Source organism: Enterovirga sp. CN4-39 (assembly GCF_049446235.1).
GTDB lineage: Bacteria > Pseudomonadota > Alphaproteobacteria > Rhizobiales > Beijerinckiaceae > Enterovirga.
On record NZ_JBMSEF010000006.1, the window covers coordinates 115,344 to 172,246 of the forward strand.

Annotated in this window: 46 protein-coding genes, 1 tRNA gene and 2 pseudogenes (2 of these 49 cut by a window edge); 23 read left to right on the forward strand and 26 right to left on the reverse strand. The window is 66.7% G+C overall.

The genetic code is table 11. The annotated features are described in order from the left end of the window. The 4 genes from ACO2SS_RS12170 to ACO2SS_RS12185 all read left to right on the forward strand — a co-directional run. Window positions 1-921, forward strand: partial view of a glycosyltransferase family 2 protein gene (locus ACO2SS_RS12170; RefSeq protein ID WP_423277926.1) — the 3' end only. It extends 1,245 nt beyond the left edge of the window; the window shows 921 of its 2,166 coding nt (coding positions 1,246-2,166); the start codon falls outside the window, past its left edge; its stop codon occupies window positions 919-921. 237 nt (window positions 922-1,158) lie between these two features. Further along, the gene (locus ACO2SS_RS12175; protein ID WP_423278085.1) at window positions 1,159-1,794 is read left to right on the forward strand and encodes a class I SAM-dependent methyltransferase; all 636 of its coding nucleotides are present in this window, start codon (window positions 1,159-1,161) and stop codon (window positions 1,792-1,794) included. Between the two features lie 28 nt (window positions 1,795-1,822). Further along, the gene (locus ACO2SS_RS12180; protein WP_423277927.1) at window positions 1,823-2,869 is read left to right on the forward strand and encodes a hypothetical protein; all 1,047 of its coding nucleotides are present in this window, start codon (window positions 1,823-1,825) and stop codon (window positions 2,867-2,869) included. 55 nt (window positions 2,870-2,924) lie between these two features. Then, window positions 2,925-4,262, forward strand: a complete 1,338-nt coding sequence (locus ACO2SS_RS12185; protein ID WP_423277928.1) for a capsule biosynthesis protein — start codon at window positions 2,925-2,927, stop codon at window positions 4,260-4,262. A 265-nt stretch (window positions 4,263-4,527) separates the two neighbouring features. On the opposite strand, the gene ACO2SS_RS12190 is transcribed toward ACO2SS_RS12185, so the two are convergent. Both ACO2SS_RS12190 and ACO2SS_RS12195 read right to left on the reverse strand, forming a co-directional pair. Continuing rightward, entirely contained in the window at window positions 4,528-6,021 is a 1,494-nt protein-coding gene (locus ACO2SS_RS12190) for a helicase HerA domain-containing protein (RefSeq protein WP_423277929.1), read from the reverse strand. A 375-nt stretch (window positions 6,022-6,396) separates the two neighbouring features. Then, window positions 6,397-7,812, reverse strand: a complete 1,416-nt coding sequence (locus ACO2SS_RS12195; protein ID WP_423277930.1) for an aldehyde dehydrogenase family protein — start codon at window positions 7,810-7,812, stop codon at window positions 6,397-6,399. 100 nt (window positions 7,813-7,912) lie between these two features. On the opposite strand from ACO2SS_RS12195, the gene ACO2SS_RS12200 reads away from it, so the two are divergent. Continuing rightward, window positions 7,913-8,824, forward strand: coding sequence for a LysR family transcriptional regulator (locus ACO2SS_RS12200; RefSeq protein ID WP_423277931.1), 912 nt, complete (start codon window positions 7,913-7,915; stop codon window positions 8,822-8,824). Window positions 8,825-9,176: 352 nt separating this feature from the next. On the opposite strand, the gene ACO2SS_RS12205 is transcribed toward ACO2SS_RS12200, so the two are convergent. Continuing rightward, window positions 9,177-9,557, reverse strand: a complete 381-nt coding sequence (locus ACO2SS_RS12205; RefSeq protein ID WP_423277932.1) for a hypothetical protein — start codon at window positions 9,555-9,557, stop codon at window positions 9,177-9,179. A 55-nt stretch (window positions 9,558-9,612) separates the two neighbouring features. After that, window positions 9,613-11,937 (reverse strand): ATP-binding protein, encoded by a 2,325-nt coding sequence (locus ACO2SS_RS12210; protein ID WP_423277933.1) that lies wholly within the window; start codon window positions 11,935-11,937, stop codon window positions 9,613-9,615. Window positions 11,938-12,448: 511 nt separating this feature from the next. Here ACO2SS_RS12210 and ACO2SS_RS12215 point away from each other — a divergent pair. From ACO2SS_RS12215 to ACO2SS_RS12230, 4 genes are all read left to right on the forward strand, one after another. Beyond that, window positions 12,449-12,916, forward strand: coding sequence for a phasin (locus ACO2SS_RS12215; RefSeq protein ID WP_423278086.1), 468 nt, complete (start codon window positions 12,449-12,451; stop codon window positions 12,914-12,916). 127 nt (window positions 12,917-13,043) lie between these two features. Further along, the gene (locus ACO2SS_RS12220; protein WP_423277934.1) at window positions 13,044-13,646 is read left to right on the forward strand and encodes a hypothetical protein; all 603 of its coding nucleotides are present in this window, start codon (window positions 13,044-13,046) and stop codon (window positions 13,644-13,646) included. Window positions 13,647-13,734: 88 nt separating this feature from the next. After that, window positions 13,735-16,086, forward strand: a complete 2,352-nt coding sequence (locus ACO2SS_RS12225; RefSeq protein WP_423277935.1) for a bifunctional salicylyl-CoA 5-hydroxylase/oxidoreductase — start codon at window positions 13,735-13,737, stop codon at window positions 16,084-16,086. A gap of 61 nt (window positions 16,087-16,147) precedes the next feature. Next, window positions 16,148-16,450 (forward strand): hypothetical protein, encoded by a 303-nt coding sequence (locus tag ACO2SS_RS12230; RefSeq protein WP_423277936.1) that lies wholly within the window; start codon window positions 16,148-16,150, stop codon window positions 16,448-16,450. A 21-nt stretch (window positions 16,451-16,471) separates the two neighbouring features. Here the strand turns inward: ACO2SS_RS12230 and ACO2SS_RS12235 are convergent, their stop codons facing one another. From ACO2SS_RS12235 to ACO2SS_RS12245, 3 genes and pseudogenes are all read right to left on the reverse strand, one after another. After that, window positions 16,472-17,119, reverse strand: a complete 648-nt coding sequence (locus tag ACO2SS_RS12235) for a DUF2155 domain-containing protein (protein WP_423277937.1) — start codon at window positions 17,117-17,119, stop codon at window positions 16,472-16,474. Between the two features lie 11 nt (window positions 17,120-17,130). Next, the gene (locus ACO2SS_RS12240; RefSeq protein WP_423277938.1) at window positions 17,131-17,427 is read right to left on the reverse strand and encodes a cupin domain-containing protein; all 297 of its coding nucleotides are present in this window, start codon (window positions 17,425-17,427) and stop codon (window positions 17,131-17,133) included. Window positions 17,428-17,554: 127 nt separating this feature from the next. Next, window positions 17,555-17,962 (reverse strand): annotated as a pseudogene (locus ACO2SS_RS12245) (NADH:ubiquinone oxidoreductase subunit NDUFA12); the annotation flags it as partial. Between the two features lie 523 nt (window positions 17,963-18,485). Between ACO2SS_RS12245 and ACO2SS_RS12250 the strand changes: the two are divergent. Then, window positions 18,486-22,208 (forward strand): vitamin B12-dependent ribonucleotide reductase, encoded by a 3,723-nt coding sequence (locus ACO2SS_RS12250; RefSeq protein WP_423278087.1) that lies wholly within the window; start codon window positions 18,486-18,488, stop codon window positions 22,206-22,208. A gap of 89 nt (window positions 22,209-22,297) precedes the next feature. Further along, the gene (locus ACO2SS_RS12255) at window positions 22,298-23,383 is read left to right on the forward strand and encodes a GTP pyrophosphokinase (RefSeq protein WP_423277939.1); all 1,086 of its coding nucleotides are present in this window, start codon (window positions 22,298-22,300) and stop codon (window positions 23,381-23,383) included. Window positions 23,384-24,772: 1,389 nt separating this feature from the next. On the opposite strand, the gene ACO2SS_RS12260 is transcribed toward ACO2SS_RS12255, so the two are convergent. Together ACO2SS_RS12260 and ACO2SS_RS12265 are read right to left on the reverse strand one after the other, a co-directional pair. Beyond that, the gene (locus ACO2SS_RS12260) at window positions 24,773-25,114 is read right to left on the reverse strand and encodes an endonuclease domain-containing protein (protein WP_423277940.1); all 342 of its coding nucleotides are present in this window, start codon (window positions 25,112-25,114) and stop codon (window positions 24,773-24,775) included. A 619-nt stretch (window positions 25,115-25,733) separates the two neighbouring features. Further along, window positions 25,734-26,714, reverse strand: a complete 981-nt coding sequence (locus ACO2SS_RS12265) for a Bug family tripartite tricarboxylate transporter substrate binding protein (protein WP_423278088.1) — start codon at window positions 26,712-26,714, stop codon at window positions 25,734-25,736. 317 nt (window positions 26,715-27,031) lie between these two features. Here ACO2SS_RS12265 and ACO2SS_RS12270 point away from each other — a divergent pair, with 317 nt between their 5' ends. Further along, on the forward strand, window positions 27,032-27,937 hold the full coding sequence (locus ACO2SS_RS12270; protein WP_423278089.1) for an SDR family oxidoreductase: 906 nt from the start codon (window positions 27,032-27,034) through the stop codon (window positions 27,935-27,937). 24 nt (window positions 27,938-27,961) lie between these two features. Here the strand turns inward: ACO2SS_RS12270 and ACO2SS_RS12275 are convergent. Then, window positions 27,962-28,207: pseudogene (locus ACO2SS_RS12275) on the reverse strand (glutaredoxin domain-containing protein); the annotation flags it as partial. A 105-nt stretch (window positions 28,208-28,312) separates the two neighbouring features. Here ACO2SS_RS12275 and ACO2SS_RS12280 point away from each other — a divergent pair. Beyond that, window positions 28,313-28,741: a PAS domain-containing protein gene (locus tag ACO2SS_RS12280; protein WP_423277941.1), complete on the forward strand. Its 429-nt coding sequence runs from the start codon at window positions 28,313-28,315 to the stop codon at window positions 28,739-28,741. Further along, window positions 28,738-29,277 (forward strand): DUF488 family protein, encoded by a 540-nt coding sequence (locus ACO2SS_RS12285; protein ID WP_423277942.1) that lies wholly within the window; start codon window positions 28,738-28,740, stop codon window positions 29,275-29,277. The genes ACO2SS_RS12280 and ACO2SS_RS12285 overlap by 4 nt, the downstream gene beginning before the upstream one ends. Before the next feature lie 9 nt (window positions 29,278-29,286). Here the strand turns inward: ACO2SS_RS12285 and ACO2SS_RS12290 are convergent, their stop codons facing one another. From ACO2SS_RS12290 to ACO2SS_RS12320, 7 genes are all read right to left on the reverse strand, one after another. Then, complete coding sequence (locus tag ACO2SS_RS12290; RefSeq protein WP_423277943.1) at window positions 29,287-29,850, reverse strand: hypothetical protein; 564 nt, start codon at window positions 29,848-29,850, stop codon at window positions 29,287-29,289. A gap of 18 nt (window positions 29,851-29,868) precedes the next feature. Further along, the gene (locus ACO2SS_RS12295) at window positions 29,869-31,464 is read right to left on the reverse strand and encodes a tetratricopeptide repeat protein (protein ID WP_423277944.1); all 1,596 of its coding nucleotides are present in this window, start codon (window positions 31,462-31,464) and stop codon (window positions 29,869-29,871) included. 149 nt (window positions 31,465-31,613) lie between these two features. Beyond that, on the reverse strand, window positions 31,614-32,471 hold the full coding sequence (locus ACO2SS_RS12300) for a lytic transglycosylase domain-containing protein (protein ID WP_423277945.1): 858 nt from the start codon (window positions 32,469-32,471) through the stop codon (window positions 31,614-31,616). A 9-nt stretch (window positions 32,472-32,480) separates the two neighbouring features. Continuing rightward, entirely contained in the window at window positions 32,481-32,726 is a 246-nt protein-coding gene (locus ACO2SS_RS12305; protein WP_423277946.1) for a hypothetical protein, read from the reverse strand. Window positions 32,727-32,821: 95 nt separating this feature from the next. Continuing rightward, entirely contained in the window at window positions 32,822-33,841 is a 1,020-nt protein-coding gene (locus ACO2SS_RS12310; RefSeq protein ID WP_423277947.1) for an NADP-dependent oxidoreductase, read from the reverse strand. A gap of 93 nt (window positions 33,842-33,934) precedes the next feature. Next, window positions 33,935-35,173: a glycerophosphodiester phosphodiesterase family protein gene (locus ACO2SS_RS12315; RefSeq protein WP_423277948.1), complete on the reverse strand. Its 1,239-nt coding sequence runs from the start codon at window positions 35,171-35,173 to the stop codon at window positions 33,935-33,937. Window positions 35,174-35,231: 58 nt separating this feature from the next. After that, a complete protein-coding gene (locus ACO2SS_RS12320) occupies window positions 35,232-36,455 on the reverse strand; it encodes a PLP-dependent aminotransferase family protein (protein WP_423277949.1) in 1,224 nt (407 codons plus the stop codon). A gap of 155 nt (window positions 36,456-36,610) precedes the next feature. Between ACO2SS_RS12320 and ACO2SS_RS12325 the strand changes: the two genes are divergently transcribed. Genes ACO2SS_RS12325 through ACO2SS_RS12335 form a run of 3 tightly spaced genes read left to right on the forward strand, consistent with a single transcriptional unit; the run spans window position 36,611 to window position 39,622 of the window. Further along, window positions 36,611-37,990 carry an MBOAT family O-acyltransferase gene (locus tag ACO2SS_RS12325; protein WP_423277950.1) on the forward strand — a complete coding sequence of 460 codons (1,380 nt, stop codon included), beginning with the start codon at window positions 36,611-36,613 and terminating at the stop codon, window positions 37,988-37,990. After that, the gene (locus ACO2SS_RS12330) at window positions 37,977-38,978 is read left to right on the forward strand and encodes a hypothetical protein (RefSeq protein WP_423277951.1); all 1,002 of its coding nucleotides are present in this window, start codon (window positions 37,977-37,979) and stop codon (window positions 38,976-38,978) included. Before ACO2SS_RS12325 ends, ACO2SS_RS12330 begins: the two co-directional genes overlap by 14 nt. Continuing rightward, window positions 38,978-39,622, forward strand: coding sequence for a GDSL-type esterase/lipase family protein (locus ACO2SS_RS12335; RefSeq protein WP_423277952.1), 645 nt, complete (start codon window positions 38,978-38,980; stop codon window positions 39,620-39,622). The genes ACO2SS_RS12330 and ACO2SS_RS12335 overlap by 1 nt, the downstream gene beginning before the upstream one ends. Before the next feature lie 305 nt (window positions 39,623-39,927). Here the strand turns inward: ACO2SS_RS12335 and ACO2SS_RS12340 are convergent, their stop codons facing one another. Continuing rightward, window positions 39,928-40,968 carry a DUF4167 domain-containing protein gene (locus ACO2SS_RS12340; protein WP_423277953.1) on the reverse strand — a complete coding sequence of 347 codons (1,041 nt, stop codon included), beginning with the start codon at window positions 40,966-40,968 and terminating at the stop codon, window positions 39,928-39,930. A gap of 332 nt (window positions 40,969-41,300) precedes the next feature. Then, entirely contained in the window at window positions 41,301-42,212 is a 912-nt protein-coding gene (prmC, locus tag ACO2SS_RS12345; RefSeq protein WP_423277954.1) for a peptide chain release factor N(5)-glutamine methyltransferase, read from the reverse strand. Window positions 42,213-42,257: 45 nt separating this feature from the next. Between prmC and fdhD the strand changes: the two genes are divergently transcribed. Further along, on the forward strand, window positions 42,258-43,082 hold the full coding sequence (gene fdhD / locus ACO2SS_RS12350) for a formate dehydrogenase accessory sulfurtransferase FdhD (RefSeq protein ID WP_423277955.1): 825 nt from the start codon (window positions 42,258-42,260) through the stop codon (window positions 43,080-43,082). Here the strand turns inward: fdhD and ACO2SS_RS12355 are convergent. Next, window positions 43,070-44,158 carry an adenylate/guanylate cyclase domain-containing protein gene (locus tag ACO2SS_RS12355; protein ID WP_423277956.1) on the reverse strand — a complete coding sequence of 363 codons (1,089 nt, stop codon included), beginning with the start codon at window positions 44,156-44,158 and terminating at the stop codon, window positions 43,070-43,072. The genes fdhD and ACO2SS_RS12355 overlap by 13 nt on opposite strands. 99 nt (window positions 44,159-44,257) lie before the next feature. Between ACO2SS_RS12355 and ACO2SS_RS12360 the strand changes: the two genes are divergently transcribed. Next, a complete protein-coding gene (locus ACO2SS_RS12360) occupies window positions 44,258-45,550 on the forward strand; it encodes an adenylosuccinate synthase (protein ID WP_423277957.1) in 1,293 nt (430 codons plus the stop codon). 7 nt (window positions 45,551-45,557) lie between these two features. Further along, on the forward strand, window positions 45,558-46,784 hold the full coding sequence (locus tag ACO2SS_RS12365) for a histidine kinase (RefSeq protein ID WP_423277959.1): 1,227 nt from the start codon (window positions 45,558-45,560) through the stop codon (window positions 46,782-46,784). Between the two features lie 27 nt (window positions 46,785-46,811). Here the strand turns inward: ACO2SS_RS12365 and rpoH are convergent, their stop codons facing one another. Further along, on the reverse strand, window positions 46,812-47,708 hold the full coding sequence (rpoH, locus tag ACO2SS_RS12370) for an RNA polymerase sigma factor RpoH (RefSeq protein WP_423277960.1): 897 nt from the start codon (window positions 47,706-47,708) through the stop codon (window positions 46,812-46,814). A gap of 144 nt (window positions 47,709-47,852) precedes the next feature. Then, window positions 47,853-48,887: an RluA family pseudouridine synthase gene (locus ACO2SS_RS12375; RefSeq protein ID WP_423277961.1), complete on the reverse strand. Its 1,035-nt coding sequence runs from the start codon at window positions 48,885-48,887 to the stop codon at window positions 47,853-47,855. A gap of 110 nt (window positions 48,888-48,997) precedes the next feature. On the opposite strand from ACO2SS_RS12375, the gene ACO2SS_RS12380 reads away from it, so the two are divergent. Further along, a tRNA-Glu gene (locus ACO2SS_RS12380) sits at window positions 48,998-49,073 on the forward strand. A gap of 632 nt (window positions 49,074-49,705) precedes the next feature. Here the strand turns inward: ACO2SS_RS12380 and ACO2SS_RS12385 are convergent. Further along, window positions 49,706-50,515: a Crp/Fnr family transcriptional regulator gene (locus ACO2SS_RS12385; protein ID WP_423277962.1), complete on the reverse strand. Its 810-nt coding sequence runs from the start codon at window positions 50,513-50,515 to the stop codon at window positions 49,706-49,708. A gap of 273 nt (window positions 50,516-50,788) precedes the next feature. Here ACO2SS_RS12385 and ACO2SS_RS12390 point away from each other — a divergent pair, with 273 nt between their 5' ends. Then, window positions 50,789-52,306: an ATPase domain-containing protein gene (locus tag ACO2SS_RS12390; protein WP_423277963.1), complete on the forward strand. Its 1,518-nt coding sequence runs from the start codon at window positions 50,789-50,791 to the stop codon at window positions 52,304-52,306. A gap of 26 nt (window positions 52,307-52,332) precedes the next feature. Then, window positions 52,333-53,334: a sensor histidine kinase gene (locus tag ACO2SS_RS12395; protein ID WP_423278090.1), complete on the forward strand. Its 1,002-nt coding sequence runs from the start codon at window positions 52,333-52,335 to the stop codon at window positions 53,332-53,334. A gap of 310 nt (window positions 53,335-53,644) precedes the next feature. Here the strand turns inward: ACO2SS_RS12395 and ACO2SS_RS12400 are convergent, their stop codons facing one another. The 3 genes from ACO2SS_RS12400 to ACO2SS_RS12410 form a co-directional block, all read right to left on the reverse strand. Further along, complete coding sequence (locus ACO2SS_RS12400) at window positions 53,645-54,448, reverse strand: ABC transporter ATP-binding protein (RefSeq protein ID WP_423277964.1); 804 nt, start codon at window positions 54,446-54,448, stop codon at window positions 53,645-53,647. Window position 54,449: 1 nt separating this feature from the next. Continuing rightward, window positions 54,450-55,601 (reverse strand): ABC transporter permease, encoded by a 1,152-nt coding sequence (locus tag ACO2SS_RS12405; protein WP_423277965.1) that lies wholly within the window; start codon window positions 55,599-55,601, stop codon window positions 54,450-54,452. 528 nt (window positions 55,602-56,129) lie between these two features. After that, window positions 56,130-56,903, reverse strand: the 3' portion of a protein-coding gene (locus ACO2SS_RS12410) for a carboxylesterase family protein (RefSeq protein ID WP_423277966.1). The gene runs 270 nt beyond the window's last position; only the last 774 of its 1,044 coding nucleotides appear in the window; its start codon lies off the right edge, out of view; its stop codon occupies window positions 56,130-56,132.

The following is a 56,903-nucleotide window of genomic DNA, read 5'->3' on the forward strand; positions in this document are numbered from 1 at the left end:
CCGGCACAGGTCGGTCCCGCGCTGCTGCCCGACCTGCATCGCATCCGCTTCGACAGCGACACAGAACAGTGGCCGAAGGTGTCGGTTGTCATTCCCAATCGCGACAGCCCACAGCTTATAAGCACCGTCTTGGAAGGCCTTGCCAAAACAGACTACCCGAACATCGAGATCATCGTCGTCGATAACGATAGTCAGGCTCCTGCCACGCTCGAAGTCTACAAGCAGTACCGCGGCGGAGCCATTCCATTCCGGGTAGAGCCTGCGCCTGGGTCTTTCAACTTCTCCCGCTCGATCAACAAGGGTGTGGCGAGGGCAGCCGGCGAATTGGTCCTGCTCCTGAACAACGATATCGAGGTAGAAGATCCGGCCTGGTTGAAGGAGATGGTATCGTGCTTCCGCTACGAGGGAGTCGGCATCGTCGGGGCGCGGCTGCTCTACCCGGACCGGACGATTCAGCATGCGGGCGTCATCGTTGGGCTTGGCGAGCTAGCGGGGCACTGGTTCGGCGGCAAACCCGAGGATTTTTGGGGCCCCCTGGGCCGCTTGGCGGTGAGGCAGTCTGTCTCGGCAGTGACAGGCGCCGCCATGCTCGTCTCGCGCCAGTGCTTTGAGGCGACCGGCACATTCGACGAGGAGAGGTTTGCGATAGCTTACAACGACGTGGACTTCTGCCTGAGGGCTGGAGCCAATGGATTTCGGATCGCCTGGACGCCTTTTGCCACATTGATTCATCACGAATCGGCAAGCCGCGGCAGCGACGAGGCGCCGGACAAGATCGAGCGCTTCGAACGGGAGAAGCGGCACCTGCGCGAGCGGCACGGCACGCTGCGATTCAGCGACCCCGCCTCGAACCCGTGGTACGACACCAGGAGTTCCGTTGCGGCGCTCCGTGCTCTCGACGCGCTTCCCGATCCTCGCTAAGCGCCCGCACGCATCAGGCAGGGGCGAACTGTCGTGACTAGGCCATTTCACGTCCCGGAGTTCACGATGGCAGAGGGGAATCGGTCGGTCTCCAAGCTCTTCGACCAGTATGTTGAGAGTCTTCCCACCGCACAGAATGCCGTTGACGCGGTTCCTGGCTGGACGGGAGCGCTCCCTCCCGAAGCGGGGGCCGATGCAGGGCAACTGCCGCTCTTCGCTGACGCCCGGATCGCGTGGATGCTTCAGCATTACGGATCGTTGGAAAACCGCACCGTTCTGGAACTCGGCCCGCTGGAAGGTGGCCATACCTACATGATGGAGCGGGCGGGCGCTGCGAAGATCGATGCCATCGAGGCCAACCGCCTCGCCTTCCTCCGGTGCTTGATCCTCAAAGAGCTAGTCCAGCTTCGGCGGGCGCGCTTCCACTTGGGAAACTTCGTCGCCTGGTTGGATCAACCGAACCTCCAATACGACCTGATCGTCGCGTCAGGCGTCCTGTACCATCTCCGGGATCCGCTCCATCTCCTCGAACGGGCTGCGGCCGCCACTGATGCGCTGTTCCTCTGGACTCACTACGTGAGCGACGAAGCGATGCCGCTGGGCGATCCGCGCCGTGGCATGTTTCGCAAGACGGTCGAGCGCCGCCCGTTCCGCGGGATCGACGTCCGCCTGTACCCGCGCAGCTATCAGGGCGCTGAAGCGAAGGTTTCCTTCTGCGGAGGGATCTACGACGAGCACCGGTGGATCCAGCGCGAGGACCTGCTCGCCGCCTTGACCGCGCTCGGCTTCGACTCGCTCCAGATCGCCCACGAGCAGACCGATCATCCGAACGGCCCTTGCTTCAGCCTGCTTGCGCGCAAATCAAGCCGCTAGCTTCCACCAGGCAGGAAGTTCCACATCGATGCTGTTCAACATCGAGCGCGATCTCGGTACTGAGATCAGCGGTTACCTCGTCCCGGACGGCTTCACGGGGCAGCTCGCAGTCCGGGTCAAAGGAGCGGGCGAGCTTCTGCTGACCAAGAAGACCGATTCGCTCCGGGAATCGCTGGTTGCGGCAGGGCGGCACGAGACAGGGCTCTGCGGCTTCTCTGTGACCGAGATGGAAATCCCGGGACTTGCGCGGATACAGGACCTTGAGGTCCGGGAGAGCGAAACCGATATCCTGATCTATCGCCGCTGCAACCCGGAAGCAGTCGTCCACGAGAAGGTGTTTCGCCTCGAAACACATCTCCTGCCCGCAAGCCGAATCGACCGCGCGTTCCAGGCTCGATTCCAATTTCACTTCCCGAGTATCGATCGTTTCGGGCTGGAAACGACGCATCAGATGTTCAACATCAACAACAGCGACTCCGTGTATGCTAGCGGACGCGTTTCGTATCGGAGCGTCGAACAGTACATCGACCAAGCATATCTCGTATTGGCTTTGATTCAGGATCCGTTCGATGAACTCGCCGAGCGCATACTTTTTTTACGCTTGATAGGCGAAAACAACATCGAAGTACTTGGATCACGCGATGTTATTCGACTAGAGAACCTAAAATCCTTTGTCTCCTCCTTGCCGCTCGACTCAGACAAAGAACTAGCCCGCGCCTTCCGCGAAATCGATCCCGACAGCTTCAACATGCTGTCCGACCCGCTCGTACGTCAACTGACTACACGGCTCCCGGATGAGACGCTTAAGCCGTCCTCCATAAGCCAAGCGCTCAGCGTCCTGTCGTCGTTCAAGGCCGTCGGTGTTCGCCATCGGGCGGATTTGTTCACCGAGGCCCTGGTGGACATATTTTCGCTGCACGCTGACGAAATCCCAATCTTCGAGCCGATCCCGGCCGCCCGGGAGTTGGGCGCGCGATTGCGGACGATGCCCTCCGTCGAGCGCCTCCTGGAACACGACGTTGCGCTGTTCCACTTCCTCTCGGACGCCTTTGAAAAGTCGCTCATCAATGAGTAGATGGGCTCGCTGGCGGCTTCGAGCCGAGGGTAGAGGCTATTCCGAGCCGAGGGTAATGTCAGAACAGTTCCCCCCCGGTCGCGATCCGGCGACCAGCACAGCCGTGAAACGGACGGGGCAGACGATCGAAAGGGTCTCTCCGACGCTGCTCACGCAGCCGCTGACCCAGTTCTACCACCGGGCTCTCGGCCGCGTGGCAGCCGGCGGCTTGATCCGCCGGTCCGATCCGATCGACATTGCGGCCCCCGATGTCGCAACATCACGCTTTCCTCTCGGAAAGCTGAGCTTCATCGCCTGCGTCCTGATCCCTGCCCTGGCAGTCTCGCTCTACTTCGCATTCATCGCCTCCGATCAGTTCGTGGCGGAGAGCCGGTTCGTGGTCCGCCTCGGTCCTCAGGATGCTTCTTCGAAGGACGGCCTGTCCTCTGTCCTGTCGAGCCTGAAAGGGTCCGGCGGAGCAGGTGGAAATTCCGGTGGGACCACCGCGACGGAAGATGCCCATCTCGTCACCAGCTATATCCAGAGCCGGGCCATCGTGGACGACGTGCTCAAGACGGTCGATCTCCGGGCAATCTTTACGCGGCCGGAGGCGGATTTCTATGCAAGGCTGAAAGCGAACGCCACGATCGAGGAACTCGTCGAATACTGGCGCTACATGGTCACGACCTATGTCGAGTCCATGTCCGGAATCGTGACTGTCGAGGTGCGCGCTTTCCGCCCCGACGACGCGGTGCTTCTCGTAAAGACTATCGGTCAGCTCAGCGAGAAGCTCGTGAACGAGATCTCGACCCGAGCTCGCCAGGATGCTCTACGGCGTGCCACCGAGGAGGTCGAGCGGGCTCAGGGGCTCATGTACGAGGCCCTCCGCGAGATGGAACGGTATCGGAACGCGGAGGGCCTGATCGACCCGGTTCAGACAGCGACGGAAACCGGGAAGCTCCTGACGAAGGTCCTGGCCGATCAGCTCACGACCGAGAACGAACTCTTCGTCGCCAAACGCTCCCTCGCCCCCGACGCCCCGAATGTCCGGCGGCTCACCACGCGGCTTGAAGCCTTGAAGCAGCAGACTGCCGATCTTCGCGCGCAACTCGCAGGCAATCGGGAGGAGGCCCGAAACATTGCGGCCTCGCTCGCGAAGTTCGAGGAAGTCGCTATCAAGCAGAAAATGGCGGAAACCCTATATGGGCTTGCGGAGACCGGCCTCGACCGCGCGCGCAGGAACGCCGAGGCGCAGTCGGTCTACCTGTCGGTGTTCGTCCCACCCGGACTGCCTCAGGAGTATACATATCCCAAGAGGATTGAGTATTCGCTCTCGATCTCGGCGGCGCTCTTCGTGTTGTGGAGCATCGCGGGCTTGATATGGCTGTCAGTCGAAGATCACCGACTCGGCTAAGCCGCGAAACGATATTTCCACTCGCGTCGCGCAGCCACGGCCCCCGCTCTCGAGAGGCGCTGCCTTAGTTCAGCGGCTCGGCTCGACGCGCTCGCGCCGAAGCTGCACAGGAAGGTTCCGAGCGAGAACGAAACAGCGACTGACGCGGCAGCAAATCGAACGGCCTGTACGTCAGAGGCTCGAAGCCGGACAGCGGCGAGTTCCCGATCTCAGGGCCGGAAAACGAAACAAGACAGCCGCGCGGCCACGGCCCCGCCAGCCCCGTTCACCGCCGCGCGCGCAACCCTGCGCCGAGTTCCGGCTCGCCCGGTCGTGTCTCGGCTCCGAGTGCCGGGATGGCGATGATGGGGGCGCCGCGGAGGTCGCGGCGGAGCACGATTGCGCCGCGCTCCTCCAGGTAGCTCAGCATGCGCCGGGCGCGGCCCGCCGAGCTCGTGCCATAGGCGGCCGCGAGCTCGCGGTCGGTCGGGCACGGCGCTTCCTCCAGCGCCGCGCGGGCGACCAGCAGGAAGAGGCCGGCGAGGTCCTCGGGCAGGCCTGCGGCGAGCGCCTCCGCCTCTTCCCATCCCGGCATCGAGGACGAGTCCGGCCCGACCCCGGCGCGGGCGACCGCGAGCCGGCGCTTGAACTCCGATAGCGTCGGAAGGGAGCCGCCGACGCGGCGGATGCGGCAGCGGACCGTGAAGTCCTGGTAGAGCGTCGCGGTCGTGCAGATCGCCGCGTCGGAATCGGCCAGGATCTCCGACAGGATCTCGGCCATCGCGGCATCCCGCTCGTCCGGAGGCATCGCGGGCTCGTCGGACATCTCGGGCCGCGGCGCCGGACGGTAATTCGCGAGCTGGACCAGAACGTCGACAGGAGGCGTCGGGCGCGGTCTCGCGCTCGGCCGAGGCACGAACTCGATCGGCTCGTCCTCGCCGCGCGTGAAGATCAGCTCGCGGGCATCCGATTTCGGCTCGGGCAGCGGCACGAGCGTCGGCGAGCCCGAGCGGCTCGATGTCTGGACGGAGCCGATGCGGATCGGCAGCGGGCGCTTGGAGACGGCGGGTCCGAGCGCCACGAAATGGCCGCGCTCGAGGTCGCGGAACATCTCGGCCTGGCGCCGGTCCATGCCGAGGAGGTCGGCGGCCCGCGCCATGTCGATGTCCAGGAAGGTGCGGCCCATCAGGAAGTTCGACGCTTCCGCCGCCACGTTCTTGGCGAGCTTGGCGAGGCGCTGGGTGGCGATGATGCCGGCGAGGCCGCGCTTGCGGCCGCGGCACATCAGGTTGGTCATGGCGCCGAGCGACAGGCGGCGGGCCTCGTCCGAGACCTCGCCGGCGGCGGCGGGCGCGAAAAGCTGCGCCTCGTCCACCACGACGAGCGCCGGATACCAGAACTCGCGATCGGCATCGAAAAGGCCGCCCAGAAAGGAGGCTGCGGCCCGCATCTGGTCCTCGGCATCGAGGTTCTCGAGCGACAGCACGACGGAAACCCGGTGCTGGCGCACGCGCGCCGCAATCCGCTGCAGCTCGGCCTCGCTCGCCTCGGCATCGACCACGACATGCCCGAAGGCGTCCCCCAGGGTGACGAAGTCGCCTTCCGGATCGATCACGACCTGCTGCACGAGCCCGGCGCTCTGCTCGAGCAGGCGGCGCAGGAGGTGCGACTTGCCCGATCCCGAATTGCCCTGGACGAGGAGCCGCGTCGCCAGCAGCTCCGTCAGGTCCATGAGGGCGGGCGCGCCCGCCGCGTCTCCGAGTTCGATGCCAGCACTCATGCCCCGGACCTAGCATCCCGCGCGGGGCGCCGGAGCGGGACTCGCGAAGCTCTCCACAGCAGGATGGTCGCGGCGCTCAGTTCCGCGGCTGCGGCTCGCCAGACCTACTTCCCCCGAGGGTGCCGGTCGAGGCAGCCCGGGACATCGGGTCAGGTCGCGCTCGTTGCAGCGTCAGCGAATCCGTTGGAAAGCGAGTGGCCCGAATCTGCCGCTCGCGACCCACCCTGAAGGTATCGGAAGGGTGGAGAGCGGACACCAAGTGGCTGCCATCTCCGGAAATTCGCCAGGCTGATCAGTCAGCCCGCTCAAGCGCTCCGCTTCTGGGGGCGGTATCGGGTGAGATACCGCTCGGGTGTATCAGTCGATCCTCCATAGTCAGACCATGACGGCGCGCGGTTCGAGATGCGCTTCCAGGCCATAGACGCCGAATTCCCGCCCAATGCCCGACTGCTTGAAGCCACCGAAGGGCGCAAGCGGCTCGTGCGGCGCCCCGTTGATCGCAACCCTGCCGGCTTCCAGCCCCTTGGCTATCCTTTTCGCCCGATCGACATCGGTTCCGTGGACATAGGCGTGCAGCCCGTAGCTCGTGTCATTCGCAATACGGATCGCCTCTTCATCGGTGCGGTAGGGAATGACGACGAGAACCGGCCCGAAGATCTCCTCGCGCGCGACGCGCATTTCGTTGGTCACTCCGGTGAAGATAGTCGGACGCGCGAACCAACCGCGGCTCAAACCCTCCGGCCGCCCCTCCCCTCCGGCTAGAATACGCGCACCTTCGTCCATGCCGAGCCGGATATACGATTGAACACGATCATATTGCTTCTGGCTGACCATGGGGCCGATCCATGCCGCTGGATCATTCGACGCGCCCACCTTCATCTCTTCGATGCTGGATTTCAGCCGATCCAGGATTTCAGGAAGCCGGCTTTCGGGAGCCAGGATCCGCGTCCCCGCCACACAGGACTGGCCGCTGTTCATCACGCCGGCGATCACGGCAGCAGGGATCGCCTTCTCGAGATCCGCATCATCGAGAATGATGTTCGGACTCTTGCCCCCGAGCTCCAGCGTGACGCGCTTCACGGTTTCCGAGCTTTCTCTGAGGATGCGCTTGCCGACGGCCGTGGACCCGGTGAAGCTCACCTTGGCGATGTCGGGATGGGAGACGAGCTCAGCGCCAACAACGTCGCCTCGCCCGTTGACGATGTTGAAGACGCCCTTCGGCAGTCCCGCCGCATGCAGGCATTCGGTAAGGAGATGCGTCTGTATAGCGCTCATTTCGCTTGGCTTGATGAAAATCGTGACGCCGGCAGCAATGGCCGTCGCGAGCTTGGAACAGATGAAGCCGTAGTTGCTGTTCCAGGGGGTGATGGCGGCTACCACTCCCAAAGGCTCCATTGTCACTTCAGCCCGGCCGATATGGCGTGTGAATTCGTATTCCTCCAGCACTTGAGCCATGTCGAGGAAGCTCGTGGCCGCGTGTGGAATGGCAAAATCAATGAAGTACTTGGGCGCACCGAATTCCTCGGCCATCGCCGCCCTTAGTTCATCGGCGCGCTCGGAAACGGCTGCACTGAGGCGCTTGAGCATAGCGATGCGCTCTTGCTTGCTGGTCCGGGAGAATGCCGGAAAAGCACGTGCGGCGGCCGCGATCGCAGCCTGACCGTCAACACGGTCACCGAGCCGCACCGTTCCGATCCTCTCCTCAGTCGAGGGATCGAAGAGATCGGATGTCTCTTCCCCATGCGGCGTTACGAAATCGCCGTCGATGTAGATCTGATCAATCGCGCGCATGTCGGCTGTTCCTTTCATTTGTCCAGCGGCATGTGGCGAGGGGACATTGATCCGATAAGCTCGCTAACGACTCGCAGCTTGATAAGGAAACGCGGACAATATGCGTGGGAGCCTGGCTGAACTGGAGGCGGTCGTAGCCGTTGCCGACCGGGGTGGATTTCGCGCTGCGGCGCGAGACCTTGGCCTCTCGTCTTCGGCGCTCAGTCAGCAGATTGCGAATTTGGAATCGCGGCTCGGGGTGCGCCTCTTCAACCGCACGACTCGCAGCGTCTCGCTTTCGACGGCGGGTGAGCAGTTCGTCGCGGAGATTGCACCTGCGCTTACGGCGATCCGCGCTGCGTTCGAGCTAGCGGACGAGCATCGTATCGAGCCAACTGGCACGCTGCGACTTAACACCAGCATCGGCGCGGCCCGGATGATCCTTGCGCCTTACGCGCTGGAGCTTCTTCGCCGATACCCGAGCATGAACGTCGAAATCGTGACAGAGGGCGCTCTGGTGGACATCAATGCTCAGGGCTTCGACGCCGGCATACGCATCCACGAAGCAGTTCCGCCAGACATGATAGCGATCCCGATCGGCCGAGAGATCCGTCCGACCATCGTGGGTTCGCCCGCATACTTCGAGGGACGCCGGAGGCCGAAAGTACCCGCAGACCTGTTCGACCATCTCTGCATTCGCGGGCGTATGGCGAGCGGAAAGATATATCGTTGGGAGTTTGAGAAGCGCGGTCAGGCCTTCTCGCTGGACGTGCCTGGAACGCTGATGCTCGACGAGAGCGACCTCATGCTGCGCGCGGCGCGTGAAGGGGTGGGACTTGCCTATCTCAACGAATGGCAGGTGGCTGAGGATCTGGCGGTCGGGCGGCTGATCCAGGTTCTTGCGGACTGGACGCAGCCCTATCCTGGCCTCTGCGTCTATTACCCCGGCCGGCGTCATCTACCGGCAAAGCTCAGGGTTTTCATTGATCTGATCAGAGAACTGAACACTGCGTCCCCGAGTGGCAACGCCTGATGCAAGGGCACGTTGACCCAATCCCATCGACGGCTACTGCAGAATAACCAAGCCGCAACATGGACAGGCGCTTGTTGCCCCTTAGTACGCCAGCCCCGATAGCCGTCGGTAGCAAGCGCGTCACGGGGACGGCGCCGATAAGTCTTCGCGTCAGGCCGGCCAGGGGGGAATCGAGAATAATGGATCAGATGCGCTTCGGCGTTCTCGACAGGCAACTGCGCGGTTCGGGCCAGAGCTCTCCTCGAAGCGAAACCGCTCGCAGCTAAGCTCGCTGCCCATAGCGGACGCTTTCAGTGTCTGCTTTGGGCGGAAGCAGCCCCTCGCGACGGTATCACTTGTCAGATTTGGGCCACTAGGATTCCCAGGCGGCCGGCTCCAGCCGAATCGGGATGGGCTCGGGCAGGTCGGTCCAGCCGCGCTCGCGCAGGACGCCGTTGCTCTCCCTGGCCTGCCGCCCCTTCGTCCGGTCGAGCGACCAGGTGATGTGGTAGATGCCGCCGCCCGGCCGATTCGTCGTGCCGTCGAGGCGGGCGACGAAGCACTCCACCCCTTCGCCGTCATCCGCGCGGGCGATCAGCTCGGCGCGCCGCGGCGGGGCGGGAAGCGGCTCCGCTTCGGATCGGGCGAGCGTCACGTGATCCGCGAGAGGGTCGGGATAGGCCGGCGGGAAGCGGGCAAGCAGTTCAGCGCGCTGCCCGCGGTCGAGCTTCCATCCGACGATGCGCTTGCCCATTACGCCCTCCCCCACCGGAGACGCCCTGCCCTGCGAGAGGTTCCGCCCTCCGGCGTCAGTCCTCGGCCAGGACCCGGGCCGCCGGGAAGGAGACCTCGACCAGGGTGCCCTCCCCGCGCCGGCTGGAGAGCGAGAAGACGCCCCGGTTTGCCTCGACAAGGGCCTTCGAGAGCGGCAGGCCGAGGCCGGTTCCGTCGTCCCGGCGCACCACGGAGACCTGCCGGAAGGGCTCCATCGCGTCCTGTATCTCCTCCGGCGTCATCCCGACGCCGGTGTCGCGGATGCGAAGGACGAGCTCGCCCCGGTCGGTGAGGCTGGTCGAGACGATCACCTGCCCGCCGGCGGCCGTGAACCGGACGGCGTTCGACACCAGATTGAGGACGACCTGCCGGATGGAGCGCTCGTCGGCAACGAGCCGCGGCAGTCCGGACGCGAAACTCGTCCGCATGAGGATGCGCTCGCGGGTGGCTGCGGGCTGCATGATGCTGACGCTCTGCCCGACGATCTCGTTCACGTCGAGGCTGGTGAAGACGAGCTCGCTTCGCCCGGCGGTGACCTTTGCGAGGTCCAGCAGGTCGTTCACGAGGCTGACGACGTGCCCGCCGGAATCGTGGATGTCGCGCAGATAGTGCTTGTAGCGCTCGTTGCCGATCGGCCCGAACCGTTCCTCGAGCATCAGTTCGGCAAAGCCTATGATGGCGTTGAGCGGGGTACGGATCTCGTGGCTGACGCGCGCGAGGAACTCGGCCTGGCGGCTTGCGGCTTCCTCGGCGGAGCGTCGGGCGCTGGTCAGCTCCGCCTCCGTCCGGCGGAAGCCCGACACGTCCCGAAGCATCAAGGCCGTGACGACGCCGTTCTCGGATTCGACTCGCCCTGCCCGCGCCAATAGCGGGATCGGGCTGCCGGAGCGGGCGCGCCCGAAGAGTTCGACCTCAGGCGCCTCCTGCGCCTCGCGCGCATCATCGACAAGACCTATGGCCGCGCGGTGGCTGTCCACGGCGATGAGCGTCGTGAAGCCCTCCCCCGCCACCTCGTTCTCGCTGTAGCCGAACAGCCGCTCCGCGGGACCGTTCGCGGATATGATGCGGCCGACCGGGTCGATCATGACCACCGCCAGCCCCGCGATGTCGAACATCGCGCGATACTCGCGGATCCGCGCGTCGCGGCGAGCCACCTCGAGCTCGAGCGAACGTGCGAACTCGCCCTCGCCTCCCGCCTTCGGAAGCGCCCGTACGACCAGCAGCGAGACCGGCCCGTCCGTCCATTCCAGGCTCGATAGCCGGACATCGACGGGGATCTGCCGCCCCGTCTTCCCCAGCAGCGTCATCGCACCCTGGCGCGCATCGAGCCGGCCGGTGAAGATCCGGGACACCCCTTTGATCTCACCCAGTTCGCCGTAATCCAGGAGATCCAGCAGGGTCCGGTTGGCGAAGAGGGCCGTGTCACCCCGAAGCACCAGCACGCCGACCGGCAAGCGCTCGAGGATCCTGAATGCGTCGGGCTCGCGCGGGCGGCCCGGCGACAGCGGGACGATCTCGGCCGAGGCGCGAGACCCGGGCGGCGGCTCGTCCTGATCCGGGTGGAGGCGAGCGCCGAGCGCCCGGGCGATCTCGTGCAACGCACCGCGCTCGGCCACCGACAGGAACGGTTTCGGCTCGACCGACGGGACGGAGGTCTCGGCGCGTCCCGCAGCGGCCCAGCGGGATGCCGTCTCGGAAGTGACCGGCCGGAGCGGCACGCTGCGCGCTCCCCCGAGTTGAGCCCCGACCTGGGCGTGAAGCGGCCCGAATGCGAGATCGGCCGCTTCGAGTTCCCCGGCCCCAGCGTCGACGTCAGCCGCGGGGGAAATCGTCGTCTCCTCCGGCAGGACTTCCACCGTCTCAACGACCGCGGCCGGGGCGATGCGCAGAGCCGGGCTGTCGGGGGCAGGTTGGATCTCGTCCGCCCGGCATAGGCCGAAGCCTCGGAAGCCCTCGAATTCATGGCCACGGCCGAAGACCGGCATGCCGCCGAGATCGACCGGCACGACATAGGAGGTGTCGGCGACGCGCCACAGGACCGTCTCGTCGCTCCAGGTCGAACGAGCCGCGAAGCACTCCGCGAGGCGCCCTTCCGGGTCGATCACGAGGCGGGCCAGGGCCTCGTCCCAGGTCATGCCGGCCAGTGACGCATTCTCCGGACCCACAACCTCACCCAGCGGGGCCGAGATGGACAGGAAACGGCCCGTCTGGTCCATGCTCCAGATGAAGCGACGCCGGCCGTGACGCCGGACACGCTCCACGAAGGGGGCCGGGGAAGGCTCGTCCTCGGCAGCCGGCGCGCCCGCGCCGTCCTCGCCAGCCATCGAGGGCGGATCGCCGGAGAAGATCGTCAGCAACACGGGTTTGCCAGCGACGTCGAGCAACCGACAAGAGACTTCAGAGGGTTCACCATCGTCCTGCGAAAACCGAATCCGTTCGACCTTGACGCCCCGTCGCGGCCCGATGCCGCCTGCGAGAGCCGCCAGCCGGTCCCGATCGGGAAACTTTGTCCGAATTCTACCATTCGAATCGGCGAGCCCATCGATGAACGGGCGTGCTGCCTCCGAAGCCCAGAGCACGTGCTCCGCCCCGGCGTCCCAAGCCACTACAGCTGCGTCGGGGCGAAGACAGCCGGAGAGAGCGGGGTCGCCCGAGAGGGCCGCGACGGTTGCCTCGATCTCCTTCCGCACGAATCCGCTCAACCAACAATGCCGTCCGAGCGACAAAGCAAATCGAGGAGCCGAAATCGAGCCTTGGCCGGTTGCGGACCCGTTTACTTACGGTCAACGTTAACGGACGAGCAGCGCATTGTCTTTTTGCGTTGCACAACATACGGTGCGGCGCACAAGCACGATGGAGGATCCCATGGCAATGAACCAGGGCATGCAGTACGAAATCCCCACCGAAATGCGGGATTTCGCCGAGAAAAGCGTCGAGCAGGCCCGGAAGGCCTTCGATGGCTTCCTCAGCGCAGCCCAGAAGGCGATGGACTCGCTTGAGGGCTCAACCTCGTCGATGCAGGCGAATGCCGTCGACGCGACCCGCCGCACCCTGAGCTTTGCCGAGCAGAACATCTCGGCTGCCTTCGAGCATGCCCAGAAGCTGGTCCGCGCGAAGGACCTCCAGGAGGCTTTCCAGCTTCAGTCGGACTTCGCCCGCTCGCAGTTCGCGGCCATGCAGGGCCAGATGAAGGAGCTCGGCGAGATCGCCTCCTCGGCCGCCCGCAATGCCTCGAGCCAGGCCGCATCCGCAGCCGCCCAGGCCACCGCAACCGCCCGGAGCGCGGCCGAGCAGGCGACGGCGGCCATGAACCCGAACCGGAACCCGAACGAGGGCTGATCCCGCCTTCGAGGCAGGGGCAGGAAACGATTCGGTCCTGCTGATCGGCGCGGGGAGCTCTGCCTCTCCGCGCCAGGCACATCTTCTTCCTCCGCCAGCCGGTGGAGCGACGCCGAAGGAGGATGGCATGAAAGACCGTCGGCCCTCGCCGCGGCGACCCGCGAAGGGACTCAAGACCGCGGCCGAGGAGCTCAAGAAAGTGCTTGAGATGCAGCCACCCGCGGATCAGGCCGAGAATGAGCGCGCGACCCCACCGGTCGCATTCCCGGCCGCGATGGCACCGCCCGTCGACGAGGCGGTCTCGCGCTCGGCTCTCAAAGCCGGCTCGACCGACGAGCCCGCGCCTGTGTCTGCGCCTCCACCTCTACCTGCGGCCGGGTTGCAGGCGCCCATCGACGTCCCGCGCCCCTCCCCCGCCATTTCGCTGACCACCGTCCCGCCCCCAGCCGCTACCCTCCCCGGGCCAGTTGCCCGGATGAGACAGCCCGGCACCGGCTCGAAACTCCCGGTCGTCGAAGAACGGGCTCCGGCAGGAACTGGGCTCGTGCGCGCGGAAGGCGTGGAGCGCTCGGAGGGCTCCACGAACCCGGACCCGCTGACGCTGCTGCTCCAATTGCAGGTCGGGCTGTTCGAGCAATACTGCCGTGCAATGAGTGCGGTCGTCGGCTTCTGGATGGAGTTCCTGACCGGCAGCGTGGCTTCCGCCTCGCGCCAGCCGGGGCGGTCCTAGCCCGGAAGGAGCAGGCGGGCGAGCGCCCCCTTGCGAGGAAATGTTTTAGGCTTCAAATATTCTCCGGCTCGTTCAACGGAGGCGGAGCATGAGGATCGCGGTCGTGGGCGGCGGGCCCGCCGGGCTTTATTTCGCCATCCTCATGAAGAAGGCGCGCCCGGCCGCGCAGATCACGGTCTTCGAGCGCAACCGTCCGGACGACACTTTCGGCTTCGGGGTGGTCTTTTCGGATGCGACGCTCGACACGTTCGAGCGCTACGACACGCCGAGCTACGAGCGCATCACGCGCGAGTTCGCCTACTGGGATGACATCGCGGTCCACTTCAAGGGAACCGTGCACCGCATCGGCGGGAACGGCTTCTGCGGCTGCTCCCGGCGCACCCTCCTCCTCATCCTGCAGGATCGGGCAAAGGCGCTCGGGGTCGAGATCCAGTACTCGACCGACATCCGGGACGACAGCGAGTTGCAGGATTACGACCTGATCGTCGCGGCCGACGGCATCAACAGCCTGTTCCGCCAGAAATACATCGACCATTTCCAGCCCGAGACGGACCTGCGGCCGAACAAGTTTACCTGGATGGGCTCAACGCGCCCGCTCGACGCCTTCACGTTCCTCTTCGAGGAGACGGAGTGGGGTCCTTTCATCGCCCACGCCTATCAGTACGAGCCTGGGCACTCGACCTGGATCTTCGAGACGGATCCCGACACCTGGCAGCGGGCGGGCCTGGACCAGATGGGCGAGGCGGAATCGGCCGCGTTCTTCCAGCGGATGTTCGCCGGCTTCCTCCAGGGACACCCTATTCTCACCAACCGGTCGATCTGGCGGTCCTTCCCGATGATCCGCAACAAGCGGTGGGTGAAGGACAACATCGTCCTGATGGGTGACGCGAAGGCCACCGCCCATTTCTCGATCGGCTCCGGCACGAAGCTCGCCATGGAGGACTCGATCGCCCTCTACGAGGCGCTGATCCGGAACCCCGACCTGCAGACGGCCCTTGCAGCCTACGAGACGGGTCGACGCGAGGAGGTCGAGAAGACCCAGCACGCAGCCGACGTCTCGCTCGTCTGGTTCGAGCATGTCGACCGGTTCTGGGATTTCGATCCCGTCCAGTTCGCCTTCGGCGTGATGACCCGCTCGAAGGCCATCACCTACGACAACCTGCGGCTGCGGGCGCCGGAATTCGTCGACAAGGTCGACCGGACCTTCGCGGAAGGCGTCCGGCGGTCCGGCTTCGATGTGAATCTCGACAAGCCGGTCGTGCCGATGTTCCAGCCCTTCAAGCTGCGCGAGATGCGGATCGAGAACCGCACCGTCCTGTCGCCCATGTGCATGTACTCCGCCCAGGAAGGCGTGCCCGGCGACTGGCACCTCGTCCATTACGGCTCCCGTGCGATCGGCGGCGCAGGCCTCCTCTTCACGGAAATGACCTGCGTCGGGCGGGATGCCCGCATCACGCCCGGCTGCACGGGAATGTGGAACGACGAACACGAGGCCGCCTGGAAGCGCATCGTCGATTTCGTCCACGCGAACTCGGCCGCGAAGATCTGCCTCCAGCTGGGCCATGCCGGCCGGAAGGGGGCAACCAAGCTCATGTGGGAGGGCATGGACCGCCCGCTCGAGGAAGGTGGCTGGGAGGTCCTTTCGGCCTCTCCCCTGCCCTACTATCCGGACAGCCAGATGCCGCGCGAGATGAGCCGCGCCGACATGGACAGGGTGAAGGCCGAGTTCGTCCAGGCCACCCTGCGCGGTGAGCGTGCCGGCTTCGACATGGTCGAGATGCACGCCGCCCACGGCTACCTGCTCGCGAGCTTCCTTTCCCCGCTCACGAACCGGCGCACGGACCAGTATGGCGGCTCGCTCGAGAACCGCATCCGCTTCCCGCTCGAGGTATTCGAGGCGATGCGCGAGGTCTGGCCCGCGCACAAGCCGATGTCCGTCCGCCTCTCAGCGACGGACTGGGCAGAGGGCGGCCTCACGCCCGAGGATTCGGTCGAGATCGCGCGCGCCTTCGCCCGCGCCGGTGTCGACCTCGTGGATGTCTCGACGGGACAGACCGTCCGCGAGGCGCGTCCAATCTATGGCCGGATGTTCCAGACGCCCTTCTCCGACCAGATCCGGAACGAGGCGAAGGTCGCGACCATGTGCGTCGGCAACATCACCACCGCCGACCAGGTGAACACGATCCTGGCCGCGGGCCGCGCCGACCTCGTCGCACTCGGCCGGCCTCACCTCGTCGATCCCGCCTTCACGATGAAGGCTGCCGCCTGGTACGGCGCCGCCGCGATCCATTGCCCGCCGCAATACGCACCCGGCAAGGACCAGATCTTCAGGAACAGCGTTCGGGACCGCGCGGACCTGGACGACCTGAAAATCCGCGGCAAGCCGAAGACACGCGCCGAGCTTGCCATGGGCCGTGACACCCCTCTTGCAGCAGAGTGACTGTCACGCCACACTTGTTGTGGCTCGGCAACACCTGGAGGTCTGCATGACGGATGTCGCGTTGCTTGAACGACGTGTCACGACCCTCGAGCAGGAGGTCGAGGGCGAGAAGCTCGTCACGCGGCATATCCTGGAGCAGACGCGCAGGAACGCCGACGATCTCGCGGTGATCAAGGCCCGCTTGGTTGCACACGACCGTCGCTTCGACAGCCATGACGCCCGGTTCGACCGGCATGACGCCCGCTTCGACCGGCTCGAAGGGGAGATCCGCGGCCTGAAGACCGACTTCGCGAACCTTCGACGGGATCTCCCGGCAATGGTCGCCGAGACGCTGCGCGAGGTTCTGCGCGAGCGGGACCGCTGACAGCGGGTAACTGCCGCCTGGCTACCGCCCGGGATTGAACCCGCCGTAGCCCTGCATCGGCGGCGGAGGCGCGGAGGGCTGGTTCGTCGGGAAGAAGCGCCGGCTCGGCGCCTGGGCGGGCCGGACCTCACGCCCCTGCGGCTCAGCCACGTCGATCTGCCCGGATGCGTTGGTGCGGCGCGATTCGCGCACGCTTTCGCTCCGCCCACGCCGGCCCTGCTCACGCTCCGGCCGCGAGGCAACGACGGGAGCGTCGTCGCCTTCCTTCGGCTCGGCGATGACCGTCGTGCCGCCTTTGCAATCCGTCAGCCAGACGTCGTAGACGGCGTGCTCGATCGCGTGCAGGCCCGGGCTCGCAGCGAACATCCAGCCCGTGAAGATGCGCCGATAGGTGTTCTCGAGCGTGACCTCGTCCACCTCGAGAAAGGCGTCCGTCAGCGGGCTCTCGGTGGCGGGGCGCGAATAGCAGACGCGCGGCGTGATCTGCAGGGCCCCGAATTGCACGGTCTCGTCGACCGAAACCTCGAACGAGATGATCCGTCCCGTGATCTTGTCGAGACCGTTGAACACGGCGGTCGGGTTCTTGATCTTGTCTGCCGAGGCTGGCGCGGCCGCAAGGGCCGCGACAAGCGCCGCCAAGCCCGCCGTCGCGTGTCTGATGTGCCGCATCGAGTAGGTCGCTAGCTCTGCCGCTTGATCTCGATTTCGAGGAACGCGAAGGGCTTGCCCGACCCGTTCACCACGTTGTGTTCCACCCCCTCGGGACGAAAGTAAGGCTTGGCGAAGCCGAGAGGCGCTTCCCGGACTACGTCGCCCGGCTCCTCTAGGATCAATTTCCCGTCGTCCAGCGGCACGACGACATAGTCGTGCCCGTGCCGGTGCCAGCCCGTCTCGGCGCCCTCGGCGAAGCTCCACTTGGTGACGACGACCTGGTCGTTGTCGACCATGACCTCCGGGACGGCTTTCTCGCGTGCCATGATCCTACCCTGCCTGCGGCTGGCGCAAATCGACGCCGTGGGTGCCGGGATGCGCGTCCGGGCGTGCCACATCGCGACCGTCCGGCGACATGCCGTCGGCGTCATGCCCGAAGGGTGCCCAGCCATCCGGAGACCAGGCGACGTAATCGCCCGTGGCCGGCGGGCGCTCGCCGGCAGCGTTGGTCGAGCCCTGCGGCCGGTAGGCGTCGGGCGAGCCGGTCATGTTGGGAACGTAGGGTTTCTCCCACTCGCGGGCCACCCAGTTCTGCTCGGTCGGCGGAATGTCGTGGGTATGCGCGAGCCAGCCGCGCCAGCCGGGCGGGACCCGGGAGGCCTCCGCCTCGCCATTATAGACCACCCAGCGTCGCTCCGGCCCGATCGACGGGTCGATCATGTGATCGGCCGCGCGATAGTACTGGTTGCCGAACTGGTCGGTGCCGACGAGCTGACCCTTCTGGCGCGTGTAGAGCCACGTGCCCCAGGTCTGGCCGTTCCACCAGGTGAAGGTGCGGGTCAGGAATTCTTTGAGCGTCATGAGCCGGGTCGCGGTTTCGCGACATATGACGATGGAGGCGCGCCCTGTCCAGGATGGCGCAACGCCGCTCGGATGCGGGCGCTCCTCCCGAGTCGTCCAGCCGGGCTGCGTTAACCATCCCGGCCTTCCCGGCCGCCGCAAGACCTAGTGGCCCGCCGGGGGCCGCGCGGAGGCTTGTCCACAAGCTCCCAGGGCTCGAAACCCACCGAATCTCAGCCTGTTAGGGTTTTGTTAACAGCCGGAACAATCACTATATGTCGTAGGTTGCATGAGTAGGCGGACCCCAGATTTGGGGACGAGTGTCATGTTTGCATCTTGTCGCTCCCGCACGACTCGGGCTAGCTCATCACCGTCTCAGGACGGCAATGCGCCGGCCGGCAGGCAACCTTCAGTCTTCTCGTCACGGACGACCCGGTCCCGGCCCTCGGCTGGGGATCGCGGGGTCGTGCGCGCCGGTGGAAGGCTCTGAGCGGGGCAGCTTCACGTTTCCGGTCGAGGGCCGGACGTGTTCACGGGGATATCGATGCGGATCGAGCGGCGACACACCACGGCCAACACCTCGCCCTACGAGGCGATCCCGTTCCGGAAAACCGTGAGCGAGATCCGCAATCCGGACGGCTCGATCGTCTTCCGGCTCGAAGGCATCCAGGTCCCCGAATCGTGGTCGCAGGTCGCCGCCGACGTCCTGGCGCAGAAGTATTTTCGCAAGGCCGGCGTCCCCGCGCGCCTCAAGAAGGTCGAGGAGAACGCCGTCCCGTCCTGGCTGTGGCGCTCGATCCCGGACGAGGACGCCCTCGCCGAGTTGCCCGAATCGGAGCGCTACGTCTCCGAGATCTCCGCCACCCAGGTCTTCGACCGCCTCGCCGGCTGCTGGACCTATTGGGGCTGGAAGGGACGCTACTTCACGAGCGAGGAGGACGCGCGCGCCTTCTACGACGAGCTGCGCTTCATGCTGGCGGCGCAGATGTGCGCGCCGAACTCGCCGCAATGGTTCAACACCGGCCTGCACTGGGCCTACGGCATCGACGGCCCCGGCCAGGGGCACTTCTACGTCGACCCCTTCACGGGCGTCCTGACCCAATCCGATTCGGCCTACGAGCACCCGCAGCCGCATGCCTGCTTCATCCAGGGCGTCGAGGACGACCTGGTGAACGAGGGCGGCATCATGGACCTGTGGGTCCGGGAGGCACGCCTCTTCAAGTACGGCTCGGGCACCGGCTCCAACTTCTCGCGCCTGCGCGGCGAGGGTGAGAAGCTGTCGGGCGGCGGCAAGTCCTCCGGCCTGATGTCCTTCCTGAAGATCGGCGACCGGGCGGCGGGCGCGATCAAGTCGGGCGGCACGACGCGCCGCGCGGCCAAGATGGTCGTCGTCGACATCGATCACCCCGATATCGAGACCTATATCGACTGGAAGGTCCGCGAGGAGCAGAAGGTCGCCGCGCTCGTCACAGGATCCAAGGTCGCCTCGAAGCACCTCAAGGCCGTGCTCAAGGCCTGCGTGAACTGCGAGGGCGAGGGCGACAGCTGCTACGACCCGGAGAAGAACCCGGCGCTGAAGCGCGAGATCAAGCTCGCCCGCCGCGCCCAGGTGCCGGACAACTACATCCGCCGCGTGATCCAGATGGCCAAGATGGGCCACACCACGCTCGATTTCCCGGTTCTCGACACCGATTGGGACAGCGAGGCCTATCTCACCGTCTCCGGCCAGAACTCCAACAACTCTGTGTCCCTGACGGATGACTTCCTGCGGGCCGTCGAGGCGGATGCCGACTGGAAGCTGATCCGCCGCACGGACGGCAAGATCGCCAGGACTCTCAAGGCGAAGGACCTTTGGGAGAAGATCGGCTTTGCCGCCTGGGCTTCGGCCGATCCCGGCCTGCACTTCAACACGACCATGAACGACTGGCACACCTGCCCGGCGGGCGGGCGGATCCGGGCGTCCAATCCGTGCTCGGAGTACATGTTCCTCGACGACACGGCCTGCAATCTCGCCTCGGCTAACCTGCTGACCTTCTACGATCGCGAGACGCGCCGGTTCGACGTCGACAGCTACGAGCACCTCGTCCGGCTGTGGACGATCGTGCTCGAGATCTCCGTCACCATGGCGCAGTTCCCGTCCAAGGAGATCGCGCAGCTCTCCTACGAGTACCGCACGCTCGGCCTCGGCTACGCCAATATCGGCGGCCTGCTCATGACCATGGGCCTGCCCTACGACTCGCCGGAAGGCCGCTCGCTCTGCGGCGCGCTCACGGCCATCATGACGGGCGTCAGCTACGCCACCTCCGCCGAGATGGCGAAGGAGCTCGGGCCCTTCCCGCGCTATGCCGAGAACGCGGACGCGATGCTGCGGGTCATCCGCAACCACCGCCGCGCCGCCCATGGCGAGGAGCTCGGCTACGAGTTCCTGCAGCAGAACCCGGTCCCGCTCGACCGCACGCATTGCCCGCAGCCCGATCTCGTCCAGCGCGCCGCCGCCGCCTGGGACCGCGCCCTCGTGCTCGGCCGCGAGAACGGTTTTCGGAATGCCCAGGCGACCGTCATCGCCCCCACGGGGACGATCGGCCTCGTCATGGATTGCGACACGACCGGCATCGAGCCGGACTTCGCGCTCGTCAAATTCAAGAAGCTGGCGGGCGGCGGCTACTTCAAGATCATCAACCGGGCCGTGCCGGACGCGCTCCGCCGCCTCGGCTACCGCGAGCACGAGATCGCCGAGATCGAGGCCTATGCGGTCGGCCACGGCTCCATGAAGCAGGCGCCGGCCATCAACCCGACGACCCTGCGGTCGAAGGGCTTCACGGACGAGAAGATCGAGGCCGTCGAGGCCGGGCTGAAATCGGCCTTCGACATCAAGTTCGTGTTCAACAAGTGGTCGCTCGGCGCGGACTTCCTCACCGGCACCCTCAAGGTCCCGGCCGAGAAGCTGGAGGACCCGTCCTTCGAGCTGCTCCGCTTCCTCGGCTTCTCCAAGTCGGACATCGACGCCGCCAACATCCATGTCTGCGGCGCCATGACCCTCGAGGGCGCGCCGCACCTGAAGACCGAGCACTACCCGGTCTTCGATTGCGCCAATCCCTGCGGGCGGCTCGGCAAGCGCTATCTCTCGGTCGAGAGCCACATCCGCATGATGGCGGCGGCGCAGCCCTTCATCTCGGGCGCGATCTCCAAGACCATCAACATGCCGAACGACGCGACGGTCGAGGATTGCAAGAACGCCTACCGCCTCTCCTGGCGCCTGGCGCTGAAGGCCAACGCGCTCTACCGCGACGGCTCCAAGCTCTCGCAGCCCCTCAACTCAGCCCTCGTGGCCGATGACGAGGACGACGTCGACGAGGCCGTCGAGGCCCTCCTGGCGCAGCCCTCGGCCGCCCGCACCGCCGCGGTCGCCGAGCGCATCGTCGAGAAGGTGATCGAGCGGGTCGAGCGCGTCGAGGTCCCGGTCCGCACCCGCGAAAAGATGCCGGACCGCCGCACCGGCTACATCCAGAAGGCCGTGGTCGGCGGCCACAAGGTCTACATCCACACCGGCGAGTACCAGGACGGACGCCTCGGCGAGATCTTCATCGACATGCACAAGGAGGGCGCGGCCTTCCGGGCGATGATGAACAACTTCGCCATCGCGATCTCGCTCGGCCTGCAATACGGCGTGCCGCTGGAGGAATACGTCGAGGCCTTCACCTTCACGCGCTTCGAGCCGGCCGGCTTCGTCCAGGGCAACGAGCGCATCAAGAACGCGACCTCGATCCTCGACTACGTCTTCCGCGAGCTCGCGATCTCCTATCTCGGCCGCACGGACCTTGGTCACGTGAACCCGGAGGAGATCGGCCACGACGTGCTCGGCTCCGGCGAGGCCGAAGGCCGGGCAGCGCCCGCGGGCTCCACCGATGTCGCGCCAGCCGCGGTCGCGGTCACGGCCCCGATCTCGGCCGGCTTCGTCCGCGGCCGGACCGACCGCTTCCAGGTCCTGGCCGGCGGCCGCGGCGCCGGCGGCGCGGTCCTGGGCGCGACGGCCCTGAAGGCGGAGCCGGAGCTGCCGCTCGGCGACGAGCCGCAGGTCGGCTTTCTGGCCAACCCCGAACCCACCCCCGCCGCCAAGGCCGCCGCAACGGTCGCCGAACGCCGGACGGAGGCGCGCATGAAGGGCTACGAGGGAGAGGCCTGCCCCGAATGCGCGAACTTCACGCTGGTGCGGAACGGGACGTGCTTGAAGTGCGACACGTGCGGCAGCACGACGGGGTGTAGCTGAGCGCGACAGGCGCGGAAGTTGAAATTTTCAGAGACCAAGAGAAAATGGTCGAATAACCATCCGGAATAATTTCGGAGTACAATCAAACTATGAGCCGCCGAAAAGATACAACTGTAGGGGCTCTAGCTGATAGACATGAAGGATGGCTCAACGAAATCCTTCCAGCTCATGATCGACTTAGGACGGTCGTATCATCTCTTGTTGAGAGCTCCCTGAGAGAGAGAGGAATTGAATTCCTCTCTGTCTCAGGGAGAGCAAAGGACCTATCATCGGCTCTTGAGAAGATCGGCCGAAAAAGCTACAAACAGCCTCAAAAGCAATTAACAGATCTCTCCGGCGTTAGAGTTATTACTTACTTTGAGAGTCAAGCTCGCCTAGTCGCAGATGTTATACGCGAGCTATTCGATATCGACGAAAAAAACAGCCTCGATCGATCCAGCATACTCGGATCCGATCGGATCGGCTATAGATCAGCACATTTCGTCTGCTCCCTCGGCCGACGCCGAAGATCTTTGCCGGAATATAGAGATATCTCATCCCTTAAGTTTGAAGTACAGATCAGAACCGTCTTGCAGCATGCCTGGGCAGAACTCGCTCACGATCGTTCATACAAATTTGGCCCCGGCTTGCCTACTGAGATCCAAAGGCGGCTCAATCTACACTCTGGATTGCTTGAGATAGCGGACAGCGCTTTCGATCACATCGCCGATGAAATCCAGAGATACACGGCGTCTGTTGAGCGCCTTCCGGAAACTAAACTCGCATCGTCTGAGATCACCAAGGCGACACTCGAGCGCTTTGTACGCCAACTATCATCCCGAGAGGATCTATCGATAGACCACCTTAAGCTACCCGACGACGTTTTTGATGAACTCACCAGATTCGGCCTCGCCAGCATCGGCGATCTTGAACGCTTAGCTACACCGGATTTTTTGTCTGATTTCAAGTCATCATACCAGTCTAATACGAATCTCGGACTGATACGCGACTTGATGATGTATCACGACATCGATCGATACTTCAGGGGAAAAGTTAATTGGGGGGCGATAGACGAAAGCGGCTTCAAATTTTTAGCAAAACGACACGGTGAGGATAAAACACTATCTATACTGCAATCTCGTTTGATATTCATTCAAGATAATGAAGCGAATTTTCCTGAAGACGAAGATGATTAACCATCACGGCTTCTACGTGACGATGGCTGGACGCAGGGCTGACTCCCTGATTTGAACACGCACCGGAACCTTTCGCCCGCGCCCCCTCAACCAGCGCGCGCCTACCCTCCCCGTGTGGGAGAGGGTCGGATGCGCAGCATCCGGGGTGAGGGTGGGACATAGGGAGGTGGAGCAGCGGTGAGCCGCGGTTCAGCGCCCCATCCTGAGAGGTCCTGCCCTCACCCCGGCCCTCTCCCGAACGGGAGAGGGTGCGCGGTGGTACTCGTTGCGCCCCATCCTGCAACCTCTCCGCCCGCAAGCGCTCGACCAGCGCGCGCCCACCCTCTCCCGTTTGGGAGAGGGTCGGACGGCGGAGCCGGCCGGGGTGAGGGTTGGACGCCGGGAGGTGGAACTCGGCGCCAGCGAGCCGCGATTCAGCGCCTCATCCTGAAACGCCCTGCCCTCACCCCATCCCTCTCCCGCACGGGAGAGGGTGCGCGGTGGCGCCCGGTGTGCCACATCCAGCAACCTCTCCGCCCGCGAGACCTCGACCAGCGCGCGCCACCCTCTCCCGTGTGGGAGAGGGTCGGATGCGCAGCATCCGGGGTGAGGGTGGGACGCCGGGAGGTGGAACTCGGCCGCGGCGAGCCGCGGTTCGGCGCCCCATCCTGAGAGGTCCTGCCCTCACCCCGTCCCTCTCCCGAACGGGAGAGGGTGCGCGGTGGCGCTCGCTGCGCCCCATCCGGCAACCTCTCCAGCCGGGAAGCGTGTGACCAGCGCGCGCCACCCTCTCCCGTGTGGGAGAGGGTCGGACGGCGAAGCCGGCCGGGGTGAGGGTTGGACGCTGGGAGGTGGAGTTCGGCGGCAGCGAGCCGCGGTTCAGCGCCCCATCCTGAGAGGTCCTGCCCTCACCCCAGCCCTCTCCCGCACGGGAGAGGGTGCGCGGCGGTACTCGCAGGGCCTCATCCGGCGACCTTCCCGCTCGCGAGCCCTCGACCAGCGCGCACCACCCTCTCCCGTGTGGGAGAGGGTCGGATGCGCAGCATCCGGGGTGATGGTGGGACGTTGGGAGGTGAAGCTTGGCGGCGGTGAGCCGCGATTCAGCGCCTCATCCTGAACCGCCCTGCCCTCACCCCGTCCCTCTCCCGCACGGGAGAGGGTGCGCAGCGGTACTCGCTGCGCCTCATCCGGCAACCTCTCCGCCCGCGAGACCTCGACCAGCGCGCGCCACCCTCTCCCGTGTGGGAGAGGGTCGGACGGCGAAGCCGGCCGGGGTGAGGGTTGGTCGCAGGAAGGCGAAGCTCGGCGCCAGCGAGCCGCAATTCAGCGCCCCATCCTGAGAGGTCCTGCCCTCACCCCGGCCCTCTCCCGAACGGGAGAGGGTGCGCGGCGGCGCCGTCAGCGCCAAGATCACGGCATCCGCAACGCCGCTGCGATGCGGCGGAGCACGTCGTCCAGGCGATCGCGGATCTCTTCGTTGCTGAACCGCAGGACGACGAACCCCATCGCCTCGATCGCCCCCGTTCGGTCCTCGTCGTACTCGCGCTGAGCGGCGTGCTGCCGGCCGTCGATCTCGACGATCAGCCTGCCCGCAATGCAGGCGAAGTCCACGGTGTATTGGCCGAGCGGCACCTGCCGCCGGAACTTGGCCCCGGCGAGCCTGCGCCCCCGCAATTGGTGCCAGAGCATCTCCTCGGCGGAGGTTTGCCGGTGGCGCAGAGCGCGCGCAAAGCTGCGGACCTCGGTGGTCATTGGGGACAGCATGACTAAGGCGATAGGCGCCGCATAGTGCTGCGCTGGCCAGCGCAGCCGTCGCGCCTCATCCTGAACCGCCCTGCCCTCACCCCATCCCTCTCCCACACGGGAGCGCGGCGGCGCGGTCGGACTCGTCATTGCGAGCGTAGCGAAGCAGTCCAGCCGCCTGCCACCTCCCCGCTCGCTCCGGCGCAGGCCGGGGCCCACCCCCCTGGGCACCGGCTTTCGCCGGTGTGAGCGGAATCCCGAGTTGACAGATCTAGCATTTATTCCTATATAGCCGTCACTCCTCTCCGGCGGGGGAACGGCGGTCGACACCGGGCACCGTTGTCGGAGGCGAGGGCGGGTCCCGAGGTCGCGGTTCCGGAAACCGTGGCGCCCGGGCGGCTGACCGGGCGTGTGCCCAGGGGCCGAAAAGACCGTCGCGGGATGCCGGGAGGGACCAGGCAAATCCGCAAACCACCATCATTGAAGGCCGGAGAACCGGCATCCCGCTCCCTCACAGGATTTCGGGCAGCTCTTTGAACCACCGCTGGACCAGACCCCGGGTTGGGGACGGACGGCGCGTGCGCGTTTCGCTGGAACCTGAAGACGCGCCGCCCTGAAGTCCGACGCCCTACTTCGCCTCGGTGGCCTTGATGCCGGAGCTCTCGATGAGCTTCGTGATGCGGTCGAGGTCCTCGGCGAAGAGGGCGGCGTGCGCTTCCGGGGTCATCTGGGCCTCGGGGAAGGTGTCCGTCCCGAGCGCCTTGAGCTTCGCCCGCACGCCCGGATCGCTCACCGCCGCCCGGAGCGCCGCATTGAGCGCCGCGACCGTTTCCTTCGGCGTGCCCTTCGCCACGTAGAGGCCATGCCAGAACGTGTAGACGAGGTCGGAGAGGCCGGCTTCGGCCGCCGTCGGGATCTCCGGGGCCTGTTCGAGCCTGGTCTTCGACGTCACGGCGATCCCGTGCAGCGATCCGGCCTGGACATGCGGCAGCGCGCTGGTCGCCTGGTCGCAGATGAGGTCGATCTGCCCGGCGATGAGGTCCGTGAGGGCCGGGCCGGAGCCCCGATAGGCGGCGAAGACCGGCTTGAAGCCGAGCACGTTGCCGATCAGGACGGCGCAGAGCTGGGTGTTGGTGCCGACGCCGCCATGCGCGAAGGTCATCTTCGCGCCCTGCTCCTTCATCCAGGCCACGTAATCCTTCGGGCCCGAGCCGGGAATCGTCTTCCGGCCGGCCAGGAGAAGGGGCGCGATGTTGACGAGGCCGACCGGCTCGAAGGCGGTCTTGGTGTCGTAGCGGAGATTGTTGAACAGGCTCGGGGCGGAGAGCAGCCCCGTGTGGTTGATGAGGATCGTCGACCCGTCCGGCGCCGAGCGGGCGACGCGGTCGTTGGCGATCGTCCCGCCGGCGCCGCTCACGTTCTCGATGATGACCGACCGGCCCAGCGTGCCCGACATCTTCTCGCCGATCAGCCGCGCCACCGCATCCGTGCCGCCGCCCGCCGCGTAGGGCACGACGAGCGTGACGATGCCCGACGGGGACTGGGCCTGCGCCGCGGGCGCAAAAGACAAAGCTGCAAAAGCCGCCCAGGCGCAGGCGAGCCGGATCATCCTCACGTCGTAACCTCCCTCTTGTGTTTCCGGTCGCCGTCGTGAGCCGATGCTCCGCGGCGATCCTTGGAAAACCTTTGTAGGGCGCGGCCCGGGCCAAGGGAACCTGCGGCCTCGTGCCCGGGCACCGGCGGGTCCGGGCGGGCGTTGGTCGGCATGGGACCGCGGTCCCGAACCCCCGAGAACAGAGCGGAGAGCCAATGCCGTCCGACGATTTCGACCCCTCCCGCCGCCGCCTGGTCGGCGGCCTCACGACCGGCGTGGCGGCAGCGCTCGCGGCGCCCGCGCTCGCCCAGTCGCAGCAAGGCGCCGCCGCGATGTCGGGCGGCGGGAATGCGGCCCAGCCGCTGGTCGACCCCACGACGAAATATCCGAAGCCGCCCTTCCCGAAGCAGGAGCAGCCCTGGCCGGGCCTCGCCGCCAGGATGGAGCCGCGGCCGGACCATGGCGAGACGAGCTACAAGGGCTCGGGCCGCCTCGCCGGCCGCAAGGCGCTGGTGACGGGCGGCGATTCCGGAATCGGCCGCGCGGCCGTGATCGCCTTTGCGCGGGAGGGCGCGGATGTGGCGATCAACTACCTGCCCGCCGAGGAGGAGGATGCGCGCGAGGTGATCGAGATCATCCGCAAGGCCGGCCGCAAGGGCGTCGCGCTGCCCGGCGACATCCGCGAGGAGGCCTTCTGCCAGCAGCTCGTGGCGGATGCCGTGCGCGAGCTCGGCGGGCTCGACATCCTGGTCAACAACGCCGCCTTCCAGCGCCCGCGGAAGTCGATCACCGACATCTCGAGCGAGGAATTCGACCAGACCTTCAAGACCAACGTCTATGCGCCGTTCTGGATCACCAAGGCCGCGATGGCCCACCTGAAGCCGGGCTCGGCGATCATCAACACGAGCTCGGTGAACGCCTACGATCCCGGCGAGAACCTCCTCGCCTATGCGTCCACCAAGGCCGTGAATGCGAACTTCACCAAGTCGCTGGCGAAGCAGCTCGCCCCGAAGGGGATCCGGGTCAACGCGGTCGCGCCCGGACCGGTCTGGACGCCGCTGCAGCCCTCCGGCGGGCAGTTCCCGGACGACCTGCCGAAGTTCGGCGGCGACAGCCCGACCGAGCGGCCGGGCCAGCCGGCGGAGCTCGCCGGGCTCTACGTGCTGCTTGCTTCGAACGAGGCGACCTTCTCGACCGGGCAGGTCTTCGGCGCGGTGGGGGGCCGCGGCGGCCCGTGAGGCCGCCCGCTACCGCCCTGCCGCGAGGTAGCGCTCGAGGTCGTCGCTGCCGCCGATCCGCTCGCCGCCGATGAAGACCTGCGGGGTGGTCGGCACGCCGTGCTCGGCCTTGAAGGCGTCCACCTCGTCGCGCGAGCGCAGGATCCGGTCGTCGACCTCGAACCCGCTCTCCTCCAGCAGCCGCTTCGCCTTCACGCCGAAGGGGCAGGTGTGGTCGGGAAGTACCATCCGGTACAGGATCGCGCTGCGCTCGGCCATTCTTCGGTCCATCTCCGGGGCGATCCAGGGCGGGGAGGCCCCGGGCCGCGATGCGACGGGGCAATGGCCGCGCCGCGCAGCGGTTCCGCGGGCCGTGCCCAGAGGGAGGAGACCGGCATGGACTTCGCGCAGCGCTCGGCCGAGGCGATCCTGTCCGGCACCGCCGATGCCGTGGTGGCGACGGACCGGGACGGCATCATCCGCCTGTGGAACCCCGGCGCGGAGCGGATCTTCGGCCACGCCGCCGCGGAGGTGATCGGGGCCTCGCTCGACGTGATCATCCCCGAGCGCCTGCGGGCACGGCACTGGGCGGGATTCCGGCACACGGTCGCGACGGGCGAGAGCCGCTACGGGGCGGGCGATCTCCTCTCCGTCCCGAGCATGCGTCGCGACGGCACGCCGATCTCGGTCGAGTTCACCATCGTGCCCATCAAGGACCTGTCCGGCCGGATGGAGGGCATGGTGGCGGTCATGCGCGACGTGACCGCCCGGTTCGAGGAGACGCGGCGGCTGCGCAGGGCGGCCGCGGAGGCCGCCGCGAAGTGACGGCCGCCGAGCGCCTCCCGTTCTTCACGATCGGGCATTCCACCTGGAGCATCCCGGACTTCGTGGACCTGCTGCGGCTCGGCGAGGTGGGCCTCGTGGTGGATGTCCGGACGGTTCCGCGCTCGAGGACCAACCCGCAATTCAACCGCGACACGCTGCCGGGGAGCCTCGCCGGATACCAGATCGGCTACGAGCACATCGCCGAACTCGGCGGGCTGCGGTCGAAGCGGCGCGGCGGCGGGGAATCGCCGAACACGTTCTGGACCAATCCGAGTTTCCGGAACTACGCCGACTACGCCGCGACGGAGCCGTTCCGGCAGGGCCTCGATCGCCTCGTTTCGCTCGGCCGCGAGCGCCGGACCGCCATCATGTGCGCCGAGGCCGTCTGGTGGCGCTGCCACCGGCGCGTCATCGCCGACTACCTCATCGCGGGCGGCGAGACCGTGTTCCACATCATGGCGCCGCACGCGCTGGAGCCGGCGAAGATGAACCCCGCCGCGAGGCCGGCGCCGGACGGCTCGCTCGTCTACGCCTGATCCCGCCCGTCAGAGGCCGAGCGCCGCTTCGGTCCAGCGCATGACGGGAGCGCTTTGGAGAAAGGCGAGCAGGGCGGGCTCCAGCGCCTCCGGCCCGCCGCCCGCCAGCCGGGCCGTCGCCACCACCATGTCGCAGCGGTCGCTGTAACCGATGATGATCGCGGCCTCTCTGCGGCCTGCCGGAGCCGCGATCCCGTAGAACCGGCTGCGCCCCTTCATGTGGGCCACGGCGATCGGGCGGCCCTCGCCTGCCGGCGCAAAGCCGTCTCCGAGCAGGTAGAGGTCGCCCATGCGGTCGAGATCGGAATCGCCCTCGATCCCGATCGCGCAGTTGCACAGCCCGAACTTGGCCCGCAGGTAGATCGTGGTCTCGGCCCCGCAGGCGCCGCCCTGGCAGCGGAACGCCCTGCCCTTTCCCCAGGGATCGGGCCCGAACGGCCAGCCCACTTCCGTCCAGGCCGGGGGCATCGAGGCGGACGGTGCGTGGGAGCCCGTCTCGCGCGAGCTGCCGGACAGGGCGAGCGCCGCCCCGATCCCCAGGGCGGCGCAAGAAAAGGCGAGGAGCCGGTCCACGACACGTCTCCGGCGCGGTCAGGTCCGGCGGGCCAGGAAGGCCTGCGCCTCCTTCAGCTCCGGCCGGCTCGCCTCGCTCCCCTCCGTCAGGGTCGTCGCCTTGCGGTAATGGTCACGCGCGGCGTCCAGGTCGCCCGTACGCTCCGCGGCCTTCGCGGCCCCGAGGGTCGCGCCGAGGCGGTTCGGCTCCTTCTTGAGGGTGGTCTCGAAGGCCGTGCGGGCATCGCCGGCCATGCCGCGCTCGAGCAGCATTGCGCCCAGGAGTTCGCGGGCCGGCACGACCGGACCCGGTGTGACGATCGACTTCTCCGTCCGGTCCTCCATGTCGGCGGCAATGGACAGCGCCACGAGGGCCTCGTCGGGCCGGTTCTCGGCAAGCGCCAGCCAAGCCTCCGCGACCCGGCGCTGGATGTCGACCTGCTCGGCCCAATAGGCGTCTTTCGCCTCCGTGAGCTTGTCCCTGAGCTCGCCGAGCCGGGAGATATCCGCCCGTGCCGCCTCGATGCGACCGGTGCGGGCGGCGCCGAGCGCGCGGGCGAAATGGACCTGCGAATCCGCGTAGGGGAAGCGGCTAGGCCGCACCGGCAGGTTCGCCGCCCCCTCCCAATCGCCGCGCTCGACGGCGTAGCGCGCCTGGCTCGCTGCCACCGCGAACCAGCCGGTCCGGACGTCCGGGCTATAGCCGGCCACGGCCAGCATCTCGTCCAGCACCTTGCGGGCCTGCGCGTCGTCCGCGACCTGCAGGTAGGCGTAGACCATGTAGTCCATCGCGTGGAGCTGCTCGTGCGGCTCGCGCGTGCCCTTGGCGGCCTGCGCCGAAGCCCGGTTCGCGGCGATCGAGTCGCGCCAATAGCCGACACGCGTGAAGACGTGGGACGGCATGTGCTGCGCGTGCGGCGCGGCCGGCGCGATCTGGGCATAGCGCTTGGCCGCGTCGAGGCCCCGCTGGGCGATCGGCGGATAGTCGTAGAGGTGGATGAGGTAGTGCGCGACGCCGGGATGCCGCGGCTGCCGTTCGAAGATGGGCTCCAGGATCGCCGCGCCCTTCAGCTGCCGCGCATAGGTCTTGTCCGTCGGGACATGCGCGACGTTGAGGGCGATCGCATAGGCGATCTGCGCCTCGTCGTCGTCCGGGTAGCGCCCGGCCAGCTCCTCGACTTTCGCGAGGTAGGCCTCGACGCGCTCCTTGAAAGGCCGTTCCTTCGGGCCCGCATAGAAGGCGAGAAGCGTCTCGATGTAGTCGCGCTCGCGCTGTGTCTTGGCGCCCATCGCCCTCGCCTGTTCGAGGCTCGCGAGGCCGGCCGCGAGATTATCGGCCGGGGCCGGGAAGTGCGGGTTGAGCAGGAGGCTCTGCGCAACGCCCCAGCGGGCGATGGCGCAGCTCGGGTCGGCCTCGAGCGCGGACTCGAACAATTCACGCGAGGCCCGGTACCAGAAGGAATGCTGGTAGCGCATGGCGCGATCGAAGCGGCGCTGGGCGACCTCGTTGCACGAGGTCTCGAAATGAACTTTCCCGAACTGGGCCTCCCCGGAATCCTCCGCTCTGGCGTCCGGCCCAGCAACAAACGTCGCGGCCGCCGCGATTGCGAGAACGCGAAGAGATACCCCGCCCATGCTCGCCTCCCTGAGACAGCGCCTAAATCACCCCTGATGAACAGCCCTGCTCACAATACCACCATGTCTATTTCAGCGCGACCAAATCTCCGGACTATGAAGTCGTCCACTATTATAGGCTGAGATATCTACCCGGATCGGGCGACAGCCTAGGTGCGAAGAACCGCGCAGGCACCACCGGCAGAACGGATGCGGGTGCAGAGCGTATTCGCTTCCGTCCGCGTCTGCGCCGGGACCCGCACGCGATAGAACAGGGCGCGGCCCCGGCTGCGCAGCCGCGAGCCGAGGATCATCGGCTGGACATCGCCCAGTACCGAGGCGAGACCCGCACGGTTTCGCGCATAGGAGGCGAGCGCGACCGACTTGGAGAAGTTGCCGGCAAGCTGCACGCCCCAGGGGGCCCGCGCGCCCTCCGCGATGACCGACAACCCGCCCCCGCCGCCACGGCGCAGTTCCGCCGTCACCTGCAGGCAGGGCTGGTCCGGCCGCCCCGCGGCATCGGGCGGAGTCGCGTTCGTCTTGCGTTCCTCGGCCCAGTCCTCCGCCGAGCGGCCGGTGATCCGGATGACGTAGCTGCGCGTCTCGTCCGGCAGCCCGCCGCGCCCGGCGAGCCAGTTCGTCACCCGCGTCGGCCCGCCGTTATAGGCGGCAGCGGCGAGCCCCAGATTGCCGAAGGCGCGCCGCAGATCGGCGATGAAGGAGGCTGCGGCCGGGATCGCCTGCTCGGGGTCGAATGGATCGGCGAGGCCCCGCTCGCGCGCGGTCCCAGGCATGAACTGGGCGACGCCCTGCGCGCCGGCCGGACTGATCACCGCGGGGCGGAAGCTGCTCTCCTGCCAGATGAGGCGGGTCAGGAACCCGACGGGCACGGCGTGCTTGCCCGCAGCACTCTCGATGAGGCGGCACAGGCTCTGTTCGAGCGTCTCGCCATCCGAGGCGGTTTGCGCCTCGGCGGCGCCGGCGGCCAGCAAGGCAAGCGCGGCCACAGCCGCCCGGATGCGATGCATGCCGGGCCGCTACGGCTCAGCACGCTCGATCGCGGCCAGGAGCTCCGCGTCCCCGAGGCGCACCCAGCCCGGCGAAAGCGCCACGCGGCGGGACCTGGCCCCGCCCGAGGGCGTGCAGACCACCTCGACCTTGCCGGTTTCGTCCACCGTCGCGGCCTCGCGCTTCTCCGGATCGTTGCCGAGCCCGGCGAAGGCCTGGATGCAGGTCCAGGTCCTGCCTTCCCCGTCCGTGACCTCGCGCCCTTCAGCTCCCATCCCGGCCGGCCTCTCCGCCTCGCAGGCCCGATCGCCGGGCCCCATCCGCAACGCGGAGGCCGGCCCGCGGTTCACGGGCCGGCCGGTCCTTGGGCCTACGACACCTTCACGAGGAGCTTGCCGATGTTGCGCCCCTTCAGGAGCCCCATGAAGGCCTCCGGGGCGTTCTCCAGGCCTTCGACCACGTCCTCGAGGTAGTGCACGCGCCCTTCCTTCACCCAGGCGCTCATGTCCCGGGCGAAGTCCGTCTCGTCGGCGGCGAAGTCCCAGACGATGAAGCCCCGGAGCGTCAGGCGCTTGCGCAGCACGGCGCCCATGAGCTGCGGGGTGCGGTCGGGCCCGGGCGGCAGTTCGGTGTCGTTGTAGTGGGAGACGATCCCGCAGACCGGCACCCGGGCGAAATCGTTGAGCAGCGGGAACACCGCATCCCACACCTTCCCGCCGACATTCTCGAAATAGACGTCGATCCCGTTCGGGCAGGCCTTCGCGAGTTGCTCGGCCATGTCCGGTGCACGATGGTCGATGGCCGCATCGAAGCCGAACTTCTCCGTGAGCAGCCGGCACTTCTCCGGCCCGCCGGCGATCCCGACGGCGCGGGCGTCGTGGATCTTGGCGATCTGCCCGACGGCCGACCCGACAGGGCCGGTCGCGGCGGCGACCACCAGGGTCTCGCCCGCCTTGGGGCGGCCAATGTTCCGCAAGCCCGTATAGGCCGTCATGCCCGGCATCCCGAGCACGCCGAGGGCCGTCTGCACCGGCGCCTTGGCCGGATCGAGCCGGCGCAGGCCTTTGCCGTTCGAGAGCGCATAATCCTGCCAGCCGGAATGGCTGAGCACGATGTCGCCCTCGCGGAACGCATTGTTGCGGGACGCGACGATCTCGCCGACCGTGCCGCCCTCCATGACGGCGCCGACCTCGACGGGCTTGGCATAGGATTTCGCCGCGCTCATGCGGCCCCGCATGTAAGGATCGAGCGACAGCCACTTCGTCCGGATGAGCACCTCGCCCTCAGCCGGCTGCGAGACCGGACCTGTCTCGAGGCGGAAATTCTCCGGCTTCGGCTCGCCCTCCGGGCGGCTCGCGAGAATGACGCGGCGGTTCTGATTTTCGGTCATGAGAGGCTCCCTACTGGCACCGATCTAGACCGTCTCGCGCCGAAGTGCGATGGTGACCGGCTACGGACCTCGAACGCAGAGGTCGCGCGCCGCTCAGGGCGCGCCGACGCAATTCGCGTAGAAGGTCGTGGTCGCCGGCCAGTCCGAGAAGACGCCGAGGACGCCGACGTCACGATAAAGGACATCAAGCAGGGCCAGCGTGTCGCCGTCGCGGTCCACCACGGGCGTGATGGTCTGGTAGTAATAGCCGCCGCCGTTCTTCAGCGGCCCGGAACGCTCGAGCGACCAGGTGATCAGCCCAAGCCCGGCCTTCTTCGCTTCCAGCGCATAGGCGGAGGGCACGATGCGGCCGCCATCCCCGACCGTGACCAGCATGGACAGCGGAGGCGCGAGGATCTTCACGCCGCGCTGCTTGAGCTCGGCCATGCCGGGCTTCCAGGTCTCCGGCTTCATGTTGTCGAAGGATTTGTCGGTATCGTCCTGCTCGTCGAGGAAGACCGCCTGCCTGCCGAATTCGGGCTCCTTCTCCAGCCAGTAAAGCACGTCTCGGAGCTGGAAGCTCTGCGGGTAGACGTCGGAGGCGGGGATGCCGGCCTCCTTGTACTCGTCTATGAGTTGCTGGGCGTAGTTGTCCTGGGTGTAGCTGCCCTCGAAGGGCATCGGTACCTCTGGCGCCTTGAGCTCGGGCGTGAACTTGCGGCCGAGCAACTTCACCAGCGCGATGTATTCCTTGTGCGTCATCAGCGTGCCGGTGGTGGCGTAGAGGTCCGTCCGCCAGCGCGGGGTGGCGTTCATGAAGGCCTCGACCGTGGTCGCGTTCGGGTCGGAGGCGTCCATCTTGCCTTTGAGGGTCTTGAACTCGGCCAGCGTCAGGTCGCTCGTGCAGCACTTGGCCGAGGCCATTCGGCCGGTCGCGGGATCGGCCGGCTGGAAGCTCTGCGTGCATTTCGCTGCAAGCTCGGGCTTCGCGAGGATGTTCGTCGTCGTATGCAGGTCGCATTGCGCGTGCCGGCAGACGAGCTGGCGGTCCTTGGTGAAGGCGACGTCGCACTCGATGATGCCGGCGCCCATCCGGGCGGCCGCCATGATGCCCTCGCGCGTGTGCTCCGGAAATTGCAGCGGGGCGCCGCGATGCGAGATGGAGAAGTTTCGCGCCGTGTAGGTGCGGTCCGGGCCGCATTGCCTGAGCCGGTCCTGGGCGGGACCGGGCTTCATCGTGTCGACGAGGTAGAAGGGCCGCGGGCCGACCTGCGCGGGCGGCCCCTCCGCCGCCTGCCCTATCCCCGTCGCGACCATCATGGCCGCTGCCCCGAAGCTCGCCCAGTATCGCATCGCTCTCTCCCGGATTGCGCGGGGTTAGTCGGGACGCGTGACAGCCGCGTGAAGGGGCCTAGCGCCGGACGTTCCCGCCATGCGCCGGCACGCCCGTATGCTCGAAGGAGATGCGGGCGAGCTTCGCCACCCCGGCCTGGATGTCCTCGACCGAGGGCAGCGCGAAGCAGAGCCGCATGTAGCTCTTCGCGCTCTCGGGATCGCAGGCCCATTCGGGGCCGGGATTGAAAGCGACGCCCTCGTCCAGCGCGGCCTTGGCAAAGCTGCGGACATCGATGCTGTCCGGCAGCTTCAGCCAGACGAAGATCCCGCCCTGCGGCACGAAGATCTCGGCAGCCGTGCCGAATTCGCGCTCGAGCGCCTCGACGATCGCGTCGAGCTTCAGCTTCAGGGCTGGCGTGAGCTCGGTGAGGTGATCGTCGAACCTGTCGCGGACGAACTCCGCAACGACCATCTGCTCGAGCGCGCCGGAGCCGGCATCGCTCTTCGCCGCGAGAAGCTGTCCGAGCACCCGCCAATCCGCCACCACGTAGCCGATGCGCAGGGCTGGCGCGAGCGACTTGGAGAACGAGCCGATATGGATCACCCGCGAGGGGTCGAGCGCATAGAGCGCGGGCGGCCGCTCCCCGGACCAGACGAGATCGGCGTAGCACTCGTCCTCCCAGATCGGCACGCCGAACTCGCGCGAGAGCGCCAGAAGCTCGTGGCGGCGCTCGAGGCTCATGATCGAGCCGGTCGGGTTCTGCACGGTCGGGATCGTGTAGATGTATTTCGGCCGGACGCCCCGGCCGCGCAGGTCCTCGAGGATCGCCCGCAGGCGGTCGGTGCGGATGCCGCCCTCGTCGAGCGGCGCACCGATCACGTTGGCGCCGAGCTTCTGCACCTTCGTGATGGCCCCGCCATAGGTGAACTCCTCCAGGATCACGGTGTCGCCCGGAGCCAGGAACAGGCCGTTGATCAGGTCCATGGCCTGAAGCGAGCCGGAGGTGAGCATCACGTCGTCGGGCCGGCACCGGATGCCGCTCCGTGCCGCGAGCTTCTCGGCCACGAATTCCCGCAGCGGTTCGTAGCCCTGCGGTGCCCCGCCCAGATAGTACATGCCCAGGCGGTGTCCCTGGCTGCGCAGCACGCGCGCCGCGGCCTCGGCGAGATCGCCTGCCGGGACCTGCGCCGGGTCGTTGTGCCCGAAGACGAAATTGTAGCGCGGCAGCCCTGCGAAGGGCGCGACCGGATCCGGCAGGCCGCTGCGGAACAGGTCGGCAAAGGCGAAGGTCTGCTGCATTCTTCCTCCCGGGTCGCGTCTGTCGCGCGATCACCCACGCCCCTGTAGCGCCTTGCGTGCGTTCGTCAAAAACGCGGCAGCGCGAAAATGCGAGACAAGCGACTTGTCTCGCCGGCCCGCGGGCGAGAACCTAGGATGGATCGGCCCGCCGCCTCATGCTCTTCAACTCGCTCGTCTTCCTTCTGATCTTCCTGCCTGCGGCGTGGCTCGGCCATGCGGCCGTCCTGCGCGCCGCGCCGCGCCTGAGGACCGCCTATCTGGTCCTCGTCTCCTTCGTCTTCTACGGCTTCTTCGATCTCCGCTTCGTCCCGCTGCTCGGCGCCTCCATCCTCCTGAACTGGCTGCTCGCAGGCGCCTTCGTGCGTTCCGGGCGGAAGCCGCTGGTCGCGGCGGGGATCGCCGCAAACCTGCTTCTGCTCGGGATCTTCAAGTATCTCGACTTCTTCGCGGACCTCCTGACGCTCCTTCCGGGCGTCACGCTGCCCCGCTACGGGCTCGCCTTTCCGCTCGGCATCTCGTTCTTCACGTTCCAGCACATCACGTATCTGAGCGACCTGCAGTCGGGCCGCACGGCTCATGTCGGGCTGCTCGACTACGCGCTCTACATCGCGTTCTTTCCCCGCATCATCGCGGGGCCGCTGGTGCGACCGGCGGAGCTCTTCCCGCAACTTGCGGAACGGCCGGCCCCGCCCTCCCCCGAGAGCGTCGCGCGGGGACTCGCGCTTCTCGTCTTCGGCTTGTCGAAGAAGGTCTTCATCGGCGACCCGCTCGGCACCTATGTCGACCCGATCTACGCGCGCGTCGCGGCCGGCACCGACCCGACGATGCTGGAGGCCTGGCAGGCGATGCTCGGCTACACGTTCCAGCTCTATTTCGACTTCTCGGGCTATACCGACATGGCGCTCGGCCTCGCGCTCCTGTTCGGGATCGTCCTGCCGCAGAACTTCGACGCCCCCTACAGGTCCGTGTCGATCCAGGATTTCTGGCGGCGCTGGCACATCACGCTGTCGTTCTTCCTGCGCGACTACCTCTACATCCCGTTCGGCGGAAACCGGCACGGCCTGCCGCGGCAGGTTCTCGCCCTCTTCGCCACCATGGCGCTGGGCGGCCTCTGGCACGGGGCGGGCTGGACCTTCGTGGCCTGGGGCGCGCTGCACGGCGCCGCGCTCGGCCTCCACCTCCTCTGGCGCAAAGCCGGGCGGTCGATGCCGAAAGCGGCGGGCTGGGCCCTCACCTTCGCCTTCGTGGCGCTCGCCTGGGTGCTGTTCCGGGCGCCGAGCTTCGAGGCGGCGACGGCCGTCTATGTCGGGCTCACGGGCCTCACAGCGGCCGGGATCGGCAGCGCGCCATTGGAGTTCTGGCAGTTGCTCGCCCTCGCGGTCGCGCTCGCGACACTCGGCCCGACGGCATGGAAACTGTCCCGCGGACTGCCCCCGCTGCGCTGGGCCGGCGCGCTCGTGGCGCTCCTTCTCGCGGCGGTTCTCCTGAAGGTCGGCGACGATACCAATGCCGATTTCATCTATGCCCAGTTCTGACGCTTCCTCCCGCGCCGGCTGGCGCTCCCTTCTTTTCGTGGCGGCGGCCACGCTCCTGCTCGCGCTGGCGCTCATCGTCGGCCGCGTCGTCTGGTTCGACGCCTATTGGCTATTCCGGGAGGCCCCGCCCTGGCTCGAAGTGACCGGCGGCTCGAACCGGCTCCTCGATCGGCAGACCCGTCGCGCCAAGATCCTCCAGGCGCTCACCCGCGACTACAGGGTTGCGCTCGTCGGCAGCTCGACCGTCTACCACGGGCTCGATCCGCGCGATGTCGCGCCCTCCCTGCAGGGCCAGGTGTTCAACGCCGGTATCTCCGCCCTGCGGGGCGAGGAACTGCCGATCGTGGCGAGCGTCGTCGCCTCGCGGGACGACGTGGAACGCGTGCTGCTCGGGCTCGATTACTACATGTTTTCCCGGCGCGACGCGGCCTCCGTCCAGCTGAGCCGAGCGCTGACCAATGCGACCGGCCGCGCCAATACCGTCCTCGGCAGCCTGATCAGCCGCTACGCGATCTGCGACAGCTTCATGGACGAGGTCACGGGCGCGGAGGATCCAGGCGCCTGGACCCGGGATGGCTTCCGCATCACGCCTCCGTTACCCCCGGACCTCACCGAGAAGAACGACGCCATCCGTCGGCGCACAACCGCCCCCTACCGGCCGGAGACGCTGGTCCACCTGGAGCGAGCGCTGTCGGCCTTACGGGGGCGCGAGGTGACGGTCTACCTGGCACCCGTGAGCGGAGCACAGCGACAGATCATGTCGGAGCTCGGCCTTCTGGACGATCTCGCGCGATGGCGGGCGGATGTCGGGCGGGTGGTGGCAGAGCAAGGCGTGCGCTTCCTGGATCTCGTCGACCTCGGGGCGGGGCATCCGTTCGATCCACGCCTGGGCTCGACGGATGTGTGGCTCGATAACCTCCATTACACGCCCCTGCTCGGGCGGCAGATCCTCGAGCGCGCGGGCCTGCGCGGGCCGGGGGAGGCCTGATGGATCCGGCGCAGGCCCTGGCTCGCGTCCTCACCCCGGCGCCCCCGGCCAAGCCATCGGCCCTCAGGCGCCTTGCCCAGATCGAAGCGCGCATGCCAGAGGCGGCCGATCTCGTCCTTTTCGGGGATTCGCTCGCGGCGGCCTGGCCAGAGGCTTTGCTGCACAGCGCCCTTCCACGCTGGCGCGTCTTCAATTTCGGACTGCCCGGGGATCGCGTCCAGAATTCGCTCTGGCGGCTCGCCTCGATCCCCACGGCCCATCTGAGGCCCCGCGCGCTCGTCATGCTCCTCGGGACGAACAACCTCGGCGATGGGGATCCGCCGGAGGCCATCGCCGAGGGTCTCGCGGCCGTGCTGGAAGCCGCGATCCGGCAATGGGGTGATCCTGCCGCTTTCGTCGTCACGATCCCGCGCCGCGGAGAGGCACCGGGCTTCAGGCAGAATGAGCGCTCCCGCCTGAACGCCGAGCTCGCGCGCCTTCGAGCGACGCTGCTCGACGCCGACGCGGCTCTCGTACCCTCGCCCGGCGAGGAGCCCTGCCTTCTCGCCGACATGCTGCACCTCAGCGAAGCCGGCTACAGGCGCCTCGGTGCGGCACTCGCGGCGGCGATCGTCCCCGCGGCGCGTCAGAACTCAGACGGATGAAGCGCTCGACCGTGTTCGGCCATGTGCGCGGCAGCACGGAATCCGGCTTACGGATCCGACAAAACATCCCCATCGGAGAACGGGGGACGGGGTCATGGACAGGATCGGTCAGAAGCTCGATGCGGTGATCTGCGAAGTCGCCGCGATGCTGTGGCTGGTCCGGGCGGCGGTCGCCCGCTGAGCTGATCCTGGCATCGAAGACTGCACCGGAAGATCTTCGGCACGGGTACGATCAGGAGTCCTCAGACGAGGGCTCATAAGGAAAGAGGGAAGATCCTGCCCGGATCTTCCCTCTTTGTTTTTCTCTACTCAGCCGGCTTCTCGGCCTCGGAGCTGCCGAAATCGAGGCTCTCGGCCGGTTCGGTCCGGCGCGTCCGACGGGTCCTGCGCGGCCGGGGCTCGGGCGCCTCGGCAACGACGGGTGCGACCTCGGGTTCGGCCGCATAGGCCGGGACCGGCGCTTCCACGGCCTCGCTGCGCTCTTCGTGACGCTCGTCCTGGTCGAGGGCGATCGTCGACCGCACGGGGGTCGTCAGGAAAGCCGGCAGGCCAGCTGCGGGGGCATCCCGCTCATCCTGCTGGGGCGCGGCGAAGCGCTCCTGGCGGCCCTGACCGCGCTCGCGATCGCGGTTGAACTCGCGCCGGCCGCCTTCGCGGCTCTCGCCGCGGCCGGTCCGTTCGCGCCGCTCGCCACCCTCAGGCCGATCCTGCCGATCGAACCGCTCGCCGTTCTGCTGCGGATAGTTGCTGCCGTTCCGGTCGAAACGCTCGCCCTGCGGCCGATTGCCGTTCCGGTCGTAGCCATTACCGTTGCGATCGAACCGCTCGCCATTCCGGTCGAAGCGCTGGTTGCGGTCCTGCCGGTCGCCGCCCTGCCGCTCACCGCGATCGTAGCCCCGGTCCTGCCGTTCGCCGCGGTCGAAGCGACCCTGCTGGGGCTGCCGGTCACCGCCGCCCTGGCGCGTGTCGTACGGATTGCCGCCGCCTTCGCCGAACTCATCACCGCCGGCCTGCATGCCGCGGTCGCCCTGCCCGTAGGGGAACCCGCCCGAGCCCATGCCCTCCTCGTCGCCCTCTTCGCCGTCCTCGTCGAAGGGCCGACCCTGGGTGCCGAATTGCTGCCGGTAGGTCTCCTGGGCCGCAGCAATCAGGCGATAGTAATGCTCGGCATGCTGCAGGTAGTTCTCAGCCGCCACCGGGTCACCACTAGCCGTCGCGTCGCGCGCGAGCTGCGCATACTTGTCCGCGATGTGCTGGGCAGTACCCCTGATCTTAACGTCTGGCCCGTTCGACTCGTAGGAGCGGGTCAGCGGGTTCGGGCCCTTGCCACGGGTGCGCCCCCGCATCCGCCTGTTCTGTCCTGGTCTCATCGATGTTTTCAGACCTTCGCTGGTGTCCCTGACAAGCAGGCTCCTGCGCGGGCCGCACTGGACCTGCGCAATCCCCGTCACCTCAGCTCGGACCGGATCTCGTTTTGCCGGACCGTCCGTCAGTGTAGGATTCGATCGACCGCGCCGCACCATGGCTGAACGCGCGGTCCTTGTTGTCCCCGAGCGATCGTGGGCTGCATGCCGCTACGTCGCATCAAGCCTGGACCATTCTCGTTAACCGACAGCAAATTAGCTGCTTCTGTTCCGGTCAACAAGCAATTTTTGATCTGCTACCGTGATGTGGCGCTCTATCCACGGGAAACAAGAGCCGGCCCAGCGAAAAGCGTCATCGCACGCTGATGCCCACCGAGGTCCCGGCGGATCGCCTCGACCGCGAAGCCGCGCTCCTCGGCGAGAACCGCGACGCTCTCCGCCTGATCATGTCCAAGTTCCAGGACGATAAGTCCGTCTCTCTCAAGAAGACGTCCTGCATCATCAAGTATAGCCCGGTAGGCTTCGAGGCCGCTCTTTCCGCCGTCGAGGGCGCGGGCGGGGTCAAAATGCGACACTTCCGGCTCGAGCGTCAGGATGTCGGCAGCCCGAATATAGGGCGGGTTCGACACGATCAGGGCGAAGCGGCCCTCGATCGCACTCGCCCAGTCGGAGGCCACGAAGGCTGCCCGATCGGCAACGCCGTTCATTTCCGCATTGCGGCGGGCCGTGAGAAGCGCGCCGGGCGAGCGGTCGAGGCCGATCCCGAAGTCGTCCTTCAACTCCGATAGGAGCGCGACCAGGATGCAGCCGGACCCTGTCCCGAGGTCCAGGATCCGTCCGGGGCGGCCGCGCCTCCTCGCCGAGTCAAGCGCCGCCTCGACGATTGTCTCGGTATCCGGCCGCGGGGCCAGCGTCTCGGGCGAGAGCGAGAAGGGAAGGCCCCAGAACTCCGCCCGGCCCAAGATGCGGGCGACGGGCTCGCGCGCGAGGCGACGGGCCGCCATGTCAGCGAGACGCGCGCTCCCCTCCTCGCCCAAGGGAAGCTGCGGATCGGCCAGGAGCGATGTGGCGCCTACGCCGAGCGCTGCGGCCGTGAGAAGCCGGGCATCCAGGGCGGCCGAATCGATCCCCGCCTCGGTCAGAGCCCGGCGCAGTTCCGCCTGCGCGGCGGCACGAGTCGTACCGGCCTCGATGGCGAGGTGCGGGATGTGGGGCTCGCGGTCCATGCCGGCCGGATATCTTCTCGCGCGCGGTCCGGCTAGAACAGGACGATGTCGGACGGCACCCTGCGCACGATACATACGACTACCGTTACGATCCCGCTCTCGGGCGCCGCCGCCACGACGGGCGAGCGGGAGATCGCGGTCGAGACCGGCGTCGAGGTGAGCTTCGGCGGTGTGCCCTTTGCCGTTATGATGCTGACTCCGGCGGACCTCGAGGATTTCGGCTACGGCTTCAGCCTCACGGAGGGCATCGTCGAGCGCGTGGAGGAGATCCGCCGGGTCGTCGTGACTGAGGCAGAGCGCGGGTTCGGCATCTCGATCGACGTCGCGCCCGATCGCATGCACAACCTCCTGGCTCGCCGCCGCTCGATGTCAGGCCGTACCGGCTGCGGAGTCTGCGGCATCGAGGACCTCCAGGCCCTCGAGCGCGCGCAGCCAGTGAACCGGGACGGCGCGTTCTCGCCCATCGACATCCGGGCTATCGCCAAGGCGCTCGGCGACCTTCCCGAAAAGCAGCTCCTCAGCCGAGCCACCGGCGCCACGCACGCCGCAGCCTTCGCCGACCGGGAAGGCGCCATCATGCTGATCCGCGAGGATGTCGGACGGCACAACGCCCTCGACAAGCTCGTCGGGGCGATCCTGCGGACTGGCCTCGACCCGGCGAACGGCTTCGTGGTGGTGACCAGCCGCTGCTCGTTCGAGATGGTCGAGAAGGCCGCCTCCCTCGGGGCGCGGCTCATCGTGGCGATCTCGGCGCCGACCTCGCTCGCCATCGAGCGCGCCCGGGCCCTCGGGGTGTCGCTGGTCGCGATCGCCAGGCGCGACACGGTGACGGTGTTCCACGGGCCGGAGGCGGTCGCCTATGAGGGCTGATCGCGGGAACCGGTTCGGGTAATCGCGAAGACCTCCAGGGCCTCCTGGCGTCCGTGGACGGAATGGGACCCGAGCGACCGCGCCTCGAAGCCCGCCGGCAGCGACCCGATGCGCGCCATCAGCTCCCGCGAGGCGAGAACCTGCTCTCCGAGCGCCTTGCACAGGCTTTCGAGACGCGCCGTCGCGTTCATCACATCGCCGAAGTAGGTGATCTTGTGCCGCTCGAGCCCGATCTCGGCGGTGACGACCGGCCCGCTATGCAGCGCGGCCCGGAAGGTCGGTAATTCCTGGAAGTCGCCCCGCCACTCCGCTTCCGCCGCCGCTATGTCGTCCAGGATGGCGAACACGCACCGGACCGGCGCCGCGTCCGCCAGGGCTCGGTCGGTGGCGGGCCAGCTCACGATCGCCATGTCGCCCACGTAATCGTCGATCTTCCCGCCGAAGCTCCGCACCGGCCGGGCAAGCCGCCCGAAGAAGCGCCCCAGATATTCCTGGGCGCGCAGGTCGCCGTGCCGCTCCGCGAACCGCGTGGAGCCCACCAGATCAATGAACAGGAACGCCCGCTCCTCGCGAACGGGCTTGTGATAGCGCCCGAGCAGAAGGTTGCCGAAGGTTCCGGGGCCGATGACGTCGCGAATGCGAAGGGTCGAGAGAATCACGACCGAGATGAGGAGCGAATAGGCGAGTTCCGGCCCGGACGGGATCGCAAGCTCGGTCCAGGGGCGCGCGATGGCGCCGGTCAGGGCCAGGACGGTTCCGGCGCAGACGGTGCCGCCGTAGATGAGAACCACTACGACGAGGATCGATCCAGCCAGATAGACCGGCGTGGAGCATGCCCGGATGCGATCTCGCAGGGAGGGCAGGAGGAGGCCCCTGGCATAGGCGAGGACGGGCGTCCCGATCAGCACCCCGAAGACCGCGCCGAGGAGCGGCCGCTCCGCCCCTGTCAGAAGCGTGTAGAGGATGCCCGCCGCTGCGCTGACGGCAACGCTGGCGGCCCATAGCCGGATCGTGTGGCGGCGCATCGAGAGCCTGTTCGTCGTCAGCGTGCCTGTAGGCGGCGTTGCCCGAGGCACCAAGTCACCTTGACCCGCCCGGCCCGATCGAGGAGAAGGGCGCTCGCGTTCAAATCGTGTTATCCCGGCCTTGAGCCGGTTTTTTTATGTGCGGAGCCCATGGCCAACGTAGTCGTGGTCGGCGCCCAATGGGGCGACGAAGGTAAAGGCAAGATCGTCGACTGGCTCTCGGAGCAGGCCGACGTGGTGGTGCGCTTCCAGGGCGGCCACAATGCGGGCCACACGCTCGTCATCGACGGGAAGGTCTACAAGCTCTCGCTGCTGCCTTCGGGCGTCGTGCGGCCGGGCAAGCTCGCCGTCATCGGGAACGGCGTCGTGCTCGATCCGCACGCGCTGGTGACCGAGATCGCCTCGCTCGCCGCGCAGGGCGTGGTAGTCACGCGCGAGAATCTGCGCATCGCGGACAACGCGACGCTGATCCTGTCGCTGCATCGCGACCTCGACGCGCTGCGGGAGGCTGCCGCCGGCGCCTCGTCCATCGGCACCACGAAGCGCGGAATCGGTCCGGCCTACGAGGACAAGGTCGGCCGCCGTGCGATCAGGCTCATGGATCTTGCCGATCTCGACACGCTGCCGGTCAAGATCGACCGCTGCCTCGTGCATCACAATGCGATCCGCCGCGGCCTCGGCCTGGAGGAGATCCATGCGCAGGCGATCTTCGACGAGCTCGCCTCCGTGGCCCCGAAGGTGCTGCCCTTCATCGACACCGTCTGGCGCCTCCTCGACGAGGAGCGGCGGGCCGGCAAGCGCATCCTGTTCGAGGGCGCGCAGGGCGCCTTGCTCGATGTCGACCACGGCACGTATCCCTACGTCACGTCCTCCAACACGGTCGCCGGCCAGGCCGCGACGGGTTCCGGCATGGGGCCGCGCGCCGTCGGCACCGTGCTCGGGATCGCCAAGGCCTACACGACGCGCGTCGGCTCCGGCCCGTTCCCGACCGAGCTCCTCGACGAGACGGGCGAGCTGATCGGCGCGCGCGGCAAGGAGTTCGGCGTCGTCACGGGGCGCAAGCGGCGCTGCGGGTGGTTCGATGCGGTCCTCGTCCGCCAGACGGTGCGGACCTCCGGCATCGACGGCATCGCGCTCACCAAGCTCGACGTGCTGGACGGCTTCGAGACCCTGAAGGTCTGCACGGGGTACCGGCTGGACGGCGAGGTGATCGACTACCTGCCGGCGAGCCAGGGCGCCCAGGCGCGGGTGGAGCCGATCTACGAGGAGGTCGAGGGCTGGCGCGGCTCGACCGCCGGCGCGCGCTCCTGGGCGGAGCTTCCGGCCGAGGCGGTGAAATACGTCAGGCGGATCGAGGAGTTGATCGGCGCGCCCGTGACCGTGCTATCCACCTCGCCCGAACGGCGCGACACCATCCTGGTGCAGAACCCATTCGAGGCCTAGGGCCTGTATGGCGGATTACTACTCCCTCCTGGCGAGGCTGATCGACGGGCTGCCCGACGCGGCCCCGACGGCCCGCCAGAACGTCTATGATCGTGCGCGGCGGACCCTGGCGGACCAACTCCGGGCCGTGACGCCCCCTCTCACCGAGGCCGAGATCGCCCGGGAGGGATCGTCTCTCGAGAGCGCGATCCGGCAGCTCGAGGCCCGCTACGCCGACGGCGCCCGCTCGCCGGTGCCGCCGGAGGAGCGCGACCAGCCTAAACAGGCGGAGGTCGCGCCGCCCGCGCCGTCCGGTTCCGGCGAGGCGGCGGAGGAAAACCGCCCCGTCGCCATCCGTCGCGGCGGCCGCCGTACGCGGCCGCTCGCCATGCTCGCCGTCCTTGTCTGCCTCGCGATCCCGGTCGCGACGCTGGCCTGGCTCTGGCGCGACCAGCCGCGGCCGGAACCCGCTCAGGAAACGGCTCCGCCGGTGGCGGCAGCGCCGGCTCAGAACGACAACAACAAGTTCTCCGAGCGCGTCGGCGGGCTTCCCGCAGAGCCCCAGCCCAACCGGCCCGCCCGGCCGCCCGCCGCCCCGCAGCCGACCCAGAGTGCCGCCGCCCCGCAGCCGCGGCCGGCATCGCCGCCCGCGCCGCCCAGCAATGCGGGCGATACCGCGCCGAGCGATGTCGCGGTGGCTCAGCGCGCGCTGATCTTCGAGGAAAACCCGTCCGATCCGCAGCAGCCGATCATCACGACGGGGCGGGCCTTGTGGCGCCTGGACAACGTGAACGCGGGCCAGGGCCTGCCGCTCGAAACTGTCATCCGCGGCACGGTCGAGTTGCCGAGCGCGGGCCTGACGCTGACCATCGCGGTGCGGCGGAATCTCGATCCTGCGCTCCCGGCCTCGCACACGATCGAGCTGACCTTCGCCAACGCCTCGGTGAACGGCGCCCCGCCGCGCGTCGTGCGCGACGTCGCCCTACCGATGATGCGGCCTGAGGAGACGATCCGCGGCATTCCGGTGGCGGGCCTGCCGGTTCCCGTGAAGGAGAACGTGTTCCTGATCGGCCTGTCAGACCTCAGGGGCGACGTCGACCGGAACACGGAACTCCTGCTCCGGCGCAACTGGATGGAGCTGCCGATCCGCTTCGCGTCGGGCCAGAAGGCCGCGCTCCTCTTCGACAAGGGCGTGTCCGGCGAGCGCGTATTCCTGGACGCGTTCCGGCAATGGGGGCAGTTGCCTCAGCAATAGGCGCCGGGGCTCGGCACCGGCCCGCCCTCAACCGGCTGCGAGAGCCGGTTGAGGGCGGGCCGTCTCGCGCGAGGCGAGATTGCGCTTCACGGCCTCCTGCACCTTCTCGAAGGCCCGGACCTCGATCTGGCGCACGCGTTCGCGCGACACCCCGAACTCTCCCGACAGCTCCTCGAGCGTGATCGGATCGTCGGCGAGCCGCCGCGCCTCGAAGATGCGCCGCTCGCGCGGGTTGAGCACGTCCAGCGCTTCGCGCAGGGCCGCCAGCCGGTTCGAGCCTTCCTCGGAACTGGCGAGAACCGATTCCTGGCTCGCTGATTCGTCGACGAGCCAGTCCTGCCACTCGCCCTCGCCTTCCTCGCGCAACGGTGCATTCAGCGACACGTCGCCACCCAGACGGCGGTTCATGTCGACCACGTCCTGCTCGGTCACGCCGAGCTTGGTTGCGATCTGCTGAACCTGCTCGGGCCGGAGGTCGCCCTCGTCGAGCGCCGAGATCTGGCCCTTCGCCTTGCGCAGGTTGAAGAAGAGCTTCTTCTGGTTCGCGGTGGTGCCCATCTTCACGAGCGACCACGAGCGCAGGATATATTCCTGGATCGCCGCCTTGATCCACCACATCGCATAAGTCGCGAGCCGGAAGCCCTTGTCCGGATCGAAGCGCTTGACGGCTTGCATCAGGCCGACATTGCCCTCGCTCACGACCTCGCTGATCGGCAGGCCGTAGCCGCGATATCCCATGGCGATCTTCGCCACGAGCCGCAAATGCGATGTCACCAGCTTGTGCGCGGCTTCGCGATCACCATCTGTCTGCCAGCGCTTGGCCAGGATGAACTCTTCGCTCGGCTCCAGCATGGGGAACCGACGAATTTCGTTCAGGTAACGCGAAAGCCCGCCCTCGCTGGCGAGCAACGGTAATGATGCCATTATGACCTCCTCGGGGGCCCCCCTAGGAGCAGGCCCCGCGGCGACCCCGTGAGATGGCGGCCGCGCGACCCATTCATATAGTGATGGGAAGCATGGCTAAACAGAGGCGCCGTCCGCCGTTGGGCAGATAACGCATCACGTTCGCTATGGTCCCACCTTGACCGCTGTCGTTTCTGACGGGGGTGCGCCATCGCACATCGCAAGCGCACGATGAAGCCGCTCGAGTTCCGGTGGCAGCGCGCTCTCGAAGCGCATCGTCTCTCCCGTGCGTGGATGCTCGAACTGCAGCAGCGCGGCGTGCAGCGCCTGTCGCCCGAGGGTTTCGAGCGCCTCCCTGGCCGCCTCCGGCAGGCGTGCGGCCTTGGTCCTGAAGCCCGCGCCGTAGACGTCGTCCCCCAGAAGCGGATGCTTCACGAAAGCGAGATGGACGCGGATCTGGTGCGTGCGCCCGGTCTCGAGTTCGCAGCGGACGAGGCTCGCCATGGGCTCCGTGCTCTCCCCGAACGTCTCCTCCACCCGGTAGTGCGTCACCGCGTGCCGGCCCCGGCCCTCTGCCACCACGGCCATCTTCTCCCGGTTGGCTTTGCTGCGCTCAATCGCGCGCTCGATCGTGCCGCGCCTCGGCTCGGGCGCACCCCATACGAAAGCCAGATAGGCACGCTCCAGCGGCCCGGTGCGGCCGTGATCGGCGAATTGCTCCGCCAGCGAATGGTGGGCGAGATCGTTCTTGGCGACGACGAGAAGGCCGCTCGTATCCTTGTCGAGCCGGTGGACGATGCCGGGCCGGGCGACGCCGCCGATTCCCGACAGGCTCGCCCCGCAATGGGCGAGGAGCGCATTGACCAGCGTGCCCGTCTCGTTGCCCGCGCCCGGATGCACGACGAGCCCCGCAGGCTTGTCGATCACGATGAGGTCGTCGTCCTCGAACACCACCGCGAGCGGGATGGCTTCGGGCCTGGGCGCGGCCTCCGCAGGCGGGGGCTCGTCGAGCCGAATCTCGGCCGGCCCCGACGGCTTGGCGGAAGGATCCGACACGGCCCCTCCCCCTATCGTGACCCGACCCTCGCGGATGAGCGCCTGAAGGCGAGAGCGCGACAGGTCGGGCCAGATCGCCGCGAGCAGCCGGTCGAGCCGCTCGGGCGGCGCCCCCGCCTCGAGCTGATGGATACGCAGCGTCATGCCTCTGGCCTTGGTGAAAACACGAATGTCGTGACGGAAGATCGAAATGAGGGCCGTAAGGGGTTGTGGCCGCCCCGACAGGTCATTATACGAGCCGGACCTGCCGGACAGCTCCCTTCGTCTAGCGGTCTAGGACGTCGCCCTCTCACGGCGAAAACAGGGGTTCGAGTCCCCTAGGGAGCGCCACCGTGCTGTTTCAAACACCTGCGGTAGGCCCCAGGCACAACAGGCACAGGGTTTAGGCACCCGCCCCGGGCCGGAACCGCTTTGGGCTTCATCAAAATCCAGCGCATCGCAGCAAGCGCTGAGCTGAATCCGCTCCCCCGCCTCGAGCGCATACATTCCATTCAGAACACAACAGGAACATTGCTTTGCCCGAGTTGCTTACGAGGCACGGTTAAGGGTTCAACGAGCAGGCTTAAGCGGGCTTGGCTGCCGCAGAAGAAAGGGAAAACATCGCGGCCATACGGGTGGTCGGCAGCGGACGGGCGAGTTTCAGATGAACGCGCCAATCCACGGTGCCAAGTACCGGGTGACTGAGCGGCTCGGCATCGACCGAGCGCGATGTAGCCGCTTCCGCATGCCCGCGCCGGAGCGGCGCCGGTTCGCGCTGCGACTCGCTAGACTAGTCTCGCCGCTCCGCTCGAATATGCTGTTCAGGCCTCTCGAAGTCCGCTCAAGCGGGATTGAGTAGATGCGCCTTCAATTGCCGAAAGCGCTTACCGATCGGAAGGCGAGGGCGTCGGAGCATGCTGGCCAGCGAGCGCCGGGTTCATTTTACCTCTTAACTACTTCGTGATCGCGGGCGTCCCGATCTTTCAGGCTTCCATGAGTGTGGCGGGGCGGCTCGAGCCCGCTTGCGCCTTCTGCTTCGAGCTTTCCTCGATCGAAGGATACACACCGGCCAAGACCTGGTCGAAGTGGCGCCGCAGGGTCACGTTGCAGCCGCATGAACATCGCCTCAGGGTATCGATATCATGCACGCGAACCCGCCCGCGTCGTGTTTCCAGCACGTGGCGGCGTTTCAAGCTCTGAATCACTCGGCTGATATAGCTTCTGCCAACCCCTAGCATACTTGCCAGCTGTTCTTGTGTGAGGGGTACGTCGTGGTCGCCCGTCCGGTCGATTGCCGCGAGCAACCATTTCACGGTTCGCTGCTCGATCGTATGGACGGCGTTGCAGGCGACCGACTGGAACACTTGGGCGAGGAGACAATCCGCATATCGTGCGAAGAGGTGCCGAAGGCTCGGCGACCTTGCCTCGAACTCAACCAGGTCGGCTGTGGATAGCCGGAGGAAGTGCCCCGGAAATTGGATTTCAGATCGGGCGAATGCCGGCAGGCGCCCGTGGCTGACGATCCCGCCGACTGCTCCCTCTCGACCGATCAGTGCCGTTTCCACCGCCTGGCCGCCGTCAAGGTCGACTACGAAGGAGACGAGGCTCGGGCCGCACGGGAAATAGACGAACCTGACCTCGTCACCGGGCTGATAGAGCATCATGCCCGCTTCGCCTTGCCAGTGATGCAATGAGGGAGCGACGATCGCCAGATCGTCCGGCCGAAGCGCGCTCAAGAGGTTGTTTTCCGCTATCCGTCCAGCGAGATCATCGAGATTGTTCGCGACGGGCATCGAGACGCACCTACTCCCAGTGGCTTCCCTGCGGGCAAACGCCGGGGCCGGCATTCCGTTCAAAAGTGCACCCCGAGCGAGCTTGTGTTCACTAGTGGACAGACGTTCACCGGGGCTTGTGTCTACAAGGCGACACAAGCCCCGCGCGCAGCCCAACCGGGTGCGGGGGCGGTTGGGCAGGTTGGTCGCTCGGGAATGATCGTCCGACTTTCCCGCGTTGCAGCGTAAAGCTCTGGGAAAGCGGCTGGACGGCTGGACACACAATAGGCTGCGATGACCGCTCCAACACAATCTGATGCGCGACCCCTTCCCACCGGAGTGCCGGGTCTTGATGAGATCTTGGCTGGTGGGTATGCGGCCAATCGTGCTCACCTCGTTGAGGGGCGTCCTGGCTCGGGCAAGACAACCTTAGGGCTGCAGTTTCTGATCGCGGGTGTTGAGCAGGGCGAAACCTGCCTCTACATCACCCTTTCGGAAAGTAAACGAGAGCTACAATCCGTGGCGGCACGCCACGGCTGGTCCTTAGACGGCATCGAGATCTTCGAGCTTGTTCCTCCGGAATTAAGCCTCGATCCGCGAAAGCAGCAGACGCTTGTTCATTCATCCGATCTTGAGCTCGGAGAAACGGTCTCGATGGCCGTTGCCGAAATTGAGCGCGTGAAGCCTAGTCGTGTGGTTTTCGACTCACTCTCGGAGATTCGGATCCTTTCCCAAGGGTCACTTCGTTATAGACGCCAGGTACTTGCGCTCAAGAGTTACTTTCTGACGCACGATGCCACTGTCCTGATGCTCGATGATCTTTCGTCTGAACGGGACGCGCTCAATCTGCACTCGATCAGCCATGGCGTGATCCGCCTCGAACAGGTCGTGCCGACATACGGTGCGGAGCGGAGGCGGATCAGCGTGATCAAGATGCGAGGTACCACGTTCCGCGGTGGTCACCACGACATGATCATCCAAAGAGGCGGCGTGCGCATTTTCCCTCGCCTGGTTGCAGCCGATCATCATGCTTCGTTCGCCTTCGAGGTGCTTCCGAGCGGTATTGCCGAACTCGATCATCTCCTCGGGGGCGGCCTGACAAGAGGCACGAGCACTTTGGTGATCGGCCCATCCGGGTCGGGGAAATCCACTCTGGCCCTCGGATATCTCCAATCCGCGTTGGCCCGTAACGAACGGGCTCTTGTCATCAGCTTCGATGAAACGCGCGGGATCCTTCTTGAGCGCGCCAAGGGGGTTGGTTTCGATCTGGCACCGCACATCGAAGAAGGTCGCCTGCAGATCGCGCAGATAGATCCGGCCGTCGTCACCCCGGGCGAGTTTTCAGACAGTGTGCGCGAAGCGGTCGAGCACCGAGGTGCCAAGGTCGTGGTCATCGACAGCCTGACTGGCTACCTGAACGCGATGCCGGAACAGCCGTTCCTCGTCCTCCAGATGCACGAGCTCCTGTCTTACCTCAATCAGCAGGGCGTAATCACGATATTGATCTTGGCCCAGCACGGGATGGTGGGCCACATGTCCTCGCCGGTCGATCTTACATATCTAAGCGACACGGTGGTTATACTGCGCTTTTTCGAGTCCGACGGCCGGGTTCGGAGAGCTCTATCCGTCCTCAAGCGCCGAATAGGCCCGCACGAAGACACGATCCGCGAGTTCCGGATCGACAGCCAAGGCTTGCGCGTCGGGCCACCTCTGGAGCGATTCCGGGGTGTTCTCACGGGCGTGCCGAGTTACGAAGGCGAGCGTGACTCGCTCCTGGATCCGCGTGCAGCAGGCGCTTCAGGCGGGCGATAAAAGTGTCCGTGCTGATCCTAACCCCAATGGGGCGAGATGGCGCGGTCGCGTCGGCAATCCTCCATGAGGTCGGGATCGCTTCAACACCCTGCGCCAGCCTCGAGAGCCTCGTCTCAGAACTCGACAGAGCGGCCGCCGCCGTGATCTCGGAGGAGGCGCTTCGCAATTCCGACCGACGCGGACTCGCGAGCTGGATCGAGCAGCAGCCGCCCTGGTCCGACTTTCCCTTCATCCTTCTGACGGTCAGGGGGGCATCGCCCGCGCGGCATGTCACGAGCCTGCTCGGGAACGTGACACTGCTCGAGCGACCGTTTCATCCGGCCGTTCTGGTAAGTGCGGTCCGTTCCGCATACCGCGCCCGGGAACGACAATGGGAGGCCGAGCTCTACCTCAGGGAACGCCAGGCCACCGCGGAGCGGCAGTCACTGCTCATCCGTGAGCTCCATCATCGCGTGAAGAACACGCTCTCGACCGTCCAGGGATTGCTTGGCGCCAGTTTCAGGAACACGCTCTCGGCCGAGGAATTCTATCGATCCTTTTCGGACAGGATCGTGTCCCTGTCGAAGACGCACAATTTGCTGACCGAAGACTATTGGCAGAATGCGTCGCTCATTGAGATGCTGCAGAACGAGCTTGGCCACTACGATGACGCCGCACAGCAGCGGATTGGGTTGAACGGGCCGCCGGTTGAACTGTCCGCCGACGTGGCGGTCCCGGTAGGAATGGCGATCCACGAGCTGACGACGAACGCCGCGAAGTACGGAGCGTTGTCGGTGCCGCAAGGACGGGTCGAAGTGGACTGGACGTTGACGGAGGATGGGCCGGAACGTCAGCTCCAACTTGCCTGGACGGAACTGGGAGGGCCACCAGTCGAACCACCGCAACGCAAGGGCTTTGGCTCCGTCTTGCTCGGACGCGTTCTGACGCAGCAATGCAACGCCGTCATAGAGCTCGATTACGACCGGCGGGGCGTGTCCTGCAAAATGCACATACCGCTCGTGGAGGAACGGCTTGTGCCGCAGTATTGATGCTACGTTTTGCATCATTTGCTGGGCCACGAGGCACCTATTTCATCGAAGGCGTGTCTAGCTAAACAAGCCATCCCTCGCCTACGGTTTACGGCCTGCACCCGGACCGAACAGACCAGCAGCCCGCTTTGATCGGGGGCTTCGCACCGCCACCCGTTCTCGTCCTTGAGCCGTTCCAAGCTTTCGGCGCGAAGCTCCGCGGTGCCTGGAGGGCCTTGCCCCGGGCCTCCACGGGGCCACTCACCTCGACGCCCTCCCGGCCGAGCATCGGGCCATCGCTGCCGATGGGGAAAGTAGCAGCGCAACGCGTTCAGTTGCTCGGGGCCGATATGTCGCGACCTGCCGCGGCGCGTGCCCGCTTGCCCCGAAAGTAGGTCCTAACCCAAGGGTGCTCGCAGTCGAGCATCTGCTGGAATGTACCGGAAGCCACGATACGGCCGTCATGGATGGCGGCGATCCGGTTGCAGATACCTGCCAAGCTGTCGAGATCATGGGTCACCATGAAGACGCTCAGCCCGAGCGTGTCTCGCAAGGTCGCGATCAACTCGTCGAACTCGCCTGCGCCGATCGGGTCGAGGCCGGACGTCGGCTCGTCGAGAAAGAGGATGTCCGGATCGAGCGCGAGAGCGCGGGCGAGCGCCGCACGCTTGATCATGCCTCCGGACAGCTCCGAGGGCAGCTTCGCGGCGGCATCCGGCGACAGCCCGACCATGTCGAGCTTCAGCATGGCCACTTCGTCGAGCAGGTGCTCGGGCAGATGCATGTGCTCGCGCATCGGCAACTGGATGTTCTCCTTCACCGTCAAGGAGGAGAACAGCGCCCCGAACTGGAAGAGCACGCCCATGTGTTGCTCGAGCTGTCGCAATTGCTCGGGCGACAGTGCGTCGAGGTCTCGTCCGAGTACTTCGATCGTCCCCGCACGCTTCGGAACGAGGCCGAGGATGGTTCTCGCGAGCACGGATTTTCCGCTTCCCGACGCTCCCACGAGTCCCAGGATCTCCCCCCGGAACAGATCGATATCCAGGCCTTTCAGGACAAGCCGCTCCCCGAAGCCAGCTTCGAGGCCGCGGACCCGGATGACCGGATCGGGAACGCTCGCCCGAGGCCCGGCCATCTCAGTAGTTGATCGCGGCGAAGAACATGGCGAAGAAGCCATCGGCGACGATCACCATGAAGATCGATTTGACGACGGAAGAGGTGACGTGCTGGCCGAGTGACTCCGCCGAGCTCGCAACCGAAAGTCCTTCGATGGACGCGACGATTCCGATCACCATCGCCATGAACGGGGCCTTCAGAATACCGACCATGAAGGTGTTCATGCCGATGGCTCCCTGCAGGCGGGCCAGAAAGGCATACGGACTGATGTCGCCGTAGAACGAGGCGACCAGTCCTCCGCCGAAAAGGGCAGCCATATCGGCCACGAAGGTCAGTAAAGGCAGGGCGAGCAGAAGCGCGAAGAGCCGGGGAAGGATAAGGATCTCAACCGGATCGAACCCCATCACCCTCAGGGCATCGATCTCCTCGCGCATCTTCATCGAACCGAGTTCGGCCGTGAAGCTCGAACCGGACCGCCCCGCCACCATGATGGCCGTAAGGAGAACGCCGAGTTCGCGCAGGCTCAAGATGCCGACGAGTTCGACCACGAAGGGGACGGCCCCGAACCGCCGCAGCTGAAAGATTCCTTGCTGGGCGATGATGCAGCCGACCAGGAAGGAGATCAGTGCGATGATCGGCACGCCGCGCAGGCCGATGAGTTCCATCTGGTGCACGAAGGCCGCCAATCGAAAATGATGGCGCCAACTCGCGACCCGTGTCGTGGCGACGATGATCTCGCCAAGGAAGCTCACCGCCCGGACGAGGTCGCGGCCGGCGTCGACGACCGCCTTCCCGATGTCGGAGAAGACGCGGAAGCGATAGGCGGGCTGCGCGGGCGGGCGGCGAAAGCCGTGCGCGGCGACCTCGCGGAGGAGCGTCTCATGCTCCGGTCGTGTGTGTACGATGTCGACGCTGTATCCCTTGCGACGCATCGTGTCTTGCGTGCGATCAAGGATCCATGCGCCGACGGTATCGAGGCGCTCGATCCCGGAAAGATCGAGGACGAGCCGTCGCGGCGGGCCGAGATCGCCTGTCAGTTCCGCAAGGCGCCGCTCGAGTTCGACGGCGCGGTCGGCCGTCCAGCTACCCGTTAGACAGTCCCGGCGCGGCTCACCATCCGGCCATCCGTGAGCCTGCGCCAGGACCGCGGTGTCTGGAGCTGGGCCCGGCATGTCGGATCAGGCTGCCTTGGCCGGGATCGCGCGCTCGAGCCGCCGCATCACGGTTCCGGACTCCTTCCGGTGGTCGGCGACCATCCGGGCCAGGGATGCGGATAGCAGATCGGCCGCACTGTTGGCCGAGCTGCACCGCATCATCGCGCTATGATCGGCGTATGCCTCGATCCTGCGAGCGGAGAACCGCAATGCCTCCGACTCTATCGTCAGAGGTACATCCAGGCCCAACCTGGGGGCTGACCTCGGCGCCATCTCGACAGCGGCAGGAGAACTCGACACCCGATCGAACCTCCGGTGAGCCGCACGCATGTCGGCCTCCTACTGCCCGTGAAGCCTCAAACGAGCATCTTCCGATCGGGACACTCCGCATTGATCGAGATCAGAAACGTGGGTTGCTGACCTGTTCCCGCCGGGTGCTGAAGGCCGAGGAGTGGATCGAAGGCTGGCGGCGGCACTACGGGGATCAGGAAGCGTCTCGCTTCCTCTGCCCGATTGGCAATGGCGGGTTGGCAAGAAACCCGATCGTCACAGCCTGATTTCATGCCACAGGATACGCGTTGCCTTTTCCGGATCGTCGACGACGCCAGACCGCACATCGAAGCGCATCGTGGCGCGTTCGGTCAGGCCGTATGCCGGCCAGCCCGGATCGCTTGTGCGCGCGAACGCCACCCACGCCTTGTGCATTGCATCGGCAAGCGTGGCGGGGGGATCGTCGCCGATGAAGGTCGTTGCCTGCTCGGATTCCAGCGTGCCGAAGGAGAATGGCACGTCCACGAAATGCGCCGCGCCGAGGCGCCCGCCAAAGGCAGGCGATTTCCAGGCGAAATTGTAATGCCACGCGTTTCCAGCGCGGCTACGCTGCTCGGCGATGCGCAACGCGGGAATGCGGAACGTATAGTCGGACTGGAGCGCGGTATACACATCTCCGACTGTTCTGTTGTCGGGGTTCTGCAAGTACACGTCGACCGTGTCTGCCGGCAGTTGCAGATCACCGACGAATTGGTCGACCTCGGCTTGCGTGACCTTGTCGATGTCACCGTTGGGCACGGTGTAGAGCCGCGCCTCCTGACCGGTGCTGCCGACGATCACCGGGATGCCAGGCTTCGGCAAGCGCGCCAGCATGGCGAGCGGTGATGCATCGAGCACGGCGCCGTCGATGATCGGCAGGAACGCGGTTCCGCCGAGCGACAGCCGGCCCCAACTCGTGCGATCCTTGATCGCCGTGTTGAGCGCGACGGCTGCGTCTGTCAGCGCTTCGAGCGACACACTGGACAGGTCCGCGATGGTGGGGCGGAGCCC

Bases quoted from the DNA above. Each gene is read 5' to 3' on its own strand.
- ACO2SS_RS12175 (WP_423278085.1), top strand. From the start codon at position 1,159: ATGCTTCAGCATTACGGATCGTTGGAAAACCGCACCGTTCTGGAACTC.
- ACO2SS_RS12180 (WP_423277927.1), top strand. From the start codon at position 1,823: ATGCTGTTCAACATCGAGCGCGATCTCGGTACTGAGATCAGCGGTTAC.
- ACO2SS_RS12185 (WP_423277928.1), top strand. From the start codon at position 2,925: ATGTCAGAACAGTTCCCCCCCGGTCGCGATCCGGCGACCAGCACAGCC.
- ACO2SS_RS12190 (WP_423277929.1), bottom strand. From the start codon at position 6,021: ATGAGTGCTGGCATCGAACTCGGAGACGCGGCGGGCGCGCCCGCCCTC.
- ACO2SS_RS12195 (WP_423277930.1), bottom strand. From the start codon at position 7,812: ATGCGCGCGATTGATCAGATCTACATCGACGGCGATTTCGTAACGCCG.
- ACO2SS_RS12200 (WP_423277931.1), top strand. From the start codon at position 7,913: ATGCGTGGGAGCCTGGCTGAACTGGAGGCGGTCGTAGCCGTTGCCGAC.
- ACO2SS_RS12205 (WP_423277932.1), bottom strand. From the start codon at position 9,557: ATGGGCAAGCGCATCGTCGGATGGAAGCTCGACCGCGGGCAGCGCGCT.
- ACO2SS_RS12215 (WP_423278086.1), top strand. From the start codon at position 12,449: ATGAACCAGGGCATGCAGTACGAAATCCCCACCGAAATGCGGGATTTC.
- ACO2SS_RS12220 (WP_423277934.1), top strand. From the start codon at position 13,044: ATGAAAGACCGTCGGCCCTCGCCGCGGCGACCCGCGAAGGGACTCAAG.
- ACO2SS_RS12225 (WP_423277935.1), top strand. From the start codon at position 13,735: ATGAGGATCGCGGTCGTGGGCGGCGGGCCCGCCGGGCTTTATTTCGCC.
- ACO2SS_RS12235 (WP_423277937.1), bottom strand. From the start codon at position 17,119: ATGCGGCACATCAGACACGCGACGGCGGGCTTGGCGGCGCTTGTCGCG.
- ACO2SS_RS12240 (WP_423277938.1), bottom strand. From the start codon at position 17,427: ATGGCACGCGAGAAAGCCGTCCCGGAGGTCATGGTCGACAACGACCAG.
- ACO2SS_RS12250 (WP_423278087.1), top strand. From the start codon at position 18,486: ATGCGGATCGAGCGGCGACACACCACGGCCAACACCTCGCCCTACGAG.
- ACO2SS_RS12255 (WP_423277939.1), top strand. From the start codon at position 22,298: ATGAGCCGCCGAAAAGATACAACTGTAGGGGCTCTAGCTGATAGACAT.
- ACO2SS_RS12260 (WP_423277940.1), bottom strand. From the start codon at position 25,114: ATGACCACCGAGGTCCGCAGCTTTGCGCGCGCTCTGCGCCACCGGCAA.
- ACO2SS_RS12265 (WP_423278088.1), bottom strand. From the start codon at position 26,714: ATGATCCGGCTCGCCTGCGCCTGGGCGGCTTTTGCAGCTTTGTCTTTT.
- ACO2SS_RS12270 (WP_423278089.1), top strand. From the start codon at position 27,032: ATGTCGGGCGGCGGGAATGCGGCCCAGCCGCTGGTCGACCCCACGACG.
- ACO2SS_RS12280 (WP_423277941.1), top strand. From the start codon at position 28,313: ATGGACTTCGCGCAGCGCTCGGCCGAGGCGATCCTGTCCGGCACCGCC.
- ACO2SS_RS12295 (WP_423277944.1), bottom strand. From the start codon at position 31,464: ATGGGCGGGGTATCTCTTCGCGTTCTCGCAATCGCGGCGGCCGCGACG.
- ACO2SS_RS12300 (WP_423277945.1), bottom strand. From the start codon at position 32,471: ATGCATCGCATCCGGGCGGCTGTGGCCGCGCTTGCCTTGCTGGCCGCC.
- ACO2SS_RS12305 (WP_423277946.1), bottom strand. From the start codon at position 32,726: ATGGGAGCTGAAGGGCGCGAGGTCACGGACGGGGAAGGCAGGACCTGG.
- ACO2SS_RS12310 (WP_423277947.1), bottom strand. From the start codon at position 33,841: ATGACCGAAAATCAGAACCGCCGCGTCATTCTCGCGAGCCGCCCGGAG.
- ACO2SS_RS12315 (WP_423277948.1), bottom strand. From the start codon at position 35,173: ATGCGATACTGGGCGAGCTTCGGGGCAGCGGCCATGATGGTCGCGACG.
- ACO2SS_RS12320 (WP_423277949.1), bottom strand. From the start codon at position 36,455: ATGCAGCAGACCTTCGCCTTTGCCGACCTGTTCCGCAGCGGCCTGCCG.
- ACO2SS_RS12325 (WP_423277950.1), top strand. From the start codon at position 36,611: ATGCTCTTCAACTCGCTCGTCTTCCTTCTGATCTTCCTGCCTGCGGCG.
- ACO2SS_RS12330 (WP_423277951.1), top strand. From the start codon at position 37,977: ATGCCCAGTTCTGACGCTTCCTCCCGCGCCGGCTGGCGCTCCCTTCTT.
- ACO2SS_RS12335 (WP_423277952.1), top strand. From the start codon at position 38,978: ATGGATCCGGCGCAGGCCCTGGCTCGCGTCCTCACCCCGGCGCCCCCG.
- ACO2SS_RS12340 (WP_423277953.1), bottom strand. From the start codon at position 40,968: ATGCGGGGGCGCACCCGTGGCAAGGGCCCGAACCCGCTGACCCGCTCC.
- prmC (WP_423277954.1), bottom strand. From the start codon at position 42,212: ATGGACCGCGAGCCCCACATCCCGCACCTCGCCATCGAGGCCGGTACG.
- fdhD (WP_423277955.1), top strand. From the start codon at position 42,258: ATGTCGGACGGCACCCTGCGCACGATACATACGACTACCGTTACGATC.
- ACO2SS_RS12360 (WP_423277957.1), top strand. From the start codon at position 44,258: ATGGCCAACGTAGTCGTGGTCGGCGCCCAATGGGGCGACGAAGGTAAA.
- ACO2SS_RS12365 (WP_423277959.1), top strand. From the start codon at position 45,558: ATGGCGGATTACTACTCCCTCCTGGCGAGGCTGATCGACGGGCTGCCC.
- rpoH (WP_423277960.1), bottom strand. From the start codon at position 47,708: ATGGCATCATTACCGTTGCTCGCCAGCGAGGGCGGGCTTTCGCGTTAC.
- ACO2SS_RS12375 (WP_423277961.1), bottom strand. From the start codon at position 48,887: ATGACGCTGCGTATCCATCAGCTCGAGGCGGGGGCGCCGCCCGAGCGG.
- ACO2SS_RS12385 (WP_423277962.1), bottom strand. From the start codon at position 50,515: ATGCCCGTCGCGAACAATCTCGATGATCTCGCTGGACGGATAGCGGAA.
- ACO2SS_RS12390 (WP_423277963.1), top strand. From the start codon at position 50,789: ATGACCGCTCCAACACAATCTGATGCGCGACCCCTTCCCACCGGAGTG.
- ACO2SS_RS12395 (WP_423278090.1), top strand. From the start codon at position 52,333: ATGGGGCGAGATGGCGCGGTCGCGTCGGCAATCCTCCATGAGGTCGGG.
- ACO2SS_RS12400 (WP_423277964.1), bottom strand. From the start codon at position 54,448: ATGGCCGGGCCTCGGGCGAGCGTTCCCGATCCGGTCATCCGGGTCCGC.
- ACO2SS_RS12405 (WP_423277965.1), bottom strand. From the start codon at position 55,601: ATGCCGGGCCCAGCTCCAGACACCGCGGTCCTGGCGCAGGCTCACGGA.